Origin of the sequence: Actinoplanes sp. NPDC048988 (genome assembly GCF_043197815.1) — a bacterium.
Taxonomy (GTDB): domain Bacteria; phylum Actinomycetota; class Actinomycetes; order Mycobacteriales; family Micromonosporaceae; genus Actinoplanes.
The window spans coordinates 1-55219 of the sequence record NZ_JBICTW010000006.1 but is presented as its reverse complement, the minus strand read 5'-3'; the positions used below and the strand labels follow the sequence as shown (position 1 = coordinate 55219).

At 70.1% G+C, this 55219-nt stretch carries 56 protein-coding genes and 1 pseudogene (1 of these 57 cut by a window edge); 22 read left to right on the top strand and 35 right to left on the bottom strand.

Annotated elements, in window-relative coordinates; translation table 11 throughout:
• Both ACGFJ7_RS20955 and ACGFJ7_RS20950 read right to left on the bottom strand, forming a co-directional pair.
• On the bottom strand, nucleotides 1-2005 hold the 5' portion of the coding sequence (locus tag ACGFJ7_RS20955; RefSeq protein ID WP_392643247.1) for an AAA family ATPase. 647 nt of this gene lie to the left of the window's left edge; 2005 of the gene's 2652 nt are visible here — the first part of the coding sequence; the start codon lies at nucleotides 2003-2005; its stop codon lies off the left edge, out of view.
• An 82-nt stretch (nucleotides 2006-2087) separates the two neighbouring features.
• Nucleotides 2088-4841, bottom strand: coding sequence for a BTAD domain-containing putative transcriptional regulator (locus tag ACGFJ7_RS20950; protein WP_392643245.1), 2754 nt, complete (start codon nucleotides 4839-4841; stop codon nucleotides 2088-2090).
• Nucleotides 4842-5089: 248 nt separating this feature from the next.
• Here ACGFJ7_RS20950 and ACGFJ7_RS20945 point away from each other — a divergent pair, with 248 nt between their 5' ends.
• Both ACGFJ7_RS20945 and ACGFJ7_RS20940 read left to right on the top strand, forming a co-directional pair.
• On the top strand, nucleotides 5090-5797 hold the full coding sequence (locus tag ACGFJ7_RS20945; RefSeq protein ID WP_360260761.1) for an alpha/beta hydrolase: 708 nt from the start codon (nucleotides 5090-5092) through the stop codon (nucleotides 5795-5797).
• Nucleotides 5798-5814: 17 nt separating this feature from the next.
• Entirely contained in the window at nucleotides 5815-6102 is a 288-nt protein-coding gene (locus ACGFJ7_RS20940; protein WP_392643243.1) for an alpha/beta hydrolase fold domain-containing protein, read from the top strand.
• A 331-nt stretch (nucleotides 6103-6433) separates the two neighbouring features.
• Here the strand turns inward: ACGFJ7_RS20940 and ACGFJ7_RS20935 are convergent, their stop codons facing one another.
• Both ACGFJ7_RS20935 and ACGFJ7_RS20930 read right to left on the bottom strand, forming a co-directional pair.
• The gene (locus tag ACGFJ7_RS20935; RefSeq protein ID WP_360260767.1) at nucleotides 6434-7069 is read right to left on the bottom strand and encodes a response regulator transcription factor; all 636 of its coding nucleotides are present in this window, start codon (nucleotides 7067-7069) and stop codon (nucleotides 6434-6436) included.
• Nucleotides 7042-8307, bottom strand: coding sequence for a sensor domain-containing protein (locus tag ACGFJ7_RS20930; protein ID WP_360260770.1), 1266 nt, complete (start codon nucleotides 8305-8307; stop codon nucleotides 7042-7044). Before ACGFJ7_RS20930 ends, ACGFJ7_RS20935 begins: the two co-directional genes overlap by 28 nt.
• A gap of 96 nt (nucleotides 8308-8403) precedes the next feature.
• Here ACGFJ7_RS20930 and ACGFJ7_RS20925 point away from each other — a divergent pair, with 96 nt between their 5' ends.
• A complete protein-coding gene (locus ACGFJ7_RS20925) occupies nucleotides 8404-9426 on the top strand; it encodes a fatty acid desaturase family protein (protein WP_392643240.1) in 1023 nt (340 codons plus the stop codon).
• 5 nt (nucleotides 9427-9431) lie between these two features.
• Here the strand turns inward: ACGFJ7_RS20925 and ACGFJ7_RS20920 are convergent, their stop codons facing one another.
• The 4 genes from ACGFJ7_RS20920 to ACGFJ7_RS20905 form a co-directional block, all read right to left on the bottom strand.
• The gene (locus ACGFJ7_RS20920) at nucleotides 9432-10253 is read right to left on the bottom strand and encodes an ATP-binding protein (RefSeq protein ID WP_392643239.1); all 822 of its coding nucleotides are present in this window, start codon (nucleotides 10251-10253) and stop codon (nucleotides 9432-9434) included.
• 250 nt (nucleotides 10254-10503) lie between these two features.
• Nucleotides 10504-11322 (bottom strand): ATP-binding protein, encoded by an 819-nt coding sequence (locus ACGFJ7_RS20915; protein ID WP_392643237.1) that lies wholly within the window; start codon nucleotides 11320-11322, stop codon nucleotides 10504-10506.
• 147 nt (nucleotides 11323-11469) lie between these two features.
• Nucleotides 11470-11985: a hypothetical protein gene (locus tag ACGFJ7_RS20910; protein ID WP_392643235.1), complete on the bottom strand. Its 516-nt coding sequence runs from the start codon at nucleotides 11983-11985 to the stop codon at nucleotides 11470-11472.
• Nucleotides 11982-12755 (bottom strand): GAF domain-containing protein, encoded by a 774-nt coding sequence (locus ACGFJ7_RS20905; protein WP_392643233.1) that lies wholly within the window; start codon nucleotides 12753-12755, stop codon nucleotides 11982-11984. The genes ACGFJ7_RS20910 and ACGFJ7_RS20905 overlap by 4 nt, the downstream gene beginning before the upstream one ends.
• 210 nt (nucleotides 12756-12965) lie before the next feature.
• On the opposite strand from ACGFJ7_RS20905, the gene ACGFJ7_RS20900 reads away from it, so the two are divergent.
• On the top strand, nucleotides 12966-13190 hold the full coding sequence (locus ACGFJ7_RS20900; RefSeq protein WP_392643232.1) for a hypothetical protein: 225 nt from the start codon (nucleotides 12966-12968) through the stop codon (nucleotides 13188-13190).
• A gap of 24 nt (nucleotides 13191-13214) precedes the next feature.
• Here the strand turns inward: ACGFJ7_RS20900 and ACGFJ7_RS20895 are convergent, their stop codons facing one another.
• The 5 genes from ACGFJ7_RS20895 to ACGFJ7_RS20875 form a co-directional block, all read right to left on the bottom strand.
• The gene (locus ACGFJ7_RS20895) at nucleotides 13215-13454 is read right to left on the bottom strand and encodes a hypothetical protein (protein ID WP_360260893.1); all 240 of its coding nucleotides are present in this window, start codon (nucleotides 13452-13454) and stop codon (nucleotides 13215-13217) included.
• Between the two features lie 75 nt (nucleotides 13455-13529).
• Nucleotides 13530-13967, bottom strand: a complete 438-nt coding sequence (locus ACGFJ7_RS20890; RefSeq protein ID WP_392643230.1) for a DUF5994 family protein — start codon at nucleotides 13965-13967, stop codon at nucleotides 13530-13532.
• A gap of 307 nt (nucleotides 13968-14274) precedes the next feature.
• Nucleotides 14275-15492 carry a PP2C family protein-serine/threonine phosphatase gene (locus tag ACGFJ7_RS20885; protein WP_392643228.1) on the bottom strand — a complete coding sequence of 406 codons (1218 nt, stop codon included), beginning with the start codon at nucleotides 15490-15492 and terminating at the stop codon, nucleotides 14275-14277.
• A 92-nt stretch (nucleotides 15493-15584) separates the two neighbouring features.
• On the bottom strand, nucleotides 15585-17234 hold the full coding sequence (locus tag ACGFJ7_RS20880; protein WP_360260797.1) for a Na+/H+ antiporter: 1650 nt from the start codon (nucleotides 17232-17234) through the stop codon (nucleotides 15585-15587).
• A 56-nt stretch (nucleotides 17235-17290) separates the two neighbouring features.
• Entirely contained in the window at nucleotides 17291-17998 is a 708-nt protein-coding gene (locus tag ACGFJ7_RS20875) for a hypothetical protein (protein ID WP_360260800.1), read from the bottom strand.
• Between the two features lie 333 nt (nucleotides 17999-18331).
• On the opposite strand from ACGFJ7_RS20875, the gene ACGFJ7_RS20870 reads away from it, so the two are divergent.
• Both ACGFJ7_RS20870 and ACGFJ7_RS20865 read left to right on the top strand, forming a co-directional pair.
• Nucleotides 18332-19060, top strand: coding sequence for a GAF and ANTAR domain-containing protein (locus ACGFJ7_RS20870; RefSeq protein WP_392643226.1), 729 nt, complete (start codon nucleotides 18332-18334; stop codon nucleotides 19058-19060).
• 41 nt (nucleotides 19061-19101) lie between these two features.
• Entirely contained in the window at nucleotides 19102-19827 is a 726-nt protein-coding gene (locus ACGFJ7_RS20865) for a GAF and ANTAR domain-containing protein (RefSeq protein WP_392643224.1), read from the top strand.
• Nucleotides 19828-19956: 129 nt separating this feature from the next.
• Here the strand turns inward: ACGFJ7_RS20865 and ACGFJ7_RS20860 are convergent, their stop codons facing one another.
• The 3 genes from ACGFJ7_RS20860 to ACGFJ7_RS20850 all read right to left on the bottom strand — a co-directional run bounded on the left by ACGFJ7_RS20860 (nucleotide 19957) and on the right by ACGFJ7_RS20850 (nucleotide 22306).
• Nucleotides 19957-20979: a fatty acid desaturase family protein gene (locus ACGFJ7_RS20860; protein ID WP_392643222.1), complete on the bottom strand. Its 1023-nt coding sequence runs from the start codon at nucleotides 20977-20979 to the stop codon at nucleotides 19957-19959.
• A 329-nt stretch (nucleotides 20980-21308) separates the two neighbouring features.
• Nucleotides 21309-21887 (bottom strand): AI-2E family transporter, encoded by a 579-nt coding sequence (locus ACGFJ7_RS20855; protein ID WP_392643629.1) that lies wholly within the window; start codon nucleotides 21885-21887, stop codon nucleotides 21309-21311.
• Nucleotides 21773-22306 (bottom strand): hypothetical protein, encoded by a 534-nt coding sequence (locus tag ACGFJ7_RS20850; protein WP_392643220.1) that lies wholly within the window; start codon nucleotides 22304-22306, stop codon nucleotides 21773-21775. The genes ACGFJ7_RS20855 and ACGFJ7_RS20850 overlap by 115 nt, the downstream gene beginning before the upstream one ends.
• Nucleotides 22307-22762: 456 nt before the next feature.
• Here ACGFJ7_RS20850 and ACGFJ7_RS20845 point away from each other — a divergent pair, with 456 nt between their 5' ends.
• From ACGFJ7_RS20845 to ACGFJ7_RS20835, 3 genes are all read left to right on the top strand, one after another.
• Nucleotides 22763-22936, top strand: a complete 174-nt coding sequence (locus ACGFJ7_RS20845) for a CsbD family protein (RefSeq protein WP_360260813.1) — start codon at nucleotides 22763-22765, stop codon at nucleotides 22934-22936.
• Between the two features lie 313 nt (nucleotides 22937-23249).
• On the top strand, nucleotides 23250-23984 hold the full coding sequence (locus ACGFJ7_RS20840; protein ID WP_360260816.1) for a GAF and ANTAR domain-containing protein: 735 nt from the start codon (nucleotides 23250-23252) through the stop codon (nucleotides 23982-23984).
• Between the two features lie 100 nt (nucleotides 23985-24084).
• On the top strand, nucleotides 24085-24927 hold the full coding sequence (locus ACGFJ7_RS20835; RefSeq protein WP_392643218.1) for a YihY/virulence factor BrkB family protein: 843 nt from the start codon (nucleotides 24085-24087) through the stop codon (nucleotides 24925-24927).
• Nucleotides 24928-25008: 81 nt separating this feature from the next.
• Here the strand turns inward: ACGFJ7_RS20835 and ACGFJ7_RS20830 are convergent, their stop codons facing one another.
• Nucleotides 25009-25434, bottom strand: a complete 426-nt coding sequence (locus ACGFJ7_RS20830) for a hypothetical protein (RefSeq protein ID WP_392643217.1) — start codon at nucleotides 25432-25434, stop codon at nucleotides 25009-25011.
• A gap of 373 nt (nucleotides 25435-25807) precedes the next feature.
• Between ACGFJ7_RS20830 and ACGFJ7_RS20825 the strand changes: the two genes are divergently transcribed.
• From ACGFJ7_RS20825 to ACGFJ7_RS20815, 3 genes are all read left to right on the top strand, one after another.
• Entirely contained in the window at nucleotides 25808-25987 is a 180-nt protein-coding gene (locus ACGFJ7_RS20825; protein ID WP_360260825.1) for a hypothetical protein, read from the top strand.
• A 155-nt stretch (nucleotides 25988-26142) separates the two neighbouring features.
• Nucleotides 26143-26580 (top strand): STAS domain-containing protein, encoded by a 438-nt coding sequence (locus ACGFJ7_RS20820; protein WP_392643215.1) that lies wholly within the window; start codon nucleotides 26143-26145, stop codon nucleotides 26578-26580.
• A 102-nt stretch (nucleotides 26581-26682) separates the two neighbouring features.
• Nucleotides 26683-27339, top strand: coding sequence for a GAF and ANTAR domain-containing protein (locus tag ACGFJ7_RS20815; RefSeq protein WP_392643213.1), 657 nt, complete (start codon nucleotides 26683-26685; stop codon nucleotides 27337-27339).
• A gap of 30 nt (nucleotides 27340-27369) precedes the next feature.
• Here ACGFJ7_RS20815 and ACGFJ7_RS20810 read toward each other — a convergent pair whose 3' ends face one another.
• Nucleotides 27370-28101, bottom strand: coding sequence for a GAF and ANTAR domain-containing protein (locus ACGFJ7_RS20810; RefSeq protein WP_360260833.1), 732 nt, complete (start codon nucleotides 28099-28101; stop codon nucleotides 27370-27372).
• Nucleotides 28102-28296: 195 nt separating this feature from the next.
• Between ACGFJ7_RS20810 and ACGFJ7_RS20805 the strand changes: the two genes are divergently transcribed.
• Both ACGFJ7_RS20805 and ACGFJ7_RS20800 read left to right on the top strand, forming a co-directional pair.
• Nucleotides 28297-29235, top strand: coding sequence for a GAF and ANTAR domain-containing protein (locus ACGFJ7_RS20805; RefSeq protein ID WP_392643211.1), 939 nt, complete (start codon nucleotides 28297-28299; stop codon nucleotides 29233-29235).
• Nucleotides 29236-29436: 201 nt separating this feature from the next.
• Nucleotides 29437-30477 (top strand): AraC family transcriptional regulator, encoded by a 1041-nt coding sequence (locus tag ACGFJ7_RS20800; RefSeq protein ID WP_392643209.1) that lies wholly within the window; start codon nucleotides 29437-29439, stop codon nucleotides 30475-30477.
• 108 nt (nucleotides 30478-30585) lie between these two features.
• Here ACGFJ7_RS20800 and ACGFJ7_RS20795 read toward each other — a convergent pair whose 3' ends face one another.
• Entirely contained in the window at nucleotides 30586-31380 is a 795-nt protein-coding gene (locus ACGFJ7_RS20795) for a SigB/SigF/SigG family RNA polymerase sigma factor (protein ID WP_360260842.1), read from the bottom strand.
• Nucleotides 31381-31523: 143 nt separating this feature from the next.
• Between ACGFJ7_RS20795 and ACGFJ7_RS20790 the strand changes: the two genes are divergently transcribed.
• On the top strand, nucleotides 31524-31982 hold the full coding sequence (locus ACGFJ7_RS20790) for an ATP-binding protein (protein WP_360260844.1): 459 nt from the start codon (nucleotides 31524-31526) through the stop codon (nucleotides 31980-31982).
• 46 nt (nucleotides 31983-32028) lie between these two features.
• Here the strand turns inward: ACGFJ7_RS20790 and ACGFJ7_RS20785 are convergent, their stop codons facing one another.
• The 7 genes from ACGFJ7_RS20785 to ACGFJ7_RS20755 all read right to left on the bottom strand — a co-directional run bounded on the left by ACGFJ7_RS20785 (nucleotide 32029) and on the right by ACGFJ7_RS20755 (nucleotide 38536).
• Nucleotides 32029-33591 (bottom strand): FAD-dependent oxidoreductase, encoded by a 1563-nt coding sequence (locus ACGFJ7_RS20785; protein WP_392643207.1) that lies wholly within the window; start codon nucleotides 33589-33591, stop codon nucleotides 32029-32031.
• Nucleotides 33588-34094 carry a hypothetical protein gene (locus ACGFJ7_RS20780; RefSeq protein WP_392643205.1) on the bottom strand — a complete coding sequence of 169 codons (507 nt, stop codon included), beginning with the start codon at nucleotides 34092-34094 and terminating at the stop codon, nucleotides 33588-33590. The genes ACGFJ7_RS20785 and ACGFJ7_RS20780 overlap by 4 nt, the downstream gene beginning before the upstream one ends.
• 261 nt (nucleotides 34095-34355) lie before the next feature.
• Nucleotides 34356-35315: a pectate lyase gene (locus ACGFJ7_RS20775; protein ID WP_360260851.1), complete on the bottom strand. Its 960-nt coding sequence runs from the start codon at nucleotides 35313-35315 to the stop codon at nucleotides 34356-34358.
• Nucleotides 35316-35320: 5 nt separating this feature from the next.
• Nucleotides 35321-35737, bottom strand: a complete 417-nt coding sequence (locus ACGFJ7_RS20770; RefSeq protein WP_392643203.1) for a hypothetical protein — start codon at nucleotides 35735-35737, stop codon at nucleotides 35321-35323.
• Nucleotides 35734-37272 carry a polysaccharide lyase family 1 protein gene (locus tag ACGFJ7_RS20765; protein ID WP_392643201.1) on the bottom strand — a complete coding sequence of 513 codons (1539 nt, stop codon included), beginning with the start codon at nucleotides 37270-37272 and terminating at the stop codon, nucleotides 35734-35736. The genes ACGFJ7_RS20770 and ACGFJ7_RS20765 overlap by 4 nt, the downstream gene beginning before the upstream one ends.
• Before the next feature lie 419 nt (nucleotides 37273-37691).
• On the bottom strand, nucleotides 37692-37979 hold the full coding sequence (locus ACGFJ7_RS20760) for a hypothetical protein (protein WP_360260857.1): 288 nt from the start codon (nucleotides 37977-37979) through the stop codon (nucleotides 37692-37694).
• 218 nt (nucleotides 37980-38197) lie between these two features.
• Nucleotides 38198-38536: a lipopolysaccharide assembly protein LapA domain-containing protein gene (locus tag ACGFJ7_RS20755; protein WP_360260859.1), complete on the bottom strand. Its 339-nt coding sequence runs from the start codon at nucleotides 38534-38536 to the stop codon at nucleotides 38198-38200.
• 297 nt (nucleotides 38537-38833) lie between these two features.
• Between ACGFJ7_RS20755 and ACGFJ7_RS20750 the strand changes: the two genes are divergently transcribed.
• The 3 genes from ACGFJ7_RS20750 to ACGFJ7_RS20740 all read left to right on the top strand — a co-directional run bounded on the left by ACGFJ7_RS20750 (nucleotide 38834) and on the right by ACGFJ7_RS20740 (nucleotide 40531).
• On the top strand, nucleotides 38834-39283 hold the full coding sequence (locus ACGFJ7_RS20750; RefSeq protein WP_360260862.1) for a DUF5994 family protein: 450 nt from the start codon (nucleotides 38834-38836) through the stop codon (nucleotides 39281-39283).
• Between the two features lie 44 nt (nucleotides 39284-39327).
• Nucleotides 39328-40251, top strand: a complete 924-nt coding sequence (locus tag ACGFJ7_RS20745; RefSeq protein WP_360260864.1) for a nitroreductase — start codon at nucleotides 39328-39330, stop codon at nucleotides 40249-40251.
• Between the two features lie 145 nt (nucleotides 40252-40396).
• A complete protein-coding gene (locus ACGFJ7_RS20740) occupies nucleotides 40397-40531 on the top strand; it encodes a hypothetical protein (protein ID WP_360260866.1) in 135 nt (44 codons plus the stop codon).
• Between the two features lie 93 nt (nucleotides 40532-40624).
• Here the strand turns inward: ACGFJ7_RS20740 and ACGFJ7_RS20735 are convergent, their stop codons facing one another.
• The 5 genes from ACGFJ7_RS20735 to ACGFJ7_RS20715 all read right to left on the bottom strand — a co-directional run bounded on the left by ACGFJ7_RS20735 (nucleotide 40625) and on the right by ACGFJ7_RS20715 (nucleotide 48867).
• Nucleotides 40625-42745, bottom strand: a complete 2121-nt coding sequence (locus ACGFJ7_RS20735; RefSeq protein WP_392643198.1) for a GAF domain-containing protein — start codon at nucleotides 42743-42745, stop codon at nucleotides 40625-40627.
• Between the two features lie 213 nt (nucleotides 42746-42958).
• Complete coding sequence (locus tag ACGFJ7_RS20730; protein ID WP_360260870.1) at nucleotides 42959-45697, bottom strand: AAA family ATPase; 2739 nt, start codon at nucleotides 45695-45697, stop codon at nucleotides 42959-42961.
• A 342-nt stretch (nucleotides 45698-46039) separates the two neighbouring features.
• Nucleotides 46040-47044, bottom strand: a complete 1005-nt coding sequence (locus ACGFJ7_RS20725; protein ID WP_392643196.1) for a hypothetical protein — start codon at nucleotides 47042-47044, stop codon at nucleotides 46040-46042.
• A gap of 30 nt (nucleotides 47045-47074) precedes the next feature.
• Nucleotides 47075-48052 (bottom strand): alpha/beta fold hydrolase, encoded by a 978-nt coding sequence (locus ACGFJ7_RS20720; RefSeq protein WP_392643194.1) that lies wholly within the window; start codon nucleotides 48050-48052, stop codon nucleotides 47075-47077.
• Nucleotides 48053-48147: 95 nt separating this feature from the next.
• Nucleotides 48148-48867 (bottom strand): alpha/beta hydrolase, encoded by a 720-nt coding sequence (locus ACGFJ7_RS20715; protein ID WP_360260876.1) that lies wholly within the window; start codon nucleotides 48865-48867, stop codon nucleotides 48148-48150.
• A gap of 216 nt (nucleotides 48868-49083) precedes the next feature.
• Here ACGFJ7_RS20715 and ACGFJ7_RS20710 point away from each other — a divergent pair, with 216 nt between their 5' ends.
• The 3 genes from ACGFJ7_RS20710 (at nucleotide 49084) to ACGFJ7_RS20700 (ending at nucleotide 51293) form a co-directional block, all read left to right on the top strand.
• On the top strand, nucleotides 49084-49917 hold the full coding sequence (locus ACGFJ7_RS20710; protein WP_360260878.1) for an alpha/beta hydrolase: 834 nt from the start codon (nucleotides 49084-49086) through the stop codon (nucleotides 49915-49917).
• Between the two features lie 84 nt (nucleotides 49918-50001).
• Nucleotides 50002-50910, top strand: coding sequence for an alpha/beta hydrolase (locus ACGFJ7_RS20705; protein WP_360260880.1), 909 nt, complete (start codon nucleotides 50002-50004; stop codon nucleotides 50908-50910).
• Nucleotides 50910-51293 carry a cupin domain-containing protein gene (locus tag ACGFJ7_RS20700; protein WP_392643192.1) on the top strand — a complete coding sequence of 128 codons (384 nt, stop codon included), beginning with the start codon at nucleotides 50910-50912 and terminating at the stop codon, nucleotides 51291-51293. The genes ACGFJ7_RS20705 and ACGFJ7_RS20700 overlap by 1 nt, the downstream gene beginning before the upstream one ends.
• Nucleotides 51294-51867: 574 nt before the next feature.
• On the opposite strand, the gene ACGFJ7_RS20695 is transcribed toward ACGFJ7_RS20700, so the two are convergent.
• Together ACGFJ7_RS20695 and ACGFJ7_RS20690 are read right to left on the bottom strand one after the other, a co-directional pair.
• On the bottom strand, nucleotides 51868-52617 hold the full coding sequence (locus ACGFJ7_RS20695) for an SDR family oxidoreductase (protein WP_360260886.1): 750 nt from the start codon (nucleotides 52615-52617) through the stop codon (nucleotides 51868-51870).
• Nucleotides 52618-53171: 554 nt separating this feature from the next.
• Nucleotides 53172-53642: a hypothetical protein gene (locus tag ACGFJ7_RS20690; RefSeq protein ID WP_392643190.1), complete on the bottom strand. Its 471-nt coding sequence runs from the start codon at nucleotides 53640-53642 to the stop codon at nucleotides 53172-53174.
• A gap of 107 nt (nucleotides 53643-53749) precedes the next feature.
• On the opposite strand from ACGFJ7_RS20690, the pseudogene ACGFJ7_RS20685 reads away from it, so the two are divergent.
• A pseudogene (locus ACGFJ7_RS20685) lies at nucleotides 53750-53928 on the top strand (site-specific integrase); the annotation flags it as partial.
• Nucleotides 53929-54464: 536 nt separating this feature from the next.
• On the opposite strand, the gene ACGFJ7_RS20680 reads toward ACGFJ7_RS20685, so the two are convergent.
• A complete protein-coding gene (locus ACGFJ7_RS20680; RefSeq protein WP_392643627.1) occupies nucleotides 54465-55115 on the bottom strand; it encodes an RNaseH domain-containing protein in 651 nt (216 codons plus the stop codon).
• Complete coding sequence (locus ACGFJ7_RS20675; protein ID WP_392643625.1) at nucleotides 55081-55185, bottom strand: hypothetical protein; 105 nt, start codon at nucleotides 55183-55185, stop codon at nucleotides 55081-55083. Before ACGFJ7_RS20675 ends, ACGFJ7_RS20680 begins: the two co-directional genes overlap by 35 nt.
• Nucleotides 55186-55219: the final 34 nt, after the last annotated feature.

The window sequence follows — 55219 nt, the reverse complement described above, 5'->3', positions numbered from 1 at the left end:
CGAACATGCTGCGGAAGTGCAGGTAGGCGGTTTCGTGGTCGCTCACGGCCAGGGCGGCCAGGCCGGCCGCTCGCTGCTGGATGCTGTCGGTCATACCCGTGCCGCACACAGGCGCCCGGCCGTCGGCGTGCGGTGCTGGACCGTCCTGGCGTAAAGCTCTCAGGATGGCTCGGAACGCGGGCACGACGCTTTGCAGAAGCGGAATGCGCGACACCAGGCCGGCGCGCTCGACGTGGCTCAGCAGACGGTCCGCCGTCGACCACTGCCCGCTGTCGATCATCGCCAGAATGGTGGAGGGAAAAGGGGCCAGACCCGATCCCGGCGCACCGAGGCGTGAGCTCATGTCCCAGGCGGCACCGAGTTCGGTAGCCGCCCGGGCCGAGTCGTCGGCCAGGAAGGCGACGGTGCCCGCAATGATCATCTGAATGAGCTCGCCCGGCCCGGCCCCGGGCGGCTGGTGAATGACCGCCGGATCGGTGGCGGCCGGGTCGCTGACGGCCAGGACCGAGGCGCGGGCGACGTCCGTCTGAGAATCGGAAATCATGCTCTCGCCGATGGGCCCTCGGCCGCCGTGGTCGACCGTCGCCAGGAGCTCGGGCAGGCGCTCACGGTGACCGGCGGCGCCCGTGAGCAGCGCCGCGGCGGCGGCGATGACGACAGCCGTCAACCCGATCTGGCCGTCGGCCGGCCGGCGCTGGGCGGCCCGCGCGGTCACCTCGAAAGCGCGCACCGGCTGCGCCAGGTGGATCAGAGCGAAACCGGCGCCGCAGGCCGCCACGCCGCCGATGTCGGGATCGCAGGTCATGGCCGTGGCCTTCTCGTGCAGTTCGAGCGTCCACTCCGGGTAACCGCTGCGGTGTGCGGTGAAGACGGCCCGGGCGTAACGGCGTGCCGCGGTCTCGTCGCTGCCGCTGCGTTCGGCGGCGGCCTGCAGCATCCGGGTGGCGGCGAGGTAGTCGGTGCGCGCCACGGCGGTGCCGGCGACCTCCTCCAGGTGGGCGGCCACCCGTTCGTCGCGTCCGGGCGTGCATTGCACGAGGTGCTCGACCCGGCGGTACGGATCGGTGGCGGCGTCCGCCAGGTTGCGGTGCGCCCGGTCGACGTCGCCGGTCGCGCAGGCCGCGCGCAGCAAAGGATGGCGGAAGCGCACCAGGCTGTTGCGTACGGTGATCAGCCCGATCCGTTCGGCCGGGGCCCAGGCGGTCAGATCGTCACTTCCGGTGGCCGCTCGGGTCATGGTGGTGATCGGCTCGGCGTCATCAGCGACGGCTGCGTGCAGCAGCAACCATCGCGTCGCCTCCGGCAGCTCCTGCACTTGCTGCGTGAACTCCACGGGCAGACGTGCGCGGTGATCGCCGAGCACGGCTATCGCGAGGGGGTTGCCGGCGGCTCGCCGCAGAACGTCGTGGCGCCGGCGGGTGTCCCGCGGCGCCCGCATGCCCGCCAGCAGCCGCGCCGCGGCGTCATCGGACAGCCGCCCGATGTCGTAGCGGGCGACGCCCAGACCGAGCCGGGCGGCCAGCGTGACATCGCGCGCACCGGCCAGCAGAACGACTCGCGCCGCCGCGGCGCTGCGCACCGAAGCGGTGAGAACCCGAAGCGACTCGGCGTCCGCCCGGTCCGCGTCGTCGACCACCACCAGAAGGGGACCGTCGCGGGTCAGCGACTCCAGCGCGAACACCAGCGCCGTCACGATCAGAGACTCGTCGGCCGCTCCGGCGCTCGACAAGGCCCGGCCCAGCGGCGGCGGCAGCGAGGTGAGCTCGATGCCGCCCTGCTCCAGCAAGCCGTCCACCAGCGCGAAGGGACCGCTGCGGGCCGGGCCGGCTCGAAGGATCCGGTAACCACGGTCACGGGCATGGCCGGCGGCGGTCTCGAGCAGCGCCGTCTTACCGATGCCCGCCTCGCCACACAGCACCGACACCGTCGGCCGGTGTGCCGCGGCGTCGACAAGCGCACGGACATCAGCCGATTCCCGCTCGCGCCCGATGATCGGGTGGCCCATTCGATTCCCTCCCCCAATGGTTGAGGGTTGAACGAAACCACGAGCCAGTGCGCGATCAGTGCATGCGACGTGTACGCGACGGTCAGCGGCCCTCGAGCTCGGCCAGCACCGCGTCCGCCTTCTCCTGGTAGCGGTCGAACTCCGCCTGCCCGACGTACTCGACGTACGCGTCGGCCGACGTTCCGACGAGCTGCTGATACGCGGCGACGGCACTCCGGGCGCCGACGGGATCACCGCATCGCAGACGAGCCTCGGCGAGTAGGGCGAGCAGGGGCAGATGTATGAGCGTGTCCTGCGGGAGCGTGTGCTGCAGGGCGACCTCGGCCATCTCGACAGCGGCGCCGTAGTCGCCGAGCTGCGAGGTCAGGTCGGCCAGCCGCGCGGCGAGCATGCCCTGATCCTCGCGGGTGCCCACGGTCAGGCTGAGCTGGAAGGCTTCCCGGGACGGGGCCTCGGCCGCCACGATGTCGCCCGCCTCGTCGAGGCGCTGTGCCAGGGCTACCAGCGCGAACATCAGCACGATGGGCTCCCCGCAGCTTCGGCCCAGTTCGACCGCGCGGTACGCGTGACGCAGTCGCGACCCGTCGTCGTGCAGCGACGGGATCTCGCTGAGGCTGCGGTGCAGCTGGGCCTGCCCCGCCAGATCGCCGGCACGCTCGGCGATGGACAGGGCTTCTTCGAGGAAGCGGTATGCCCGCCCCGGATCCGTCCCCCGGACGGCGATGGACGCCTCCCGGAGCAGCGTGGCGTGCAGGCCCGGCTCGGCCCCGGCGCCGGCGGCGTCCAGCACCCGCAGTGTCTGGTCGCGCGAGGCCGACAGCGGCTCGAGGATCTGCCCTCGGATCGGCCGCAGGTCGACGATCATCAGGGCCGCTTCGCGCCACCAGCCTCGTGCGTGGGCGAGGTCGATGGCGCCGGCCAGCGCGGCCCGTTCCCGCACGTACCATTCGGCGGCCTCGGCGAAGGAGGTGAACGTCGCCGGAACGACCCCGGCCGGCGGTGGGCCGAGCGTGGCGGCCGGTGGCCGGCGGGTGGTCAGGTAGGCGTTGTGCGCGCTGTGCGTGTAGTGGTCGACCAGGCGCCGCTCGGCCCGCATGCGCTCGTCGCCGGTGAGCAGCTCGCCGGCGTACGCGTGCAGCAGATCATGGACGGTGTACCGGCCTGCGCCCAGCTCGGTCAGCATGTTGGTGACCGTGAGCTCGGCGAGCGTACGGCGGGTGCCGGCCTCGTCCAGCCCGGCGACGCTGGCGGCCGAGTCAGCGGCGAAGTCGGCGCCGCTGTGCACGGCGAGATGCCGGAACATGCGGGCCGCCGGAGCTGTCAGCGTGGCGTAGGACCAGGACAGCGCGGACCGCAGATCGTCGGCCGGCTCGCCGGTGGCCAGCGCGTCGAGGCGGCGGCGGTCCAGCTCCGCTGCCACATCGGCCAGCTTCGCCGCGGCGTTGACGGCCAGGCGGGCCGCCGCTACCGACAGCGCGAGCGGCAGACCGGCACACAGGCGGATGATCTCGTCCGTGGCCGCGGGCTCGTCCGCGAGACGGGACGGGCCCAGCCGCCGGTTGAGCAGCTGACGCGATGCCGCGGCGCCGAGCCGGCCGACCGGAACCGGCCGGGCCGCCTCGCGCGCCACCAGGCCGGTCAACTGGTTGCGACTGGTCACGATGACCCGGCAGCCGGCCGAGCCGGGCAGCAGGGGGCGGACCTGCTCGGAGTCACGCGCGTTGTCGAGCAGCACGATCATTTTCCGGTCGGCCACGGCCGAACGGAACCGCGCCGAACGGGCGTCGAGGCTGTCGCCGACCGAGGCCGGGTCGACACCGACCGATTCCAGCAGCGTGGTCAGCGCTTCCAGTGGCGGTGTCGGCCGTCCGGCCGGGTCGAAACCGCGCAGGTTGAGGTAGAGCTGCCCATCCGGGTAGTCCGGCGCCAGCCGGTGTGCCCAGTCGATGGCCAGGGAGGTCTTGCCCGTGCCGCCCATGCCGATCAGCGCCACGATCGGGCTGTCCCCGTCGTCGAGAGCCCGGCTCAGGTCCTCGCGTGCGGTGAAACCGGGCAGGCGTGGCGGGAGCTGGGCCGGACGGTGCGGGTCGGCGCTCGCCGGATCGGCCAGCGCCGCCAAGTGCGCGGCCCGCAGCTCCGGGCCCGGGTCGACGCCCAGCTCCTCGGCGAGCCGCCGGCGCACCTGCTCGAACAGCACGAGAGCCTCGGCCCGGCGGCCGACCACCGTGAGCAGGCGGATCAAACGCGCCTGCAGCGGCTCGTGCAGCGGGTTCCCCGCGGCGTACTGCTCCAACAGGGGGAGATAATCCCGGGCCCGCGGGTTGCCGATCGCCAGGTCGGCCGCATCCACCGCCATCTGGGCCCGGGCCGCGCGCACCGCCACGAAGGCAGGACGCTCGAGCAGGTCCTCCGGCAGGCCCGCGAACGGCGGGTCGACCGCGAGCCGCAACAGCCGCTCGAACCGGCGCTGGTCATCGCCGCCGGAGGCGGTCAGCTCGAAAAAGGTCATCAGGTCGCAGGCACGGCTGTCCATGATCAGGCGGTAGCCGTCGCCCACCGGCAGAACCCACCGGCCCGCCGCCCGGATGGGCAGCTCCGGCTCGAAGAGGCGCCGGATCTGCCCGATCAGCCGGTGCAGCTGGTTCGGCGCGCTGGGCGACGGCTCCTCGCCCCAGACCGTGTCGATCAGCTCGGCCAGCCCGACCGCCGAGCCGCGGGCGGCCAGCAATGTCGCCAGCACCATGCGCCGACGCACCGAACCGAGGTCGACCTCGTCGCCGTCGCGCCAGACCCGCAGGCCGCCGAAGACCACGACGCGCACGGCCGGATCAGCCACGACGATCCCCGAGTGATCTCATCGCCGCACCGTCATGGCCCAACCTTGCCTCGCCGGAACCGCCAGGCAGCACGTACGACTGGCGGACATGCATCACACCATGGCGCGAGATGCCGGTTCGTCACCTTTCGCCGAGAGGTACGCGATCGGCGTCACAGCCCACCCGGCGGTTCGTAAGTAAGTCGACCGACGGCAGCGTCTCACGCCCCACTGACGATGGACACGTCAACTCCTCGAAAGGAAACACCATGTCTTCCATCGTTCTGGTCCACGGCGCTTTCGCTGACTCGGCCTCGTGGGCGCCGGTCACCCGCGAACTGCTCGACCGCGGGCATCAGGTGTTCGTCCCGCCGGTCTACAACCGCAGCCTGGCCGAGGACGCCGCCTCGGTGAAGGCGTTCGTCGAGGCAATCGACGGCCCGGTCGTGTTGGCCGGCCACTCCTACGGTGGTGCGGTCATCACCGTTGCCGGTGTCGCCGCCAACGTCGCCGCGCTGGTCTACGTCTCCGGTTACGCCCTCGAGGAGGGCGAGAGCCTCGGCCAGCTGCAGGGCGGGTTCCCCGACTCCGAGCTCACCGCGAACCTCGTCTACACCCCGTACCCGGTCGCCGGCGGACAGCCCGGCACCGACGTCTCGGTGAAGATCGACGCGTTCCCGCGGGTGTTCGCCGCCGGCGTCGACCCGAAGGTCGCCGAGGTCCTCGCGGTCTCCCAGCGCCCGCTGTCCGCGGCGGCGTTCTCCGAGCCGGCCTCGGTCGCCGCCTGGAAGACCAAGCCGGCGTGGGGCATCGTCTCGTCCGCCGACCACACCATCAACCCCGACGTCGAGCGCTTCGGCTACAAGCGGGCCGGCCTGCGCGAGGTCGTCGAGATCGACGCCCCGCACCTGGTCATGCACCACAACCCGGCGCAGGTCGCCGACCTCATCGAGACCGCCGCCCGCGCCACCGCCTGACCTTCCAGGAGCTCGTCATGACCGCGAATCCGAAGAACTACGCGCTCGAACCCGGCCGCTCTGGCCTTCGCCCAGGCGACCGACACCCCGCCCTTCCTGGCCGAGCTCGGCCCCGAACAGGGCCGCAAGGTCGTCGACTCGGTGCAGCGGGCCACCAGCGACGACCTCACCAGCCTGCCCCGGCCCTGATCATCACCGGCGAATGCGACGTCCTGCGCGACGAGGGCGAGGCATACGCGGCCAAGCTACGCGCCGCCGGGGTAACCGTCACCGCCGTCCGCTACGGCCCGGTGCTCGCGGCATAGGCTGCATGGGAAGGGCCTGAGCCGCGGAGAGGCGGGTCAGGCCCTTCGCGCTGGCCACCTTGCCGACACCATGACGGTCCCGAGTGCGTCGTCGAGCTGCTGTCACACGTGCCGGACGTCCCGCTCGGCACGGTCGCATGCGCGACGGGCGCGATCGAGCGCGGCGGTCGCCGCGGGCAGCTCGGCCTGAGCAGCCCGACGGCGACCATCCGGATCACCGGGGGCTGAGGGACGCCTCCGCGAACTCCGTGTTGTGGATGTCGGCTGGGATCGGGCCACAGGGCTCCTCGGGTCACGGTGCGGTGGGGCGACCGCCGAAGTGCGGCGCGGATCAGGCATCGAGATATCTGAGCACCGCCAAGACCCGCCGGTTGTCGTCATCGGACGGTGGCATGCCCAGCTTGCTGAAGATGTTGTTGATGTACTTGCTGACCACCTTCTCGGTGATGAACAGCTGGGCCGCGATGGCCGCGTTGGACCGGCCCTCGGCGATGTGCTTCAGGACCTCGCGCTCGCGCCGGGTCAGGCCGGCCAGCGGTTCCCGGCGCGCCAGGAGCTGGGTGACGACCTCCGGGTCGAGGGCGGTTCCCCCGGCGGCGACCTGCTCGACGGCCCGGATGAACTCCTCGACGTCGGAGACGCGCTCCTTGAGCAGGTAACCGATCCCCCGGCCGCTGTCGGAGAGCAGCTCACGGGCGTACAGCGGCTCGACGTGCTGGGAGAGCACCAGCACCGGGAGCCCGGGAACGGCGGCGCGGGCGGCGATGGCCGCTTTCAGCCCTTCGTCGGTGTGCGTGGGTGGAAGCCGTACGTCGATGACGGCCACGTCCGGTCGATGGCGCAGCAGGGCGGGAAGCAGATCCGGTCCGTTGTCGACCGCCTCCACCACCTCGAACTCGAAGGCCTTGAACAGGCGGATGAGCCCGTCCCGGAGCAGCGTCAGATCTTCGGCGATGACAACGCGCACGGCACCTCCAAGGTCATGACGGTCGGGCCGGCCGGCGGCGACGAGATCATCATCGTGCCGTCGAACGCTTCCAGCCGGCGTTCGATGCCGTCCAGGCCGGTGCCGCGGGTGGCGTCGGCTCCGCCGATCCCGTCGTCGCCGACCTCGACGACCAGCCGGTCCTCGGCGTGCCGAAGGCACACCCAGGCCGAGCCGGCCCGGCTGTGCCGGCTGAGATTGGCCAGCGCCTCGGCCACCGCGAAGTAGACCGCCGACTCGATCGGCGTCTCCAGCCGGCCCGGCAGGTGCGAGGTCACCTCGACCGGTATCGGCAGATGCAGCGCGAGGGCCTGCACGGCCCCCTCCAGCCCGCGCTCGGCGAGCACCGGCGGGTGGATGCCCCGGACGAGATGACGCAGATCGACCAGCGCGGCCGTACTGGACGCGCGCGCCTCGGCCAGGAGCTCGAGCGCCGCGGCCGGGTCTCGCCGGACCAGGCGTTCGGCGAGCCCGATCGTCATGCCCACCGAGACCATCCGCGCCTGGGCGCCGTCGTGCAGATCCCGCTCGATGCGGCGCAGCTCGGCGGCCTGCGCATCGATGGCGCCGGCCCTGGTCGTGGTCAGGTGCGTGACCCGCAGGCGCAACTCGGCGGCCGAGGTCGGCCCGAGCAAGAGCCGGGCGAACAGGAGGTCGGTCCGGCGCAGCAGCGGGGCCACAGCCAGCCCGGCGGCGGCGAGGACCAGGCCCTGCGGGAGCGCGAGCCAAGCTTCACCAAGGTTCGCGGTCGGCCAGAACAGGCCGTAGCCGAACCACACCCCGCTCAGGAACAGCCACAAGGGCAGCAGGACAACCCCGGCCAGGCCGTACGCCGGTACCAGCACCGTGATGACGCCGAGCGTCACCCCGACCACCGCCCCCGGGAGCAACCAGGCCATGTCACGCCAGGTGGCCGGGTCGGTGATGATCCACCGCAGCCATCGGCGGGTACCGAGCTCGGCCCGGTCCGGTGGCGGCCGGTACGGGCGGGTGATCGGCACACCCGCGAGCGCGCCGAGGCGCCGTTCCAGGCCGGCCCGCCACCGCACGACCACGGTGGTCACGTGGAGCAGGTCGGTTCCGAGCACCGGCACCGGGCTGAGCACCAGGCCGCACACCCACAGGGCGAACACGGGCACGTTGAGCAACCCGAGACCGATCGCGAAGACGCCGTGCCCGGTCGCGCGAAGGCCACTCAGCAGACGGTCCGCGAAGTCCATGACACCATCATCGCGCGCCGCAGGGGTGCCAGCACCCCCACGGCGCTGGGGTCTGCCACTCCTGATCTTCCGAGCCGCCGCCACCACACTGGGACAATGACGGCAACCACGCTCCGGCGCCCCTCGACGACCGGCAGCGACTTCGCGGAGCTCAACCGCCGGGTCAACGCGCTCGGCCTGATGCGGCGCCGGCCCGCCTACTACGCCTTGCGGCTCACGCTCGTCGGCATGCTGGCCGCCGGCGGATGGACCGCCTTCTTCCTCGTCGGCTCCTCCTGGTGGACCCTCGCCGTCGCGGCGGTGCTGGCCGTGGCCTTCGCCCAGCTGGCGCTGGTCGCCCACGATCTGGCCCACCGGCAGGTGTTCCGCACCAAGGGCCCCAGCGCGATCGCCGGCCGCATCGCCGGCAACCTCGGCGTCGGCATGAGCTACGGCTGGTGGATGGACAAACACACCCGTCACCACAACAACCCGAACCACGACGACCTCGACCCGGACGTGGCGCCCGAGGTCCTCATCTGGGCCACGAAATCAGCCGTGGGCCGCCGCGGACTGGCCGCCTTCGTCACCCGCCATCAGGCCGGCCTGTTCTTCCCGCTGCTGACACTGCTCGGCCTCGACCTGAAGATCTCCAGCATCAAGGCTCTACGGGCCGGCGCGGTCAAGCGGCCGGGCTTGGAGGTCGGGCTGCTCCTGGTCCACGCCGCCGCCTACTTCACGGCGTTGGTCCTCGTCCTGTCGCCGCTGCAGGCGCTGGCGTTCCTGCTGGTGCACCAGGCTTTGTTCGGTGTCTATCTGGGCATGACCTTCGCGCCCAACCACAAGGGGATGCCGCATCCCATCGGCGACGAGGACTACTTGCGCAAGCAGGTGCTGACGTCCCGAAACGTGCGCGGCGGCTGGTTCGTCGACGTCGCCCTGGGCGGCCTCAACTACCAGATCGAACACCACCTGTTCCCGGCCATGCCCAGCGCCAACCTGCGCAAAGTGCAGCCGATCGTCCAGCGGTACTGCGCCGAGATCGGGGTGCCCTACGAGCAGACCGGCCTGATCGAGTCGTATCGGCAGGCCCTGCGCCACCTGCACGAGGTCGGAGCACCACTGCGAGCCGCCCGCTGACACAGTCACGTCACGGCGGCCCACACCACCTTGCCGTCCGGTGCCGGCACCGCGCCCCAGGCGGCAGCCGTCGCGTGCACCAATTGCAGGCCCCGTCCCCGTTCGGCGAGCGGGGCCGACCGGCCGGCGACCGTCAGGTCGTTCGCAACCGGGAACTCGCTGACGCAGTCGTGGACCACCACATAAAGTCGCGCGTCGTGGCACCACGTGGTGACGACGAAGTCGGTGCGGGCGTGTTCCACCGCGTTGGCGGCCAGCTCGGAGGCGATCAGCGACATGTCCGGCAGCAACTTGGACCGGTTCCAGTCGTGGCAGGCCCGCGTGACCAGCGAGCGTGCGTCCTTGACCGAGGAGGGCCGGGGCGCCAGCCAGATCTGCCGGCTGTCGGCCCGGGCCCTCCGCGCGGCGGCGGCGCGGGCCTCGGGCACGGTGGCGTGGACGCGGGGTTGCGGTCCTTGCCGGAACCGCAGACGCCGGCCCAGCGCGGTGGCTTCGGCGATGCTGAACAGCACCGGCACCGGCACGGGCTCGAACCGGGCCGCCCGCCACCAGGACAGCCAGAACGACAGGCTCGCACCGTCGGGATCGGTCAGATCGTGCAGTCCGACGATGATGGTGGTCACCGGACCCGCCAGGCACATGCGCAGCGCGGCGGCGACCTGGTCGGCCAGATCGGGCGTCCATCGGCCGTACACCGCCATCTCGACCATCGTCATGCCGGCGTCACAGGCCACGGCCACGCCTGGGCGGCGGCCTTCGGCGGCCGGGGTGAGCAGATAGGGCGGCTCGATCGGCGGCTTCTGTTCTCCGCCCTGCGTGACTGTCACCGTGCGGCAGCGACTCGGACGGCGGGGCCACCCGGCCGTTTCGGGAACGACGTTCTCGGAGAAGGGTCGAGGATCACCACAGCTACTCCCTGGCTTCACAGTCGCACTTGGTGCGCCACCGGGGACTGGGGCAGCCGGCCGGGAAAGACCTCCCGGCACACCAACGCTAGCGCAGATGTCCGGCGTCCGACCCTCCCCGAAAGTGTAGAGGCCGCCTGTGTTTCCGACAGATCCGCGCCGGCGACCGCGCTCACTCCAGCGTGGCCCACACGACCTTGCCACCCCGGGTCGGCATGGCTCCCCAGGCGGCGGCGATCCGGTCCACCATCACCAAGCCACGGCCGCCCGGCGACGCTGCCGGCCCGGGCGGATCCGGCCGGCGCAGACGCGGGAACTGCGGGGCGCCGTCCTGAACCGCCACGTGTAACCGGCGGGCCTGGCGGGACACCGTGACGACGAAGTCCGTGCGAGCGTGCTCGACCGCGTTGGTGGCCAACTCGGACATTGTCAGCGCGGTGTCCTGCACCAGATGGTGCAGGTTCCACGCGTTGCAGGCCTGCCGCGCCAGGTCCCGGGCGGCGCGTATGCAATGCGGTCGCGACGCCAGCCGGGCCTGGAGCCGGTCGGCTTGCGACACCTGCGCGGCGACGGCCGGACGGGCCTGCGCCGGGCCGGCGAACAGTTGCGGTCCCTCGGCGGCACGCAGCCGCCGGCCCAGCGCGCTCGCGCCGGGCACGCAGAGCACGAGGTCGACCGGCGAGGTGTCGAATCGGGCCCGGCGCCACGCCGCCATCCAGAACGGCATGCTCAATCCCAGCGGATCCTCGAGATCATGCAGGTCGATGATGGCGGTGACTGATGGGCCGGCCAGACAGAGCCGCAGGCAGGTGGCGATCTGGTCGCCGAAGCGCGTAGACCATTCGCCGTGCACGGCCATCTCGACCACCGCGGTGGTGGCATCGCCGGTGACGGCCACCGCTACCCCACGACGATCGGTCAGGGTGGTGAGCAGATAGGGCTTCGTCAACGGAGCGGCGCGGGCGCCGTCTCCCGTGATGACCGAAGCCAACCGGCCACGATCGACTTTCACGGAATCCGGCGGAACCGGATGGTTGTCTTCAGGCACGGCTGCTCCCGACACGCTGTCAGCATGGGTGCACTGCCGAGGACTGGAGCAGCCGGCGAGAAGGAATGCCTCGCTTCGTCCCAACCTACCTCAACCGGCCGGTGATGGACGATCGCCACCAGGTCGGCTTTCGGCACGAAGCGCGGCTGCGCCGCCCGGCGGCCTACGGCCGGTCCCACGAACGGTGGCAGTGCCGTCGGCCATCGCCCGGGCCATCTGTCTGCCGCGCGGCGACAGCGGCCCGTGGTCGCGGCGGAACAGGTTGAGCACCCCGATCACCTGGGCGCCGTGACGCATCGGGACGGCGTGCGCCCCTGGTAGCCGGCGGTCCGCGCGGACCGGTCGAAATGAGGCCGGGGCGGCACGGCGGCGTCCGGGACGGGATGTCACGTCGGTGGAGGCGATCAGTTCGAGGTCGCCGTCGGCGCCGGCGCCGATGACCCCGGCTCCGTCGGCGTCGGTCAGCTCCAGGCAGTGGCCGGCCAGCCGGCCGCTGACGCCGGTCACCTCGAAGTCCTCGGCGAGCGTGTCCGCCAGCACGACGAAGACCTCCCCGACCCGTTGCGCGGGCATCGACCGTTCGCCGAGCCCGGCCGGGCCGGTCATTCGCTCGAGGTGGATTCGAAGCGCAGCCGGCCGTCCAGGACGTCGTCGGCGACGCTGAGCAGCGGCCGGTCCTGGGCGAACGCGTGCGCCCGCAACCGGTGCAGCGCGGCGGCCGCGCCGGCCCCGGTCTGACCCATCACCATGCCGGTGGCCCGCTGGACGCGGGCCGAGGCGGCCGGCACCGCCGCCCCGGCGTGGTCCCGGCCACCGGCGTCCGGTCCGGCGTCCTCGACGAGCAGCACCGCCACCGCGGCGGCGTAGGTGGTGGCGCGGTCCTGGTCGTCACGGGCCAGAGGGCCGGCACTGGCCCGGCACATGTCCAGCACCGCCACCGGCGTCCCGCCCACGAACACCGGGAAGGCGAACATCGCCGCGACGCCACCCTGCCGCGCCTGCGCCGAGAAGGCCGGCCACCGTACGGTCGCCTCGGCGCCGGCCAGGTCCTCGACCAGCACCGGCGTGCGGGAACGCACCGAATCGAGACAGGGTCCCTGGTCGAGGCTGATCTGGAGGTCCTCGACCAGGTCGATCAGCGGCCCGTCGGCGCTCAGCACGAACCGTCGTGCCGAGCCGGTGAACAAGGTCAGGCCCACCCCGGAGATCGCTTCGAGCGAGGCGCGGCAATGCGCGCAGACCGTGGCAACGCCACCGGCCGCCCGCAGAACCGACGCCAGCTCCCCCGGGCTCTCCGGCGGCAGACCATGGGCGAAACGGCCGGTCACGACAGCCACCGCCACGGGGATTTCGGTCTCGGCCGGGGGCAAACGCATGGCAGGCTCATCAGAGCCTCCGATCAAGCGGGAGTGCACGGCACCCGTCCCGGCTCGGAGGCAATAGTCGGCGTGCTGGTCGAGAACGACCAAGTCACCCGAACGAGTCCATCGGCCGTAAGGCTACACCGGCGAAACGGTGCGTGCGGATGCCACGATGCCCGACCGGCGAACCCGCCGCCGCCGGTCGGACCCGGGTAGCGTCACCACATGGCAACCACAGTGCTGCGCGTACGGCTCGTCGGCGGCGATCGCATGGACCTCACCTACGACGATCCCGCGATCTCCGATCAGGACGCGCTGCTGGATCACATCATCGCGACCCTGGCCCAGGACGCCGGGGCATTGCGGACGAGACACGGCGAGCGGCTCGTCGTGCTCTATGGACGAGGCGTCGCCGCGATCGAGGTCGCGCCGCGCGGCGCCGTCGTCTGAGCAGAGCTCGCCGGCCCCTCGTATTCAGCGGGAACGCGCGACGCCGGAGGCCGGCGTGAGCTCCTGCCAGCCGGGCTCCGACCCACGCCACGCACCGGCGACGATCATGGCCGAGCTGCCGCTCGGGCACTCCTGCACGCGGTGACGTCCCGCCAGCCCGCCGATCTGCACCATCACGTCCCACTGGCGCCCGTCGCTGCGAATGTAGACATCACGACGAAAGCGCGCCGTCTTGCTGCCGTTCCACCAGTGCCGTTGGACCATCACCACGTCACCGTACGCGCCGGCCCGCGACCATTGCCGTCCACAGCGGACACCATCGATCCGTCGGCCCGGCCGTCAGCCAAGTTCGATGCCGGTCAGCAATTCGGGCGAGCGCCGCGTGTCGGCGCCGTCCGCGGCGGCGGCCAAGGCCACGTCGGCCGATGCCCGCGTGGCGTCCGGCGGCACCACGAGAAGGTCGAAGCGGTCGTCGCCGAAGTCGGTCATGACGGTGATCAGCCCGGCCGGCTGGGAGGTGAACCAACCGAGCCGCACCGCCCGGCCGCCCGCGTCGGCTCGCCGCGGGTGGGGCCTGTCCCACTCGGCGCTGTTGATCAGCACGTGCGTGATCTCGCCACGCAATCCGGTCAGGGCTTCCATCAGACGGGGAAGTTCGGACACCACATCCGTCGAGCGAGGCCACCAGGCCCCGTCGAGGACGGTGGTCCGGGAAGGATGTGGGTCCAACTGCAGGCGTACGGCGTCATTGGGCGCGGAAAGAGTGGTCGGTGCCATGATGGCTACCTCTCGATTGCCGGCCTCCGCACCACCGCAAGTAGGCGCCGAATGCGCTCGTCGGTGATCGTGGAGAGGCCGTTGGTCACCACTCTACGCGCCGTGCCGGCGAACACGCGTACAGTGGGGGTGGCGGTGCCGGCACGACATCTCCGGCGTCCTCGCCGTCTTCTTTGAGTCAATCTCCCTCAGTGCCGTCGACCACCGGGCCGAGGCGATGCGAGTGCTCCGCCACCCGTTCGCGGTCCGCGCCGAACCGGCCACCGGCCCCGTCCGCTGAGCGGTCACCCGGCAGCGACGCGACGGATCATTCGCGGGACACGCTGAATGCCATCACAGCGACGTCGTCGTCGACCTCATCGAAGCCGGCGAGCAGGCCGGTGAGGGCGCGAACGGCGGCGGCGGCCTCGGTGGGACCTCGGCTCTCGATGAAATCCCGCAGCGCGTCATCGCCCAAGCGCTCGCCGTGCGGCGCTGTGCGCGCCTCGGTCAGCCCGTCGCTGTAGAGGATGAGGGTGTCACCCGGGTCCAGCCGGATCGTGCGGGCCGCGACCCGCGGCTCGGCCAGAATGCCGATCAGTGTGCCGCCGTCGGTGCTCTGATAGTCGGTGGCGCCGTTCGCCCGGATCAGGAGGGCGGGTGGATGCCCGCCGGCGGCGATCGAAGCGGTGTACCCCGTCCCCTCCCTCTCCAGCACGCCGAAGATGACGGTGCAGTGCCGGTGTCCCCGGTTGCGATAGTCCTGATAGAGCACGGCATTGAGATTCGCCAGCACCGCGGCCGGTTCCGGGTCGTAGACGGCGGCGGCTCGCAGCGTGTAGCGGGCGGCGGCGGTGACCGCCGCGGCGCCGATGCCCTTGCCGCGCACGTCGCCGAGGAAGAAACCCCACCGGTGACCGCCCAGCGGGAACAGGTCGTAGAAGTCGCCGCCGACCTCGTCGGGCGACGCCATGTGGTAGAGGGCAGCGGTCGCCATGCCCGGCGGAACGGCCAGCGTGGCCGGCAGCAGGCTGCGCTGCAGTCCGGTCACCAGCAGGCGCAGCCGTTCCCGGTCCTGATCGGCGCTCTGCCGTGCCCTTAGCAGTTCGGTCTCGTAGGCGCGCCGTTCACGGGCGTCGAAGACGGTCGTCCGGATCAGCACGGGCTCACCGTCACCGCCGGTCTTGACGGCGGAAGTGACCAGAACCGGCAACGACGCCCCCTCGACGGTGCGCAGTTCCAGCGCGACCCCACCGATCTGGCCCTGCATCCGCAGCAACGGCGCGAAGTGCGTCTCGTGGTAGAGGCGGCTGCCGGTCGCCAGCAGATCGACGAAACGACAGTGGCCGACCAGCTCTTCGCGGGATCGACCGAGCCAGTCGAGCAGGGTGACGTTGACCTTGGCGATCGTCCCGTCCAGCAGAGTGGAGAGGAACCCGCACGGCGCGTTGTCGTAAAGGTCGTCGATGTCGTCCTCCAGCAGCGCCGGGAACATGACCTCCTCCACCGGCCGGTTGTCAGGGCGCCGCCGGGCGGGCTCGCTCATGATCCTCCGACGCGAGCAATGGGCGGTTGGTGTCGCGTCATTGTGTGATCGTCGCACTGACCGGGCCGCAGGTCGACCGGCGGCACCGTGGTTCACCGGCGGGTCGGCCGGTCCGGAAGCAACCGCTCCTCATGATCCAGCTCGCGTTCCAGGACGCGCAGGCTCTCGTCGGGCAACCACCCGGCATCACGCCAGCGCAGGAACTCGTCCCGCTGGGCGTCGAGGGCCACCCGCCGGACGTGCAACGCCGCCTCGTACCGCGGCGAGACCGGCGGAGCAGTCGAATCGTCATTCTCGCGGAGCAGCACGATCCGGTCACGATAACGGCTCAGCCGTGCTCGGAGCTGCTGGCGCATCGTCTCGATCACCGGGGCGCTGATGTCGTCGTGCTCCTGCTCCTCCAGGTCGTCGAGCGCGGCGAGGGCGGCCTCGGCCGACGCCGACCGGGCCTCGTTGCGCAGGCGGGCCTGATCGTTGGCGTCGGCGCGCATCCCGAGCCGGCGGACGATCGGCGCGAACGTGAGGCCCTGACCGACCAGGGTGACGAGCACGACGACGAATGCGCAGAAGACCAGCAGGTTCCGAGCCGGGAACGGGGACCCGGTCTCCGTGACCAGCGGCAGCGTGAAGATCGCAGCGAGGCTGATCACGCCGCGCGTTCCGGCCCAGGAGAGGACGACGACATCCCGCCCGGTCCACCGTGCCGGCCGCCCCTCGGCCATGCCGGCCCCGCTCCGGCGGGCGCGCAGCGCGCCGGGCCATACCAGGGTCAGCGCCAGCCACAGCGGCCTCAGCAGCAGGACGACGCCTACCGTGATCGACACCGCGACGACGACGGTGCCGGTGTCGTACGCCGAGAGCCCATGCAGGATCTCCGGCAGCTGTTGACCGATCAGCAGGAACACCAGGCCCTCGAGCAGGAAGTCGATCAGCCGCCAGACCGCGCTCGTCTGCAGCCGGCCCGCGCCCGAGGCGGATCGTGGCGTGTGGTGCCCGACGATCAGCCCGGCGACGACCACCGCCAGCACGCCGGAGACATGGATCCGCTCGCCGAGAAGGTACGCGCCGAACGGTGTGGCCAGCGAGACCGCGTTCGCCAGCATCGGATCCCCGCTGAGGGGACGCGACAGCAGGCGCACGGCGAAGGCGACCACCACCCCCACGGCGGCTCCGCCCGCGGCGACGAGCAGGAACTGCGCGAACGCGGCCGGCGCGGAGAACCCGTCACCGGTCGCCGCGGCCACCGCGACGCTGAGGATGGTGAGAGCGGTGGCATCGTTGAGCAGGCCCTCACCCTGGATCAGCGTGATGATCCGGGGCGGCAACCCGACCCGGCGCCCGACCGCCAGCGCTGCCACCGGATCCGGCGGCGCGACCGCCGCGCCCACGGCGATCCCGGCGGCCAGCGTCGCTCCGGTGACGAACCAGGCGAAGCCCAGGCCGATCAGCAGGGCGGTGAGAAGGACCAGAACCACCGACAGGCTCACCACCGTCCGCAGGTTGCGGCGGATCGCCAGCATCGACGAGTCCAGGGCGGCGCTGTACAGCAGCGGCGGCAGGACGAAGGTCAGAATGAGGTGTGGATCGAGGGCGACGTTGGGGCCGGGCAACAGGGCGTACCCGATGCCGATGATCGGCAGCAACGCGGCGGCCGGCAGCCCCGTACGGCTCGCCACCCATCGCACCACGGCGACCACGACGACAGCGGCAAGAGCAAAGACCAGAACCGACTCGGCATCCACCGGCTCATCCTTGCCGACTGCCCTCGACCCTCAAGCGGCTACGCCGGACCCGGCAGTCAACGGGTACCGCGGCTCAGCGCGGCCCAGACCACCTTGCCCGTGGGCAGCGCCGTCGAGCCCCAGGCGGCCGAGACCGCGTCCACCAGGTGCAGGCCGCGTCCGCTGTCACCGGGAGGCCGGGCCACCGCCGGCCGGCCGGACCCGTCGAAGACAGCAATGCGTACATGGCAGGGACGCAGCCGGACCTGCATCGTCATCATCGTGTGGGCATGCATCGCCGCGTTGGTCACGAGCTCACTGGCCACCAGGGCCGCCGGCCCGACCAGGTCGGGCTCGTCCCACCGTAGGCACGCCTCGGTGACCACGCCGCGGGCCTGGCGGGCGGCCCTGGTGACCGGAAGCAGATCCTCGGTCATCGCCGGCGCGTCGGCCAGCAGAGCCGCCCGTCCCGCTGCCACGCTGTCGAACACCAGCCTCGGGTCCAGGCCGTTGGCGCACAGAAGCCGCATCACCTCGACGGCAGGAGCGCACACCACCACCAGCACCTCCGGATGAGACAGGGCCCGTGCCACCAGCCCCGCGAATACCAGGACCGCATCATCGTCGGCCACCGCCAAGCCGGACAGATCGACCAGCAGCCCACCCGCATTCCGGTGGGGCATTCCGATGGTGCCCCCCTGCAGCATCTCGCTCGACGCCGTGGTCAGCGTCCCCTCCACCACCAGGGTCGCCAGCCCGCCCCGGACGGTGTGAGACCAGGTCAATGGGACTTCGCCGAGATTCGCCACCGTACGCCTCCTCCGCAGGATCACCTGTGCGGAGTCACAAGCTGACGCCAAGCCGACGCCCCAGCTCGATCTCAGGCGCCTCCGAGACCTCCGGGTGCCCAAGACGATCCATCACAAACGTCCCCGGCCGGCTCCATCGAGCCGGTGAGGTGACCCGCGCGACGACACGGCAGGAGTTCCCGGCGTAAAGTGACGCCTACGGTTGGACTATCGGACATGCCTGCCCTGGCCCTCGGCGGTTCCCCGAGTCAGGGAGAGGTGCAGCCATGACAAGCCACCCACGTCGTAGCGAACCGTATCGTGGCTCCCGTGGATGAGCGCGCCCTCCGGGTGGCTCGCCTGATCGCGGACGAGCCGTCGAGGCCCGGCGACCACCACGGCGTCGCGGGAAACCTACGCCGGTTGTGCAGCGCCGCCGGGCGCGCTCTGTCCGCCTCCGGCGCCGGGCTCAGCGTGGTGGTCGGAGACCGGATGCGGGGCGTCGCCGCGGTGTCCGAGCCGGCCTATGAGCCGGTCGAGGAGTTGCAGTTCACGTTGGGTGAAGGCCCGTGCCTGGACGCGTTCGCCAGCCGCCGGCCCGTGCTCGTCCCCGATCTCTCGGCCGCGGCGATGTGGCGATGGCCGGGCTACGCGACCGCGCTGCACGGCAAAGGCATCCGGGCGGTGTTCGCGTTCCCGTTGCAGATCGGCGCGGCCCGGCTGGGCGCGTTCGACGTCTTCCGCGACGAGCCCGGGCCTCTGACCGCCGACGAGTTCCGGGACGCGCTGACCTTCGCCGACGTGGCGGTGACCACGCTGCTCGACGGTCAGGCCAGGGCCGCGCCCGGTGCGGCCGCCGACGGGCTGGACGACGAGGTGGTGGGGCAGCGGGCGGAGCTGTTCCAGGCTCAGGGAATGGTGGCGGTCCAGCTGGGTATCTCTCTGGCGGATGCGCTGGCCCGGCTGCGGGCTTACGCGTATGCCGAGGACCGGGCCCTGGGCGACGTGGCCCGCGACGTGGTGGCGCGTAGGGTTTCCTTCGACAGCGGCCCGTCGTGACTGCCGTCAGTACCAGATCCGGAGAAGGGCGGTAGATCGCGGTGAGCACCGTTTCCGCTGAGCGGCTGGCGACAGTCTTCGTCGACGTCGCCGATACGCTCGTCGACGATTTCGACGTGGTCGAGTTCCTGCAGATGCTCACTCAGCACGTTGCCGCCCTGTTCGACACCGGTGAGGTCGGGCTGATGCTGGCCGACCATCGCGGCCGGCTCACCTTCATGGCGGCCTCCGACGAGAGCGCCCGCCTCATGGAGTTGTTCCAGCTGCAGCACGGCGACGGCCCATGCCTCGACGCTTTCCACACGGCCCGCCCGGTGACCAATGTGAACCTCGCCGGGGCGGCGGCGAAGTGGCCCCGGTTCGCGCCGCGTGCCGTCCAGGCCGGCTTCGAGTCGGTGCACGCCTTCCCGCTGCGCCTGCGCAAGGAGGTCATCGGCGCGATGGGCGTGTTCGGCAGCGCCACCGAGCTGGACGGGGCGGACGAGAACATAGTGCAGGCTCTGGCCGACGTCGCCGTGATCGGGATCCTGCAGGAACGCGCCATCCGCCGTGGCGAGGTGCTCACCGGCCAGTTGCAGGGCGCTCTGAACAGTCGCGTCGTCATCGAACAGGCCAAAGGCATCGTCGCCCAGGCCCGCTCCGTGAGCCCGGACGACGCGTTCGCCCTGATCCGTGACTTCGCCCGCCGGCACAACCGCCGCCTCAGCGAGGTGGCCGGGACCATCGTCGCCGGTCTGCCCGGCCTGCCCGACCTGGACGGCCGGTGAGCGCTCACCGGACGAACGGTTCGGGCGGGTCCTGCGGGCCGGCCGGTGCCCCCTCCGGCGGCGGCCCACAGGACCCGGCCCACTTCTGAGCAAGGCCTTCGGCACTGCCCTGTACGCCGGGAACGGACGTCAGCGCGCCTCCCGTAGTGGCGCTCCGACGGCGTGCAGATGGCGCAGGGCCTGGCGGTACGACATGATCAGGCCGGTCTCTTCGTAGGAGACGCCGGCCTGCTCGCAGTACGCCCGGACGATGGGTTGCGCTCTGGGAAGATTCGGCGTGGGCATCGCCGGGAACAGGTGATGCTCGATCTGATAGTTGAGCCCGCCGAGGGCGATGTCGACCAGCCGTCCGCCCTTGACGTTGCGGGAGGTCAGCACCTGCTTACGCAGGTAGTCCTCGTCACCGGTGGGATGCGGCATGCCCTTGTGGTTGGGCGCGAAGGTCATCCCCAGATACACCCCGAACACCGCGTGGTGCACGAGAAAGAACACCAGCGCCTGCAGCGGGGAGAGCACCAGCAGCAACGCCGCCCCGTAGCCGGCCAGATGCAGGGCCATGAGGCTCGCCTCCAGGCCACGGCGCCTCATGCCGGGCCGCCGCAGAGCCTTGATGCTCGAGATGCGCAGGTCGATGCTGAGCAGTGTCAGGAGCGGGAAGAACAGCCCGGCCTGGTGCCGGTTGACGAAGCCCTTGATCCCCCGCCGCCCCCAGGCCGCCTCGGTGGCCCAGATCAGCAGTTCGGGCTGCACGTCCGGATCGAGGTCGTCATGGTTCGGGTTGTTGTGGTGGCGGGTGTGCTTGTCCACCCACCAGCCGTAGCTCATTCCGACGGCGACGTTGGCCACGATCCGGCCCGCGGTGTCGCTGGGCTTCCTCGTGCGGAAGACCTGCCGATGGGCCACGTCGTGAGCCAGCAGGGCGGCTTGCGCGAACACCACGCCGAGGACCGCCGCCACGGCCACGGTCCACCAGGACGGCCCGGTCAGGAAGAAGACGGCCCACGCGCCGGCCATCGAGACGGTCACGGCGCTCGCCCGTACGGCGTAATAGGCGGGCCGTCGGTCAAGCAGGCCGGCGTTGACGATCAGGCGGTTCAGCGCGGCGAAATCACTGCCGGCAACCCGGCTGCGTGCGGTGACAGATGCGCTCATGGCGCGACTCCTAGAAACTTGCCTGCCTCGTACGGGATCACGCGGGGACAGGCGTGGCTGAATGAAGGCCGCGGAGTCTGGACGGCCGCCGTTTCACCGCCGAAGCGGATTTACGGTGCTCAGTTTATACCCCGGAGGCGGGCAGCGAACCGCTCATCGATGCGGCACCGGGTCGCGCCACCCGGAGGATGAACGTGCCTCCGCCGGCCCAGGGCACAGTCAGCATCGGCCGGGGCTGCTCGGCCAGATAACCCACGCTGACCGTACGGCCGGCCAGCGGCACGCCATGGTCTTCCTGTCGTCGCGGGACCACTGCGGGAGCACCGGCCTCAGCCGGCACCGGCGCTGCCCCCGGGCACCGGTTGACGGCCGGCTTCCGCCGGGGCGGCGTCGCCGGCCGGCGTGGCCTCGCTGCCGGCCGGCGGCCGGTCGCCGTTGTGGCCGGTCAGGATCTCCGGCCCCTCGGCCGGTTCGGTGCCCGGTGGTTCCCGGCCCGCGGTGGGCTCCCCGTCCGGATGCCCGGCCAGATAGCGAACCGCGGTGTTGAGCACCGCGAGAAGCGGGACGGCGACCAGACCACCGACGACGCCGGCGACGAGGACGCCGGTGGCGATGGAGAGGATGACGGCCAGCGGATGCAGCGCCACGGCCCGTCCCATGATCACCGGCTGGAGAACGTGACCCTCCAGCTGCTGGACGGCGATCACGACGCCGAGAACGATGAGCGCCTTGACCGGTCCGACGGTGACCAGCGCGACGAGGATGGCCACGACACCGGTCAGCGTGGCGCCGATCACCGGGATGAAGCCACCGAGGAACACCAGGGCGGCGAGGGGCAGCGCGAGCGGGACGCCCAGCACGGCCAGGCCGATGCCGATGCCGACGGCGTCGACCAAGGCGACCAGCACGGTGGCGCGCACGTAGGCGACCAGGGTGTGCCAGGAGCACTCAGATCGTCGAGTTGGGCGATGAAGGTCCGCACGATCAGGGCGAGACCGCCGAACACCACGAGCAGCGAGGCGAGCAGAACGAGCCCCGCCGCGAGCGACCGGTTCATCCCCCGCTTGCGCAACCCGGCGGCGGCCGGCTGGAACATCGCCGCCAGCAGCAACGCGACCACTACCGGAATCACGACCACCCGCAGAAGACCGACGACCCGGATCACCAGATGACCGCCCCGACCAGCAGGATGATCCGCCACGCCCAGGCCCCCGGCCGTACGGACGCCGCGCGGAAGACCGTCGTCGACGGTTGCGGTGTGTTCGACGACCATCACCCGGGACCCGGCCCCGCCGAGTTCCGGAGCGGCGGTGAACGGGGGGATCACGGGCCCGCCCCGGGCAGCCGCCAGTCGTGCGCGTGCGCGTTGACGAGTGGTGTCGGCCCACATCAAGGGCATTGTCGGCTCCTTCATGACAAGCGCATCGGATCGTCGCCGAAACAGCGGGCGGATCCGGGGCGTCCGGACGGGAATGCGCCTGAAGGCGCGGGCAGCGGGTGTCGCTGGCGAGAAGGGGCCGCAGGGGTCCGGACGGCCGCCGCGGGCGACCGGCGAGGGGCGGCCGCGGCATCAAGCACTGTGCCTGGTCGATAGCCGGGCCGGTCCTGGGCAAACGGCTTCCCGCGGCGACACGGTGATCGTGGCCGGAGCGCCGCCCCAGGGAATGCTCGCCGGCCAGGTGTTTCGGATCGACGGCCGGGGGCATCAACAGGACGCAACCGCTGCCGCAGCCAGGCCGTGTCAACCGGCGAGGCCGGTGTGCGAGCGCGGGAGAGGATCGTCATGGGACTCGACGACAAGATCGATAACAAGGCTCAGGAAGCCGAAGGCAAGGCCAAGCAGGGCATCGGCGAAGCCACCGACGATCAGGGTCTGAAGGCCGAGGGCAAGGCCGACGAAAAGTCCTCGAAGGTCAAGCAGGCCGGCGAAAAGATCAAGGACGCCTTCAAGAAGTAGGCGCGCATCGGCCGGACGGGGCCGGCATCCGCGAAGGCGGATGCCGGCCCCTCCGCATGGGGCCGCCCTCGGCTGAGGCGTGCCACGGCGCCAGGGAGCCGACCGATGATCGTGCCGGTCAGGCGGCGGAATCATATCGGTCCCGGCACAGGTATAGTCACCGTGAACGCCCGAGACGTTGCGCCTCGGTCGTTCAGTCGCCCCAGGCCCCGGCGTCACGTGTCCTTCGCACGTCACCCGGGAGCGTCATGTCGCCAGCCACCGACCCGATTCGAACCGGCCTCACCGGTCGCGGTGCCGGACGGCGGCCGTAATGACCGCTCTGTCCAGCGGGCAACTGTCGAGGATCTTCGTCGAAGCGGCCGACACCCTCACCGACGATTTCGACCTGCGCGACTTCCTGCACATGGTCACGGTCCACGCGGCCGGCCTGATCGGCGCCACCGCGGCCGGGATGCTGCTCGCCGACGACCACCACGAGCTGCAGTTCATGGCCGCCTCGCAAGACAACGCCAAGTGGCTCGAGCTGTTCCAGCTGCAGAGCCGCGAAGGACCGTGCCTGGAGGCGTTCCGCAGCGGCCGCCCGGTGGCCGAGACCCACCTGTCCGCGGCGAGCGGCCGCTGGCCGCTGTTCGCCCCACGGGCCGTGGCGGCGGGATTCCGGACGGTGCACGCCTTTCCGCTGCGGGTGCGCCACGAGGTGATCGGAGCGCTGAACGTCTTCGGCACGGCGGCGGGCGCCGGCTTCGACGCCGCCGGCGTGCCGGTCGTGCAGGCACTGGCCGACGTCGCCGCGATCGGCCTGCTGCACCAGCGCGCCCTGCTGCGGGAGCAGACCCTGACCGAGCAGCTCCAGCACGCCCTCGACAGCAGGGTCATCATCGAACAGGCCAAAGGCGTGATCATGCACGCTTTCGACGTCGATGCCGTCGAGGCGTTCCGCTTGATCCGCGGTTACTCCCGGCGCCGGAACACCCGCATCGCCGACCTGGCCGCCTCCATCGTCACCGACCCGGCCCACATTCCGGACCTGACCTCGTCGCCCTGATGATCCGCCCTTGCTCTCGTCTCCACCCTCCAGCACCGGACCGGGCGGGCCGATGACCAGGGGTCGCGTTCTCGGGGCCTGGCGACGACTCCGTCGCCGGGTGGGGTGGCTGGACCATCTCGTCCGGGCCGGGATCCGGTACGACCAGGCCGACGGCGGCCGCCTGGCGGCGGCCGTCACCTATTACGCGTTCTTCGCCACGTTCGCGCTCGGGCTGCTCGGTGTCGCCGTCTTCGGCTTCGTCCTGGACGACCCGGCGGTGCTGCGTTCGGTGGAGCGGGCCGTGGCCGAGGACCTGCCCCAGCTCGACGTGCAGGCGCTGCGCCACGCCCGGGCCACCATCGGCGTCATCGCCTTCATCGGCCTGCCCGTCACCGGGTGGTTCTGGGTCGACGCGCTGCGGTCGTCGATCCGGCGGATCTGGGAGCTGCCCGAATATCCGGGCACCATCGTCGTCCGGATTCTCGTCGACCTTCTCGTGCTCGCCGGCCTCGGGTTGCTGCTGGCCCTGTCCCTGGCGGTGGCCTACCTGACCACGGTGACCGCGAACCGGTTCGTCGACGCCACGAACACCGGCGCCACCCTGTCCCACTGGCTGCTGAGCGCGGTCGGCCTCGGGGTGGCCGTCGGGGTGGACACCGTCCTGGCCGCCGGCGCGCTGACCGGGCTGCCCCGCGTTCGGATACCGTGGCGCCGTCTGCTGGGTCCCGCGCTGCTGACGGCGCTCGGCCTGGAGCTGCTCAAGACGCTCGGCCGGCTCTACGTGCAGCACACCGAGGCCAACCCGGCCTATCGGCTCGTCGCGGGGTCGGTCGGGCTTCTCGTTTTCCTCAACGCGATCAATCAGATGGTGTTGTTCGCTGCGGCGCTCACCGCGACCAGCGCCACCGGCTCCTCGTCCGATCCGGCCGGGAGCGACGGCGACGCTCGTCGCCGGCCCTGAGGTGCCGACGGCACCGCTCACGGCATCGGCGATGTCCCGGCCGTTCCGTACGGCCGGGGCCTTACGGCACACCGGCCGGGCTCAGCGCCCGCCGGGGGGCCGTCCGTCGAGAAGCGTGGACAGCTCACGGGCGAGCGCACCCAGCTGTTCGCCCCGATAGACGCCGGCCAACTCGTCCAGCAGCCGGGCCGCGACCGTGGCCTGAGCGACCGTCAACGTCCGTCCCGACGGCCGGTCGTCGGCTCGGAGGGTCTCCCGCAGACGCTCGGTGTACTCGTCCCGGTTGAGCGGGTTGCCACGAGAATCACGGACGGCAGCCGTCGGCCGGGGCGCGGCCTGCTCGGCCGAGGCCACACTGGACGCGGCGTGTCCGGGGCAGTAATCGGTCTGGCGGACCGGGTCGGACGTCCAGCCGGGCGCGTGCTCCCGGGCCCAGGTCCGGGCGTCCGCGTCGTTACGCCACGCCTCGATGGCCGGCGGTTCCGACTGGACGGGGCAGCCCGCCACATCGCAACTGAGCACGACCCGCCGCAAAGAGCCTGCCCTGGACAAGTGAACGCTCACTGTCGCCCGCTCTCGTGGTCGTCGCACCCTGCGGTTCGAGGCGTCGTAGCCCGACGGATCGATCACCGCACGAGCGAAATGCTACGCCACCGCGACCGTACGCCGCCCGGACGCGATGTGCTGACCGGCGGCCGGGCCCCGATCGCCGCGCCGGACGACGACGTTGATTCGCAACCGGCTGACCCGCTGGGGAACGGCTGTCCGGGGTACGTTGGGGTAGCAGCCCGGCTGATGCGTCCCCCCATCCGGAGGATGCGGACGGCCCGGGCAAGAGGGAGCCACCATCACCACGAAGACGTGCGTCGAGAAGACCGGAGTGGTGGCGACGCTCCGATCTCGCGGGCTTCACTCCCGGGCCGACTGGGCCGAGAAGGACCTGCCGACGTTGATCGACACAAAGAAGCACGCCTCGTTGCTGGGAACCCTCGGCATCGACGCGGACGCTCTGCGCGAGTTGGAGAAGGACCTCACCCCGGTGTCACGCATCGGCACCTGAGAGACGACCCGGTCCTGATCCCTGCCTTGTTCACGTCAGCGAGAGTCCACCCGAAGTAGAGCCGTCCCGGTGGCGGCGGCCCGCCACCGGGACTATCGTCGAGTTCGGGTCAAGCCACGTGCCCGTCATGGTCAAGTTGACGGGAGAGGTGTGCTATGACCGTGAGGCATCCCAGCCACTTGGACAGTCGCCTGACGCGGTGGGTCAGCCAGGTGCTCCTCGACGAGGCACCAGCGACTCTGTCGGACGCCGATGGCTACACCCGGGTAGCCGTCTCCCGGCGTGTTGACGATGTGCCGCACAGCGGCGAGGCCACCGATGTGCTCAGCGTCATCACCGTGGACGGCGACCTCGACATCGACACCGCCCCCCTGTTGCTCGCCGTCCTGGTCCAAGAGCTGCGTACCGGCGACGTGTGCTGCGATCTCACCCACGTTCCCTTCCTGGCCGCGGCGGGAACTCACGCTCTTCTCGCCGCGCACAATTACGCCATTGGACAAGGCCGCTCTTTCTGGTACCGGGGCGCTCACGGAATCACCGCCCAGGTCATGGCGATCGCCGACCCCGACGAGGTCGTACCACGGCGGCCATGACCTCGCACAATGCCAGTCTCGAGGAACATCAGAGGAACAATGGCACAGCCCCACGACGCGAATCACGGGCCGGCCGGCTCCCTCCGCGATCGGTTGGTCTCGTTGGCCGGCACACCCGACGACAGCACGCAGATCGGTACGGATCTGACTGTCATCGCTCAACTGGCCGCAGTCCGGATCACTGCCGTCGAATACGCGTCAGTCACAAGCCGGCACGAAGGCGCCTATGCCACCGTGGCGGCCAGCGGCGACCTCGCCGTAACCATCGATCAGGCGCAGTACGCCGACGACGCCGGGCCGTGTCTGGACGCCCTCGACGGCGGGGTGCCGGCGGCGGTGCCGGACATCGCCGCCACCGTCACCTGGCCGGGTTTTCGCGACACCGCGGGCCGGCTGGGCCTGACCACGTCGCTGTCCGTTCCGCTGTTCGCCGCATCGGGCACCACCATCGCGGCCCTCAATCTCTACGGCCGCGACCCGGCGCCGATGAAGGCGCTGACCACCGCCGTCTGGGCCGCCTACGACCCGCAGGCGCCGATCCCGGCGCTGGCCGCCCTCGACTCCGGGGCCCGCGAGCTGGCCACGGGGCTGATCGGCGCCTTGACCGCCCGCGACCTGATCCAGCAGGCCATCGGCATCATGCTGGAGACGACCGCCGCCGGCCCCGACGACGCCTATCGGGATCTGTGCGCAAAGGCCGCCAAGCAGCGAAAGTCTCTGACCGATACGGCGGCCGAACTGATAGCGCGTCATCAGTGAACCGCGTTCCGCTGTTGGCAATGCCCGGTACTACTTTTCCGGATGCGGGCCGGGAACCAGCCCGGACGCTTGGTCGACCAGGATCTGCGCGAGGTCACGCACCTTGTGGTTGGTGTCCTGGGACAGCTTGACCAGGACCTTGAACGCGTCGTCGGCGGTGCATCGCCGTTCGGCCATGATGACGCCTTTGGCCTGCTCGATGACGGCGCGGCTGGCCATCGCGGCCCGCATTTGCTGGGCCAGTGTGGCCGTCGAGTCGTACAGGTGGGCGTTGGCCAGCGCCACCGCGGCGTATCCGGAGAACGTCTCGGCCAACGTGATCGCCTCGCGGTCGAAGGCGTGCGGCGTGGTGGCGTAGACGTTCAGCGCGCCGGTGACGACGTCTTGAACCGGCAGTCCGATCGACAGCGAACTGCCCGCGCCGTGCCGCAACGCGAGCGCCACCCAGCGCGGCCAGCGTTTCTCGGCCGCGAGGTCGGGCAACGAGAGGGTCGTCGCGCCGGCGGAAGCATCCAGGCACGGACCGTGGCCGGACCTGTACTGTGACTCGTCGAGTCTCAGGGCCAGCTCACCGGTGAACGCGGCGGTGAAGGCCCTCTGATCGCGAACCAGTGTCACCGAGCACTCGGCGACGCCCGGGACGGTGCGTTTCGCGAGGGCGGCGATCGTGTCAAGGACCCCGTCGAGGTCGGTGTCGATCAATTTGATCCGGCCGAGCTGGGCGAACGCCTCAGCGGGCTGCAGCGGATCGGTGATGCTCATCGTCCCAGGCCCTCGCATCGGGCACATGTCGGCCCCGGACCGACCACGCGCGGATCGCTGCGAGACTCCGCCGTCGGAGGCTGGTGTCCGGGTCCGCGCCGCTGTTCGACGCCGGCTCGCTGACGCCATCCGAGACGCCGCCGCAGAGACTTCACCATACCGTCGCTCGCTCGCTCGCGCTGCACCGAGGCGGGCGTGGCCAGGCGCCTGGCCACCCTCAGCGGTCGGCACCCGCCCATCGGTTATTCTTCCCTTTCACGGTACGAGCGGTCACGCCCGCCTCGACCGTCGGCGTCAAGCAGCGGCGCCTGCCCGGCAGTGATATTCGACGGTTCGGGCATTCCCCTGTTCACGCCGCGGCGTCACGACGAGACCCCGGCTATGTCCGCTGCAGAGGACGGCCGCACGTTCATGACGCCCCACCACCAACACGCCCAGGCGGCGTTGGCCGTACTCGCGACGATCAAGCACAGCGACACCGACCTCGAACAGATCCTGCAGCAGGTCGCCACCCTCGCGCAGCAGACGATACCCGGGGCGGGCGAGGTCTCCATCACGCTGGTCCCCGAGCGAAGCCCCTACACCGCCGCGTTCACCGGCGACCTGGCCCTGCAGCTCGACGAATGGCAGTACCGGCTGCACGGCGGCCCTTGCCTGCAGGCCGCCGCTGACGCGGATGTCGTCGTCATACCCGACACCACCGCGGAGAAGCGGTGGCCCCAATGGGCTGCCCGCGCCGCGTCGGCCGGAGCCGGCAGCGTGCTGTCGGTCGGACTGACCATCGACGACTCCGTCAGCGGAGCGCTCAACACCTACGGCCGCCGACCGCACGCTTTCCCGGACGCCGCCGCCGACATCGCCCGCGACTTCGCCCGGTACGTGGCGGTGGCCTTGGCCAACGCGCACCTCTATTATCGCGCAACCGAGCTGGCCGAGGGTCTGAGCACGGCGATGACCACCCGAGCCGTCATCGAACAGGCCAAAGGCATCGTGATGGCCGAACGGCACTGCAGCCCGGACGAGGCATTCGCCTTGCTGACGAAGATCTCACAGGTCAGCAACCGCAAACTGCGCGACGTTGCCGCCGACATAGTCGCGCGGGTCCAGCGGCACACGCCACCCACCGGGAGGTGACCCGGCCCGCCGGCGGGCGGCCCGAAAACCACTCTGTTTGAGTTTTCGGACCTGACGCTCGCCGACGAGCTCACCGGTCCGCGCTTGGCGGTCATTCAACTCCGCTTCGCCACCGACGCCAACCCCACTCCACCCGAACTTCGTTTACCGGCTCAGCGCCGCGCCGGACGTAAAATCGCGGAAAGGTGAGTGAGGGATAACGTGCCGGATGAGCGATCGAGCGGGGACGCGGGTACCGGCGGCACGCCGATGACCGGGCCGATCCGGCGCGCTGCCTTCGCGGCATCGGCCCCGGACCGAGCCGAGACGCTCATCAAACATCTGTACGTGGACAACCGGGTCCGCATCGACGACCCCGGCGACGCGTTCAACTTCGGCCTGGTCAGCGCCGCCGCCGGACCCCTGGGATTCAATCGGGGCCACTGGGGCTTCACCGGTCACATCCGTATGGAGCCGCTGCCGATGTTCAGCGCCATGGTGGCGCTGGCCGGCTCGCTGACGGTCGGACGGCCCGGCCGGCACGACCACGCCTTCACCGCCGGCGGGGTCTGGATCGCCGAGCCCGGAGAACCGATGGAGTTCTCCTTCCGGCCCGGCGTTTACGCGGGACTCACCCTGCCGATGTCCGTGATCGACGAGGCCGCCGGCGCGCGGAGCCCCTCGGACGCGACCGCGGTGCGTTTCCTGGGCACCGTCCCCGTCGACGCGGCCGCCGGGCACTATTGGTCGCAGCTCATGCGCCTGGTCAATCACCAGACCAGCACGGTCGCCTCACCGTTGGACAGCGTCCTGGTCCGCGACCACCTGGTCGGCAGCCTGGCCCGCGCCGCGCTGATCACCTTCCCCAACACGGTGATGACCACGGCCTACGTCGCACCACCAGCAGGCATCGGGCCTGCTTCCTTGCACCGAGCCGTCGACTACATGCACGCCCATGCCGCCGAACCGATCACCGTCGCCCAGGTCGCCGACGTGGCCGGCATCAGCATCCGGGCACTCCAGCAGGCCTTCATCCGCCACCACGGCCGGACCCCCACGGCGTACCTGCGTCACCTGCGCCTGGAACGGGCCCACCTCGATCTGCGAGCCGCCGACCCCGCGTACGGCGACTCCGTCACCGCCATCGCCCGCCGCTGGGGCTTCGCCCACCTGAGCAAGTTCAGCGCCGCCTACCGCGACCGATACGGCGTCAGTCCCAGCATCACCCTTCGCACCACCCCGAACCGGCATCGCCGTCCATAGCGCGGCCGTGCCGGTCAGCCGGTGCACGTAGCGGACGGCGGTGTCGTCACCTGACCGGGGCCGGGTAGGCGGAACAGCCGATCCGGCCGTTGAGCGACAGGACGACTGTCAGGCGTCGACGGCGTCGAGATGCCGGCGCAGCTTGGTGAGCGCCTTGGTCAGCAGCCGGGAGACATGCATCTGGGAGATCCCGATCCGCTCGGCGATCTGCTGCTGGGTCAGGTTGCCGTGAAAGCGGAGGCTGACGATCTTCTGTTCCCGCTCGTCGAGGGTGGCCATCGCCGGGCCGAGCGCGATCCGCGCCTCCGCCTCGGCGAAGCCGGTGTCCTCGCCGCCGAGGGTTTCGCCGAGCTCGGTGCCGCTCTCGCTGATCGGCGTGGACAGGCTCGTCGAGTTGTACGCGCGGGCGCCCTCGAGGCCCTCGATGACCTCGTCCTCGCTGATCTGAAGGTACGCGGCGATGTCGGTCACGGTCGGGGCGCGTCCCAAGGTGTGGCTCAGTGTGTTGTTGGCGCCAGTGATCGCCAGACGCAGCTCCTGCAGGCGCCGCGGAACCCGTACCGACCAGGTCTTGTCCCGGAAATACCGCTTGAGCTCGCCGACGATGGTCGGGATCGCGAATCCCGCGAAGTCGACACCGCGGTCGGCCTCGAACCGGTCGGTGGCCTTGATCAGGCCGACGACGGCGACCTGGTAGAGGTCGTCGCGGGGCTCACCGCGGTTGGCGTAGCGGTTCGACAGGTGCCGGGCCAGGGGCAGCCAGGCTTCGATCGCCCGGTCCCGCAGGCCGGCCCGAGACGGGTGCCCGGCCGGGAGAGCAGCCATCGCCATGATCAACTCACTGGCCCGGTCGGTGCTCGTCGCGGCATCGGCAAGGACAGCGGCGTCAGCGATGACAGTCATACGGGAACTCCTCTGGTCGGCCAGTTGTCGCAGCACTATGTCCCCGCCCGTCCGTTGCCGAAAACCACCCGGTCGGGCGTACAAAACAAACTGAATAGGGGTTGTTTGCGCTTGAGCATCGCCAGAAAGGGCACATCTCGGAGGTGAATCAAGTAGACAGGTCACGGCCGCCGCCCAGCGAGGAGCTCCGGCGATGGCGTCTCACCGGTCCGGACGAGCTGCGCTCGCTGCGGGCATCACTGCATCAGGCCCTCAGCGGGACCCGACCCGCCGACCACCGCGGCCTGGACGAGGTCTCCGGACGCATCGCGCTGGTCGCCACCGAACTGGCCACGAACGCACTGCAACACGGCCTGCCACCCACCACAGTGCGGCTTCTGCGGCACGAAGACCGCTTCGTCCTCGACGTCGCCGATCACCATCCGGGCGGCGCCCCGTTTCTGACCGCGCTGTCCCTGGCCGGCCATCGAGGCCGCGGTCTGCCCATCGTCCGCGCCATGGCCCTGAACCTCGGCTGGTACGAGGACGGCGACGTCAAACATGTCTGGGCCTCCTTCCCCGGCGCGCGCGACTCGGCCGCCGCCATCGTTCCCGATCGCTGAGAAACCCAACCTTCAGCCGGCAGCGTCCACCATTGCCTCGCCGTGCCTAGGCCTCGATCGTGCCCTGGTCGGCGCCCGGCGCCGCCGGTGTCCTCCGGAGCCCGGACCGGGGAGCCAGCAATCCTCGAGGGGCCACCGACAGCAGTGGGGCGGCCCGAACACCGTGATGACCGAAGATGGCGTTCACGGCCAGGATCGCCGAGCCGGCGGCGCGTTCCATCAGCCCGGCCGGAAAGGGCACACGCACCCAGTCCCCGGCCAGATAGACCCCGGTCGCGTCGGTGAGCACTCCAGGCCGGGTGGCGTCGCTTCCCGGGGCGAACGCGGGGGCGTCGTCGCCCACGCGCTCGTCGACGTCGAGAATGGTCATGCCGGTCGTCTCCGGCCACAGCGACCCGAGCTCGGCCCACATTCTCTTGGTCAGTTCGGCGGCGTCGACACCGTCGGGTGCCGCGTACGCGTGAAGCTCGATCACGCTGCCACCGCCCCGGCGGCCCCATTGGCCCGCCGCCCGTTCGATGCGGTGATAGAGCGTGACCGAGTCGAGGGTGGGCTCCTCGGCCACACTGGTGAAGACGCTGCGCCCGGGTGCGCAGTCCTGGGCCGTCCAGATCCGGCTGACCGCGTAAGGCGCCGCCGTCCCCACCGTGGCCATCTGCTCGGCGAGCCGGGGCGCGAGTGCGGTCAGCCCCGGGGACGCGGCCACGATCTCCCGGGCCGAGCGCGGGTCGGCGGCCAGCACGACGTGGTCGGCGGTCAGCTCGGCGCCACCGCGCAGCACGACGGTCCAGCCCGGATCGATCCGGTCGACCGCGGCCCGGGTACGGATCTCGCCGCCGAGGGCCTGCAACTGCCCGGCGAGCGGCGCCCAGATGGCCGTCTCGTAGTCCTGGCTGGGCGCGTCGAAGTCGAGTCCCTCGGGATTGCGCAGGAAGTAGAAGTGGAACTGCATGATCATCTCGGCGGCCGACATCTCCTCCTGGTGGTTGAAGAAGGAGTGCGCGAACACGTCGAACAGGTGCGCCCGGGCCCGGGCCGGCATGCCCAGCGTGTCGAGGAAGTCCTTCGCCGAGACGTGGTCGAACTGGCGGTAGGTCTCGGCGCGCGAGTAGCTCAGCAAGGGGACGGCGGCTTTGCCGTCGACGCCGCGCAACTCCCGCAGTTTCAGGCTCGGTGACCGGGCGACGAGAGCCAGCAGATTGGCCGGTGGCCGGCGGGGCAGGCCGGAGAAACTCTCTTCGGGCCAATTCCGGGAAACCACGGGGTAGCGGCCGGCCGGCCGGAGGAACGACAGCTCGGGATCGATGCGGCGGAGCACGTTGTGCAGGTTGTAGTACTGACGGAAGAATCCGTGGAAACCGTGCTCGACCATCTGCCATGAGCCGTCCGCCACCGTCCGGGGCCACGCCGCGAGCCGTCCACCCAACTGGGCGTCGCGTTCCAGCAGCGTCACCCGGACGCCCCGCTCGGCGAGCAGAAGAGCGCTGGTCATCCCGGCGATCCCGCCACCGATCACCACGGCGCGAACCTCATGGTCGACGGTCCGCGGCAGATCGGTGCGAGGCCGGACCAGGCGGTGAGCGCGGGCGCTCGTCAGTCGTGGAGTCACGCCGCCACGCTACTCTCGATCAACGCAAGAATCGACGCAACCTGTCCTCGCGGTTCCGCGGAGTCGCCGATCGCCATCAGGCTCGGCCGGCTCCGGCTCCGGCACCGGCCTGGACCAGGGACGGGACGGACGCCGCCGGTTCCAAGGGGTGACCGGGCCGCCGGCCTCGCACGGACCCGAGCCGGTGAAGATGTTGGCCCGCTGCACCAGGCGGCCCGGGCCGCTGTCGGCGTAGCCGCTGGTGGAGGACGCCGGCGTTCATGGTGGACGTGACCCCGTGCAACTCGCTGCCGTCGAAGTAGTTGTTGTAGACGTGGACCGGCTCGCCGAAGCGGACCCGGAGGGTGGCGCTGCCGGGAGCCGTCGAACCAGTTGTGGTGGATGCTGACCTTCAAATGGCCGACGTCGGTGGACGCGGCGCCGTCGGAGTGGCCGGTCAGCATGCTCTTGTCGGTGCCGGCGGAGTGGTTCCACGACACCGTCACGTAGTCGGCGCCCCGCACGATGTCGACCGAGCCGTCGACCGGGCGGACGAACGTGTTGTGGTCGATCCAGATGTGGTGCGACTGCTGACCGTGAAGGTCAGGTTGCGCACTATGACGTTGGACGAGCGGCAGAAGTCGAACCCGCCGCCGGAGATCGTGGGCGCGGGGCCGATCCCGGTGATCGTCTTGTGGGGCCGGACGCGAAACCGTCGGCGGCGGAGACCGCGGCCAGGGCGGTGGACAGGCCGGCCACGAGGAGCAGTGCGAGCAGGCCGTGCATCACAGTCTCCCCACACCCGCGCCCGCGGTGACCAGCGACGGCACCGATGAGGCCGGGTCCAGCGTGTAGCTGTAGTAGGTGCCCGGCTCGGTCACCGTGCCGCCCGCCTCGCACGGGCCGGAGTTGACGAAGGCGTTGGCCCGCTGCACCAGCCGGCCCGGGTTGCTCTCGGCGTAGCCGCCGGTCGAATGGCACGGGTGGGCGACATTCTCGAAGTAGTTGCCCTCGGCCACCACGCCGGCGTTCTCGGTCGACGCGATCCCGTAGAGGCCGACGTTGCGATAGTAGTTGTTGTAGACGTGCACCGGCTCGCCGAAACGCACCCGCGGGTGCCGCTGGTTGGAGCCGTCGAAATAGTTGTGGTGATAGGACACCTTGAGATAGCCGATGTCGGCGGAGTAATTGTCGGAATGGCCGAGCAGCATCGTCTTGCCGGTGCCCCGGAAATGGTTCCAGGAAACGGTGACGAAAGTCGACTGGCGTTTGATGTCGAGCGAGCCGTCGTACGCCGGAAGGAACTCGTTGTGGTCGATCCAGACATGATGCGCGCCGTTGGTGACACTGATCGAGTCGTCCGAGGCCCCGCTGAACCGGAGATTCCGGATGATCACGTTGTTGCCGGGCCGCGTCGTGGTGCCGAGTTGGAGGCCGCCGCCGGTGATCTCCGCGGTCGAGCCCACGCCGATGATGCTCTTGTTGGCCACCACCGTGACCATGCCGCCCACGCTGACGCGGCCGGAGACCATGATGGTGTACGGGGTGTTGGCGCCGGCGTATCTCGCCAGGTCGGCGCCGGTGGTGACGGTGACCGTGGGTCCGGCCGCGCCGCCCGTCGTGCCGCCGGACACCGAGGCGAACCCGTCCGCCGTCGCGGCCGCCACGGCCCCGGCCGGCTGCCCGGCGCCGACCACGGCGACCAGCACGAGCGCCGCCACGCCCGCGGGACCAAGTCTGCGCATGCCGATCACACCTTTCCGACGCCGGCACCCGCCGGCACGATGGTGGGCACCGAGGCGGCACCGTCGGCCGCGTACGGGTAAAAGGTCCTCGGGTCCGTGACCGCGCCCCGGACCTCGATGGCGTGGTTGCAGTCGGCGAGGATGTTGTCGCGCCGCACCATGCGCCCGAGCGGCCCGCTGAAATCGACCCGTCCCGGGTTGTTGACGCTGACGAAGTAGTTGCACTCCACGAACAGGCCCGCGTCGTTGGTCGAGGCGATCCCGTAGCTGTTGTCGCGGAAGCAGTTGTCGTAGACGTGGACGACCGGCCCGCCCGCGCCTCCGGTGGTGGTGGCCGGCCCGTACCCGGCGACCGTGGCGAACCCGTCCGGTCCGGCCGCCGCCGCCGCGCCCCTTGCGGCCAGGAAAGTGCGGCGCCTCATCGGAGCACTCCGGCGCCGGCGGTGACGATCGCCTTCCCCGAGTTCGGGTCGTCCAAGGTGTACGAGTAGAACGCCGACGGCTCCTGCACAGTGCCGCTGCAGTCGGGCATGCCCGACTCGCCCACGAAAACATTGTTGCGGGCCACGCAGCGGCCGGCGGGTCCGGCGTACGTGTTGGTGACCGGCTCCTCGACGTCCTCGAAGTAGTTGCCCTCGACCAGGCAGCCGGCGTTGTTCTGGCAGGCCACCCCGGTGTCGGTGTTGTAGAAGTAGTAGTTGTTGAACACGTGGACCGGGTCGCCGAAGCGAACCCGCGGGTTGCGCTGCGGCGTCGCGTCGAACCAGTTGTGGTGGTAGGTCACCCGCAGCCGCCCGGTGTCCTGGGCGGCGTTCTTGTCGTCGTGGCCGAGCAGCATGTTCTTGGTGTGGTGGTGGGTGTGGTTCCACGACACCGTCACCAGCGACGAGCCGCGCTTGATGTCGATCAGCCCGTCGTAGCCCTGCGCCAGGTCGTTGTGGTCGATCCAGACGTGGTGGGAGAACATCTGCACGTTGATCGAGTCGTCCGAGGCGCCGCGGAACGTGAGGTTCTGGACGATGACATTGTGTACGGCGTTCGCGGGTGCCGTGGTGACGTCGGAGACCGGCAGGCCGATGTTGAAGCCGCCGCCGGTGATGCCCGCGGTCGAGCCGACGCCCACGATCGACTTGTCGCTGGTCACGTCGTACATGCCGGCCGGCAGGGTGATCGTGCCGCTGACGCAGACGGTGAGCGGCCCGGTCGTGGCGATCGCGCTCAGCAGTTCGGCGGCGGTGTCGACGGCCACCGTGGGTCCGCCCGCGCCGCCCGTCGTGCCCTGGGCGAAGCCGACCGGCGAGCCGGTGACCCGGCACGTGCCCGGGGTCGGCGGCGGCGTCGTCGGGCCTGGGCCGGGCGTGGGCGATGCCACCACCACGTCGTCGAAGGACGCGCTGGCGTACGAGGCCAGCAGCCCGATCCGCCCCGAGGACAGGGTGGAGTCGGTGGCCCGGACGACCGCGGCGCCGTCGACCGACCCGGTCAGCGTGGAGCCCTGCACGGTGAGCGCGAGAACGCGCCAGGCGCCGGTCGCCGCTCCCCCGGCCGCCGCCGTGCCGAGCACGGTCGCCGTGCCGCCGGAGACTCGCTGCAGCTGCGCCGCACCACCGCCGGTCAGGACGAACGCGTAGTACTCGCTGGAGGAACGCACCCGGGCCGCCACCCCGGCGGTGCGGCCGGTGGCGGCGAACGCGATCGGCTTCACCCGGGCCCGCACCGTGTAGTCGGCCCACGACGTGGTGCCGGCCAGCACGCGGGCGTTGGCGCCGGTGCTGGTCTGCCGGAACGCGGGCGAGCCGTCGGTGACCACCGACCACGACCCGCCGGAGCGGCTCCAGCCGTTGGCGTCACCGTCGTCGAAGTTGTCGCTGAAGAGCGTGTCGGCGTAGGCGGGCCCGGCCACCACAATGGCGGAAACGGCCAGCGCGGCCATGGTTATCCATCGAATTCTGGGCATGGGGAGATTCCCTCTTCTCCGGGAGCACCGCCGGCGGATATCCGAGACATCGGCGAAATCTAATACCGAAGATAGGGAAAGAAATCGGCGCAGGTCAATGGATTCCGTTTGCAGGTATGTTGCAGCCGAATCCACGCAGGGGAAACCGGCCCGACCGCTTCACCGGTCGGGTGCCCCGCTATGCCCGTTTCACGCCGAGCCTACGCCGCGGGTGTTTGCAGCAACAGTCCGAGCCGGAGCGGCGTCGAACGGATGCGTGTCCGCACTCCTCCTCGATCGCGGCCGGCCTGCTGCGGCGCGCCGGAGCCTGACTGTCCGACCCGGCCCACGTTCGGATGTCACCGCATCGTCTCGACGCTCACCGCGACCATCACCAGCCGCGGGGAAGACGCCGCCGATCCGCAACCGATTGACACGCTTCAGAAGGGCGGCGCGTCCTCACCCATCAACGCGAGCGTGACGCCACCTTTTCCGCTCTTGAGACGCTGCACCACAACCTTGCCGGTGCTGCCATCGGGCAACTGCAAGGTGAACGTTTTTCCGACGGCATTCTCGTCGATTTTGCGGGCGTCATTCGCCGGCCGGAAATCGCCTGCCCAGAGTGGAGTTGCGCCCTTACGCCCGGGTTCCGCGAAGAGCGCGGCCGTGCCCGGTGTCAGGGTGCCGTCCGAGGAGACAAGAATCGAGGCGGTGCGGTAGGTAGTCATATCCCGCAACGCTATCCCGGGGAGCACCCGATCGCGGCCGCGGGAATTGCCCCCTGACGCGAAAAGCTTTTTCGGGTACGCCGGCACGCCGCTCGACCACCGGGTACAACGCGACCGCGGTGCCGATGCCGGCCAGGGCCACGACCACCTCCAGCATGACGCCCCGGATCAGGCGGTGCCCGAGCCGGGAACCACGGGAAACCCGCCCGCGGCGAGGCTCAGTGCTGCCGCCGGCGGGCCTGGCGGCGCAGTTGCGTGATCCGGGCCGCCCCGACGATCATGGTCAGGAGGGCGGCGCCGACGGCGGCGATCAGCAGCGCCATGGCCAGCGGCAAGGTGCCGTGCATCCCGAGAAACGTGACCTCGACGCTGCCCGTGTTCTGCAGCATGAAGACGATCAGGACGACGAAGAGCAGCGCCGCGACGCAGATGCCGAACCAGGTCGAGCCCGTACGGGTACGCGGCGCACGGACCGGCCGGTCTTCGGCCGGAACCACTGATTCGGCCGGTAGCTCGGGAGCGGCCGCGGCGGAATTTCGGTGCCCATGGTCGGACATGACGTCCCCTTGAGGAGTGAGCCGGTGTGGCAGGCACCTCGAGGGCAAGGATGTCGTCGGTCCCGGGATGGCTTGACCATACTCTTGTCCGTCCCCGCCGGGCCGGGCTGAGCTCCGTCAATTGCGCGTACAGTGGGTAACGACCGACGGCCTTGTCGTCGGTGCCGGCTTCGGCCGGCGCGTGCGGCCCGGCGACCTGCCGCCCGCGCGTTGCTCACCGGCCTCGGTGGACCTCGTCTCGCCCCTGTCATCGGGCTGGGCCCGCGCCTGCGTTTGGTCCCGGACGACGGGAACCCCATGGCACCACAGATTTTTCGCCCGGAGGCGGCGGCTTCCCTCGAACCGCTCGGCCCGCGAGCGGCACCGGCACCATCGCGGCCGCCGTTGCACGACGGCGGCTGGTGGCCGCGCTCGGCCGACCTCAGAACGGAACTGCGCACCCTCGTGCCGATCCTCGATCACGTCCGGGGCCGGGTGACCCGACTGTTGCTGAGCGCCGGAGGCTGGGCCACCCGGCCCAGCCGGATCAGCACGGACGGCCGCACGGTCACCGTCGGCTATCAGGCCGACCGGTCCCCGTTCCTGATGACCGTCCTCTGCGCCGACGGCGGCACCTTCACCTTGCGGGTGGTGCCACCGGGCGCCGTTCCCGCGGCGCCGGAGCGGACGAAGGCCGGAACCGGCGAAGCCACCTGGGAGACCGAGGGAGGCGGACTCGGTCTGCTGGCCGGACAGACCGCCCGATGACGCCGGCGACGATCCGGCCGGTACGCCGGTCCGAACGGGGCCGCATGAGCGAAGCCATCTACCGGGCGGTCGTGGCGGCCGGCCGGGCGCCGTCGGCCCACAACGCGCAGCCGTGGCGATGGCGGACGCGCAACGACGTACTCGACCTCTTCGTGGACCACGACCGGATGTCCGGCTTCGCCGACCCGGAGGGGCGGCTCGCCACGATCAGCTGTGGCGCCGCCCTGCACCACGCCCGCCTCGCTCTGGCCGCGCGGGGCTGGCGCGTGACGGTCGTCCGCCGTTGCGACCCCGCCGACCCGGCCCACCTGGCTCGCCTGCGCATCGACGGTGCCGCCCCGGTGAGCCCGGCTACCGCGCGGCTGGCCCGCGCCGTCAAGCTGCGCCGCACCGACTCGCGCCCGGTCACCGGTGACCCCATCGACGCGGTCGATCGGCAAACGGTCGTCTCGGCCTTCAACACCCAGCATTCCCGCCTGACGGTGCTTCGCCCGGACCAGATCCTCGCCCTCACCGTCGCCACGGCCCACGCCGGAGGCGTCGAACCTGCCTTCGCGCAATGGCACGCCGAACTCGCCCGGTGGGCCGGCGGCGACCGCATCGCCGGCGCTCGCCTGGGCCCACGGCAGCCCATCGCCTCCGGCGAGCACGACCGGGCCGCGACCTTCGCGGTGCTGCACGGGCCCCGGGACGAGGACACGGACTGGCTCCGGGCCGGTGAGGCGCTGTCCGTGGGTTCCCTCGTCGCCACCGGCCTCGGCATCTCGGTACTGCCGTTCAGCGCGCCGATCGAGTACGCCGCCGCCCGCCAGGCGCTGCGCCGCGCCGTTCCCGAGCTTGGCCACCCGTACCTGATGGTTCGCCTGGGCCGTCACGCCACACGACCCGAGGCACCGCGTACGCCCCGGCGGGCGACCGCCGATTCCCTCCGCCTCGGAGACGCCGGGCCGGGCACGGGAACGCGCTGATATGTCGTCTCTGCGGCCCCGAGGTGGATACCGGCACGAGCACCCGGCGGGGACGCCGTTCGCGCGTAGGGTCGCAGGGACAGCGGGTCTTACGTGATGCTCTCCCACGCCCGTCCCGGCGCCGCGTTCTCACGGAGGTCAGATCATGTCCAAGGGTCGGTCGGCAAAGGCGAACGTCAAGAAGAAGGGCAAGACGATCAAGGAGAAGCAGGCGGCCAAGCACCTGAAGCGCGCACAGCAGAACGTCCACATCTCGGCCGTCCCGCCCACGGGACGCTGAGCCGTACTGTCGAGGTTTCCGTCGCCCCGGACCCCGGCGCCGTCCGTTCAGCAGCAGATTGCCGATCTCCGGGAGCAGAGGATTGATTAACGGCTAATGGCCGCCGGTCGGCAGGGTCGCCTCGATCATCGTTCCTCGTCCCGGCGGGCTGCTGATCCGTAACCGGCCTCCGTGGGCTTCGACGCGGTCGAACAGGCCGGTCAGACCGGAGCCCTGCCCGGCGTGAGCGCCGCCCACGCCGTCGTCGCCCACCGCGATGCGCAGAGCGCCCGCGCTGAGCCCGGCGTGCACCCAGGCACGGCTGGCCTGGGCGTATTTCACGACGTTGGTGAGCGCCTCGGCGATGACGAAGTAGGCGGTGGTCTCGACTTCCACGGCGAGCCGCGGCACCTCGATGGCCGCTTCGACCGGCAGCGGCAAGTCGGTCAGCAGCGATTCCACACCGCCGCGTAAGCCACTGCGGGTCAACGTCGCCGGGAGGATGCCGCTGACGATCTCACGGAGTTCGTCGGTGGCCCGCTGAGCGTGCCTGAGTGCTTCCTCAACATGATCGATGGTGGTCGGCACGTCGCTGTGCGCCAGTGACCGCCGTGCCAGCTTCAGGGTGATGACCGTGTGGATGAGACGTTGCTGGGCGCCGTCGTGGACATCGCGTTGAAGCCGCCGGCGGGTCTCGTCAGCGGTCGACAGGACCCGGGCGCGTGAAGCGATGAGCTGGGCGCGGCTGGCCGCGTTGCTCACCGCGGTCCCGGCCAGGTTGGCAAACCGCTGTAGGCGTTCTTCGATGCCGGGCAGCAGTGGTCCGTCAGCTGAGGTGGCCGCGAGCATCCCCCACACCTGGCCCTCCACCACGATCGGCGCCGCGACCCCGGCGGTGAGATCGTGGTCACGGGCGAAGGAGGCGTTCGGTTCGACGCTGAAGTCGTCCACACGTACGGCCTGCGCCGTTCGCCGGACACGGTCCGGCATCGTGCCGGGCGTGTAGCCGATGCGGATCCCCGGTGGCGTAGGCCCGTCGCTTTGACTGATCACTGTCATTGCCGCGTCCTGCTCGAAGCGGACAAGGGTCATGGGCTGACCGTCGAGGAGCTGTTGCGCCTCGGTCGCGACAGCCGTGAATACCAGGTCGGAGGATCCGCCACGGGCCGCCAGTTCGGCGACGCGCAGCAAGGCTGCTTGTTCGTCGGCGAGCGCCCGGACGTCCGCACGAGCCTGAGAGCTGGCGATCGCCGTGCCGGCCAGCTCCGCGAAACGCGCGAGCCGCTCTTCGAGATGTGGCGGCAGGGCAGTCCGTCCGGCTGCGACAAGGGCGCCCCACAACCGGTCTTCGGCCAGAATCGGTACGGCCGCGCTGGACTGGAATCCGCCGACCGCGGCCCGCCGTGTCCCCGATCCTGACATGCCTGGCCGCCGGTCCGCCCGGGCCGGCCGACCGGTCCGCCACACGCGCTGGGTGGCGCCGTCACCGCCGGCGGGGGCGCGCATGCCCACGGCAACGCCATCCGGCGGATCGTGGGCCGCGACCACCTCGGTTGCCCCGTCGGGCTCGAAACGCAGCAGGGTCGTGAACCCGACGCCGACCAGACTCGCGGCCTCCGTGACGACCGCTTCGAAGACGTCACGCGGTGCGGCGTCGTGTGCCACGAGCTTGGCCACCCGCTGCAGCGCGGCGGCGAGTTGCTCGAGTTCGTCGCGGGCCTGCGTGTTGGCGATCGCCCCGGCCAGCAGTTCAGTGAATTTCGCCAGCTGATCCTCGGTCCCAGGAGGAAGTGGGTCACCGTTCGTCGAGCCGACGGCGGTCAGACCCCATACCTCAGCGTTGACCATCACGGGAGCGCCGACAGACGTCCGCCAGCCCCACGCCCGGATCACGTCGGCCAGCGAGCCCGACACGTTCTGCTCATACGTCGTGATTCGGCTCGGGCGCTTGGAGTCCCAGACCATCCGGGCGAGGGTGCCGGAACCGAACGGGTGATGGACTCCGATGCTCTGGTATCCGACGGCCCCGTTCCAGCGGCCGACAACCGTCACCGTCTCGTCCCGGTGCAACTTCACTAGCGCGGCATCCGTCCCCGGAACCAGCCGCGCGACCTCGGTCACCAGCGCCTCGAAGATCTCCGCCCGGGGCGCTCCACATGCCACCAGCGTTGCTACCCGCCGCAGCGCTGCCTGTTCGGCGGCCGACCGTCGAAGATCCTCGAGATCGTTTGTCATGAAAGCCCTCGTGACCGACGGCGAGCACAGGCCCGGACGGTCTGGCTGGTGGCGCTCATGCGGTTTCTCCGGGACGTGAGGCGGCCAGGCACTCGTGCTACTCAACACCGCGGATGGCGGCGCGAATGCCTGCCCGGGCCGGTAGGGGCGTGGCCCTCACGCTGTCAAAACCGGTACGGGCTTCGCATACACAACGTTGTGTATTTCCGCCGCTCAGCCCCCGGACAGCGCCGGGCCCAGCTGTTTGCGACTGGCCACTCCGAGCTTGGCGTAAACCCGGTGCAGGTGGGTGCTGACGGTGCTTGATGCCAGGAAAAGTTGTTCCGCGATCTCCGGGGTGGTCAGACCGGAGGCGGCGAGGTGAGCGATCTGCAGCTCCTGTGGTGTCAATGTGGTGGTGGCGGACGGTGCCCTGCGTGGACGTTCACCCGAGGCTCGCAGCTCCTTGCGGGCGCGTTCGGCCCATGGCTCGGCACCCAGTGCCTGCAAGACCTGCTGCGCGGCGCGCAACTGCCCGCGGGAGTCGGCCACCCGATGATGCCGGCGCAGCCAAACGCCGTAGGCCAGCTGTAGTCGGGCCCGCTCGAAGGGATAGTCCGCTGATATCCGGGGCAGCGCGGCACGGAACGCGGCGTCGGCCTCGCCGTCGCGGGCCAGGTGTGCTGACGCATAGGCCATGCCCGCTTGCAGGACAGGCCAGCCGGCCTTCTCCGCGATCGGTTCGCACACGGCGGCGATCATCCGGAGCTGCTCGTAGCGTCCGGACAGGACCGCCGCCTCGGCGAGATGCGGTAGAGCCCACAGCCGTACGTACTCGTGATAGTGCAGGTCGGCCGGATCGAACAGGGTGCCGAGCTCGTCGAGCGCCGCTGCGGGACGGCCGCCGGCGAGGTGGGCCACCCCGCGGACCAGGGCGACCTGACACAACATCAGACGGGAACCTGTGGCCAGCAACTGCGGCTCGAGCTCATCCGCCGTGGCCAGCGCCGCGCCGTCGTCACCGGCGAGCGCCTTGGCGAAGGCGGCCAGCAGGTGTCCCTGGAACTGCCACGTGGCCTGGTTTGTCTCGAGCGCTGTGCGTTGCACTTCCTCGGCCGAGGTCAGGGCGAGCTGGACATCGCCGAGCAGGCCCGCGACGAGTGCCTGGGAACCCAGGACCTGCGGGAGGAGCGCTAAGAGACCCAGCCTCCTGATCGAGGCGAGCGCGGTCCTGAGGAAAGCGAGCGACGAGCGCAGATCACCGACTCCGCTCGCCGCGACGCCGAGGTACTGCGCCGCGACGACGTCCTGGTCGAAAGCCAGAAGGAGGCGACGCAGGCGGTCGATCGACACCCGGCCGTGCTCGATGGGAGAGACCAGAGCGATCACGCTGACATAGCGAGGGTCCGATTCGGGCAGACGCATTCCCTCGACGATCTGGACAATGTGCTTCCGTGCGGGCTCGCCGAGGTCGACCCACCAGCAGAGCGCGCTCATCGTGGCCAGCCCGTGAAGTGCGAGCTCGGTACGGCCTTCGGCCCGCAGCCGGGCTGCGAGGCCGGCCTGCAGGGCGAACGTCTGGTCGTAGGGCCATTGAAAGCCGTTCGAGCTGTGCCGCAGCCACTCCAGTTCGGTACGTTCCGGTGACGAGAGTTGATCTTCGCCAATGCCGTGGAGCAAGCTCCGCACCTTCGCGAACTGACTGAACCCGAGCCCGGCGTGCGCGGCCCGCAAGAGCCGGCGCGCACGCAGCGGACCGTCCGGTGTCAGCTGCGCCGAGCGCTCCCAGGCTCGCAGGGCGGAACTCGGCGAACCCGTCTGATCCGCTTGCTCGGCTACGCGAGCCAGGCGATCGGCCACCTCGGCATCGGTGTCGACGGTCGCGGCGGACAGGTGCCAGACCTGCCGGGCTTCCTGGCCGTCCAGGGCGGCAGCGATGGCGGCGTGCGTGGCCAGGCGGGTTGGTGCGGAGGCGGACCGGGTCACGGTCCAGCGGATCAGCGGGTGCCGGAACCGCACCGTCTCCTTGTCGGCCTCGAGGAGCCCGGCAGCGATGGCCGGCTCGAGGTCGTCCCGAGTCACGTCCGGGCCGTGGAGACGGTGCGCGACGGCGAGTAGCTCACCCAGGTCCACCGCGTCGTCGAGCGCGGCGATCACAACCAGGGAGTAAGTCAGTGCCGGTAGGCGCGAGATTGTCAGGGCGTACGAACGTTCCAGGCGTTCCGTGAGCGGAATGTCCTGGGACAACAGGTCGTCGTCACCCATCCTGGTAGCGGCGACGCCCAGCTCGAACAACCCCAGAGGATTTCCTGCGGCGTCACGCAGTACGCGTTGCGTCAGTGCCGGCCCTAACCCGGGAGCGGCTGTCTGCAACAGCGCGAGGGACGCGTCGGCCGACAACGGCTCAAGCCGGTGCTCCGGCAGCCCGGATCCGGACAGCAGCGATGTCGACTCCTCGCCGTCTCGCATCCCTACCAGCAGGCACACCTTGTCGTCGGCGACGCGGCGGCCGACGAAGGCGAGAATGTCCCAACTTTCCCGGTCGAGCCACTGCGCATCGTCAACGATCAGCACCCGTCCCTGACCGGCAGAGGTGGTGACGCAGTTGAGGGCCGCGCGGGCCAACTGGTATCGCTGGGCAGGGCTGCCCGCCCCGGCCGTACGCCCGACGGCCGTCTCCCATGAAGTGCGCGATTCGGGCGGCTGGCTGGCCAGCAGCGGTCCCAGGAGCTGATCGACGCCGGCGTAGGGCAGCTGCGCCTCGCTGGGGACTGCGGTGATGGCGAGCACGGACATGTCCTGTTGCCGGGCCTTGGCCTCGGCCAGGTGCAGCAGCGCCGATTTGCCGATCCCAGCGACCCCGCGCAGCACCAGGGTGGAGCCGCTCGACCGCTGACACCGTCCAAGAATGTCCAGTAGCAGGCTACGCTCGTGGTCCCGGCCGAAAAGCTCTGCCTCGCCGTCGTTCCGCACAGCCGCCCCCATTACCTCACTTCAGCCTGCGGAGCGTATCAACGCGGCCGCCCCGACCGGGTCTGAGAATTCTCGCCCTCGCCGATCTGGCGGTGGGACAGGCCGGTGGCCGCGAGCCGGGCGACCTGCAGTTCCTGTGCGGTCAGGCCTTCCTGGCCGCGCGCACGGGTACCCGCGATGCGGTCATCCGGCGCCGCCCGCGAGGCCAGGAACCGTAGGCGAGCTCGGGCCGGGCCCGGCGCCACGGCCACCGGATCAAGTCGCGGGACAACGCCGCGCCGGGGTGCACGCCAAACTCAGCACCGGAGCTCGTCCTTCGGGAGGAAGCCGGATCAGGCCTGCCTACGCTGAACGTGCGGTACCGCTGGGTGCGGTTGCCGGCGGCGCCGTCCCGGCGGCCGGGAGGTACGTTCCCGCGATCAGACGCCGGACGGTCGCGATGGCCAGTGCCGCGATGCCCAGGGTCAGCACGCCGGGCAGGGCTGCGGCCCAGACGCTGTGCCCGGGCACGTCGAGGGCTGCCAGCCAGTTGACGGCCAGGGTGAACGCCGCGGCGTACGAGAACGAGAATGCCCACCATCCGGGGCCGAACCGGACCCGCCGGTAGACCGGGATCAGGCGTAGCTGCACCAGGATCATGAGGATCGCGTAGCCGGCGAGTCCGGCCGCGACCGCGTCGATCCGTCCGCCGTTGATGACGAACCAGGCGTTGCCGGCGACCACCGGCGGCGCGACCTCGATCGCGATGGTCGGCAGCAGGGGCGGGGGCAGGGCAGGAGCGGTGAACAGACGCAGCAGGATGACCGCGCCCAGGATGAACCAGCAGATCACCCCACAGCCCAGCATGGCCATGGCCAGCGTGCGATGACCGAGCGCCGCGCTGCCACCCGCCCCGATCAGGCCACCGCCGACAGTCGGCAGGAAATAGCCGGGGTGCCACTGAGCGAGCTGGAGATCCGCGATGATCCACTCACCGGCCAGCCAGCCGCCGAGCGCCACGGTCAGCACCAGAGCGGTCCCGAAGACGAACTCCCCGGCCGGACGGGCATGGCCGGCCACCGTGACGCCGAGGAACATCGGCACGATCACGATCAGCGCGGTGAACGGCGCGAACACCGGGTCCTTGAGCTCGGTGCGCAACCGTCCACCGCGGACGACATCGCGGCCGTACCAGATCAGCGACGCCGCCCAGATGGCCGCCGAAACAATCCACAGCGTGTCCGCCGGCCAGCGGGGCAACCCAGCGACAGCGTGAGCGGTGGTCCAGCACTGGGCGAGCCCGCAGAAGCCGAATGGTAAGCCGAACACGTTCGCCGTCACCCGGTACGTGCGTTCACTGGTCGACATCACGGCGTCCCTCCCGATCTCGTCAGCGCGTCAGCCGATGAACTTGAGCAGTTCCGCCCGGAACTTGTCCGCTTCATCGACGTAGACGGCGTGCCCGGCCGTGGCGAAAGTGACCAGCCGGGCGTGACGGATTCCCGCGGCCACCGCCTGACCGTGCACCAGCGGCACGATCTTGTCGTTGATCGCGTGGAACACCCGGGTCGGTACCTTGATCCGGGCGAAGTCGGCCGTCAGGTCGGTGTCGCGCAACGCGAACAAGGCATCCCGGCTCGCCGGCAAGGAGGCCTGGTCCAAGCACTGCCGTTCGAAGAACTGCAGGAACGGATCCGTGGCGATATCGGTGTGCGTGGAAAAGAAATTCGTCGTCAGGCTCCGCACCGCTGCCGCCCGGTCGGTGGCATAGCCTGCGATCAGGCCGTCGAGCGCGGCGGCGAGGTCAGCGGACTGCGGGCCGTACACGAACCGCGGAGCCGGTGCTTCGGCCACCACCAGCTTGCCGACCCGGTTACCGAAGCGGGAAGTGTGCCGCAGCGCGACCGCACCGCCCATCGAGTGCCCGACCAGAGTGACGTCGCGCAGCGACAACGTCTCGAGAACCGTCTGGATGTCGCGGGCCCACAGGTCGTACGTGTACGGGCCGTACGGGGCGTCGGACAGCCCGAATCCACGCTGGTCCAGGGCGATGGCCCGGTAACCGTGATCGGCCAGGTGGAGCAGGGTGCCTTCCAGGGTCGTGGACGCCAGCGGCCAGCCGGGAATGAAGACGACCGTCCCGCGGCGACCGCCCTTGAGGTCGGCGATGTTGACCTCGACACCTGGGGCTACCGGGACGCGGGTGCCGCCACGGCTTCCCTCGGCGGCCGGGGCGGCGGAAGCCGGCGTCCCCCCGGCTCCCACGACGGTTGCCGCGCTCAGCGCGGCGCCGGTCCCGGCAGCCAGCACCGATCGGCGGGAGGCCCCGCGCTGCCCCGTGGGGCCGTCCTCGTCCGTCCTGTTCTGCTGATTCATGTCGTGTGCCGCCTTTCGTCACGTACGCGTGATGGGGTTTTGTTCGGCTGTCCGGCCGGGTTGATCTGGAGTGCTGACGCCGGTTCCGTCAGGCGTCAGGCTTCAGTGAGGGCGTGGCTGCCGGCGGCCTCGACGATCATCCGGGCGGTCGCGGCCGGGTGGGAGATGCCGACCACGTGTGAGGCGCCCGCGATCTCGATCGTGCTGCGCGGCTTCGCTCGGCTCGCCATGATCCGGTGGGAGCCGGCCGGGATGTTGTGGTCGAGCTCGCCGAACAGGAACCAGCTGGGCACCGAACGCCACAACGGTTGGTCGCCCGACGGCTCGGCCAAGGCCCGGTCGGTGACCGGCCGCTGCGTGATAGCCATCAGGCGGGCCTGCTCGGCGGGCAGGTCGGCCGCGAACTGGTGGTGGTACTTGTCCGACGCGATGTAGGTGTCCGCACCGCCGGCGGTCAGTGGCACCGGCACGAGGGTTTCGGCGAGAGTCGACCCGGGCGCCAGCGCGGCGGCGTCCGCGCAGCTCTCCCCCACGTCGAGGGCAAAGCCGGCGACATAGACGGCCCCGATCACCTGTCCGGGCGCGGCGATGACGTTGGTGATGATCGCGCCGCCGTAGGAGTGCCCGGCCAGGACCACCGGGCCGTCCACAGTCCGGAGCAGGTCGCTCAGCAGCGCCGCGTCCGATGCCACTCCCCGCAGTGGTGTGGCGAACGCGATCACCCGGTGCCCGGCCGCCGACAACGGTTCCAGCACTCCGTCCCAGCTGGACGATCCGGCGTACGCCCCGTGGACGAGGATCACCGTCGGCTTCATCTGCTGCCCCCTCGAGTAGCCGCCCGCCACCGCGACGGACAAGGTGAGGCTCGCAAACGGCGGGCGGCGACAACGATCAGGCGAGCCGGATTCCCCTACCGGGTTGGCCCGCCTTTTCCTCCGGTGAACACCCCCCAGTTCTCGGGGCAGCCGTCTTGGTCGGGACGCCGTGGCTTTGCCAGGTTGAGACCAGAGAAGGACAACCGAGGAGCGCAGATGTCCACCATCACCGTCGGCACGGAGAACACGACCTCGATCGACCTGTACTACGAGGACCATGGCAGCGGGCCGGCCGTGGTCCTGATCAGCGGCTGGCCGTTCGACAGCCGTTCCTGGGAGCCGCAGGTCCATACATTGCTGACCGCGGGCTACCGGGTGATCGTCTACGACCGGCGCGGGTTCGGCCGGTCCAGCCGCCCGGCCGGTGGCTACGACTTCGACACACTGGCCGCGGATCTCGACGAGCTGCTGACCTCGCTCGATCTGCGCGACGTCACGCTGGTCGGATTGTCCTTGGGCACCGGCGAGGTCGCCCGCTACATCGGCGTCCACGGCACGCAGCGACTCAGGTCGTGCGTGTTCATCGAGAGCCTCGCACCGTCGTTCGGTAAGTCGGCGGAGAACCCGAACGGCGTCGACCAGGCCGGCGTCGACGCGGTGCAGCAGGCCATCTTGCACGACCGGCCGGCCTGGCTGACCGCGATCATCGGCGACATGCTCAACCTCGACGAGCTGCTCGGCAAGCGGGTCAGCCAGGACGCCGTCCGCAACCTGTGGAACGCCGGTGCCGACGCCTCGCCGGAGGCGACCTGGGCCTGCCCGGTGACCTGGCTGGACGACTTCCACGACGACCTCAAGCGCATCGACATCCCGGTCCTGGTGCTGCACGGCACCGCCGACCGGATCCTGTCGATCGAGGGCCAGGGACGCCGCATGCACGCGGCCCTGCCCGACGCGCACTACGTCGAGATCGACGGCGGGCCGCACCTCATGGCCCTCAGCCACGCCGACGAAGTCAACCGCGAGCTGCTCGCGTTCCTCGCGGAATAGCCCCGGGCAATCCCGCGCCACCAACGTCAGAAGGAGCATCACTGTGCCCGGTCAACCCGCCGTCGTCCTCGAGCCCGCCGCGACATGATGTTCGACGGCTTCGCGCAGCACGCCCTGCAGACCGCACGAGGACGGATCTTCGCCCGGGTCGCCGGGCAAGGACCACCGTTGCTCCTGCTGCACGGATATCCGCAGACCCATGTCATGTGGCACGCCGTCGCCGACCAGCTGGCGGAACGCTTCACCGTGGTCGTTGCGGATCTGCCCGGGTACGGAGCGTCGTTCCGCCCGGTACCCGCAGCGGACCACGCACCACATTCCAAGCGGGCCCTCGCCGCCGATCTTGTCCAGGCCATGGGCCTGCTCGGCCACGAGCAGTTCGCCGTGGCCGGTCACGACCGGGGTGGCCGGGTGGCCTACCGGATGGCCTTGGATCACCCCGGCCGCGTCACTGCCGCCGCGGTCATCGACGTCGTGCCCACCGCAGAGGTGTGGGCTCGGGCGGACGCTCAGATGGCCCTCGGTTACTGGCATTGGGCGTTCCTCGCCCAGCCGGCGCCGCTGCCCGAGAGGCTCATCGCCGCCGATCCCGGCGCTTTCTTCGACTTCCACGTCCGGGCGCTCGGCCTCGGCCGGGCACCGAACCGGTACCCGGCCGATCTGATGGCCGGGTACCGGGCGCTGCTCGATGACGTGAGCACTGTCCAAGCGATCTGCGAGGACTACCGGGCCGGGGCCACCGTGGATCGTCTCCATGATGACGCCGACGTGGGCGTACGGAAGATAGCCTGCCCGCTGCTCGTGTTGTGGAGTGCGGACGGGGCGTTGCCACGCTTCTACGGCGACGTGCTCGACGTCTGGCGGCCCTGGGCCGACGACGTCACCGGACAACCGATGCCGGCCAGCCACTTCATCGTCGAAGACCAGCCGGAGATGACCGCGGCCGCTCTGTCCGCGCTTCTCCTGCGCCGACCGTCAGCTTTCCCCCTCTGATGATTTCCAGGAAGGGCAATGACATGGCATCCCATGCCGCAGATCGGGCCGATGACCTGGCCGCCACTCTCAAGCGCACCGAAACACTGCGCCGGGAATCCTCCATCCCCGGCCGGGACATCGTCCAGGTGCGCACCGAAATCCCCGCCGGCGTGCAGTCCGGATGGCACATCCACCCCGGCGAAGAAGTCGGCTACATCGTCGCCGGAACGGTGCGCATGGAGATCCGCGACCAACCGACACTCACTCTGCATCCCGGCGACGGCTTCTTGATCCCGGCCCGGACACCCCACAACGCCACCGATCTCGGCCCCGACACCGGCCTGATGCTCTCGACCTACCTCGTCGAAACCGGAGAGCCGCTGGCCACGTTCGTGCACTGACCCGAGCACGTGTTGAGGCGGCCGTTCGCCACACCGGACGGCCGCCTCATCACGGCCGACGCGTCGCTCGGTTGAGCCCGTCCCGTGAAGAGCACGGCGGACGTGGTGGATGCAGTCCTCGGGCTTCAGAGGGGGACCGGCTGGACGCGAGCAACGTCGACGCGCCGCTTGACCGGCCGGCACCGACGACCGGCGCCACCGCATCCGCGAGCAGGAACGCCGCGGCCCGGCGTCTGCCGCCACCGGACATCACAGTAAGCGTGTACGTGTTGAATCCGTCAGTAAGGTCGTGGGCAAGCACCGCGACCGCAACAGCCGTCGCCACGCTCACGGCGGCCCCGAAACTCACCCCGATGCTCAGCCCATCGAAGAAACTGTGGCCGACCAGCACCCCCGCGGCGAGCAGACCGGCCGGGCCGACGTCAGGGTGGTGCTTCGCGTAATGAGAAAGCACCACCCTGAGGCAGCTCCAAAGCCTTGTCGATGACGTGAATCGTCAAGAGTCCGGCGACGGTGGTCGTCACCGCCGAACCCAAGCCCAGAAGAATCGGCAGAGCCGGCAACGTCAAGTAACTCAAACTTGGTTGAGCCCGCCGTCGACGAACAACTCACTGCCCGTGATGAAGCTGCTTTGATCACTGGCCAGGAACAACACGGCCGAGGCGATCTCGTCGGGGCTACCCATCCGGCCGAGCGGCACCTGGCTGGCCAGCAAGCCTTTGAGCTGCGCGGCCTGGTCCGCGTCCGGGGCCAGACCGGTGATCCCGGGCGTGTCGGTGGGACCAGGCGTCAGGGTGTTCACCCTGATACGCCGCTCTTTGAGCTCGTTGGCCCAGGTCCGGCTGAAGGACCGCACCGCCGCCTTGGACGCGCCATACACACCGAAGGCCTCGTGGCCGACGCTGGCGTTGGTCGAGCCGGTCAAAATGATCGATGCTCGATCATTAAGCAGGGGCAATGCCTTCTGGACGGTGAACAGCAGCCCTTTGACGTTGGTCGCGAAGATCCCATCGAAGTGCCGCTCGTCAATATCCGCCAAGCGCCGGAAGGATCCGCCGCCGGCATTCGCGAACAACACGTCGATACGCCGCCCGCTCTGCTCGACCGTCGCAAACAGCTGGTCGAGGTCAGCGAGGTTCGCAACGTCGCCTTGAATGCCGACGACGTCGGCGCCGATCTCGGCGATCGCCTTGTCGAGGGCGTCCTTGCGGCGACCAGTGATGAACACATGCGCCCCTTCTGCAGCGAATCGGCGGGCGGAAGCCAGCCCGATTCCACTGGTCGCACCGGTGACCACAGCAGTCCTGTCCTGAAGCTGTCCCATCCTGCGTCTCCCAGTTCTGCCGTCCGCCGACATGTTTCGGCCCTACCCTTCGGACCGAGACGGCGACCAGCTCTCTTGTCGCGAAGCACCATCGCTGCACCAAACGCTATTCGCCGATCGCGCTGCCCCTTACCGGGCTGGCCCGATGTCTCAGATGGGGTCGCCAGAAAAGGAATAGGGCCGGCCGGAACAGCCAACCGCCAAACGGGTGGCCATCACCATGTCACTGATCTTGCGCGCGGCGAGGCGCCGGCGCCGATCAGGACAAGGTCGGCGGGCAGGGCGGCGCCGTCGGCCAGCTCCACTGCCCGCACCGGGCCCTCCCGTCACCGGCGAGAACTCCTCGCCAAAGAAACACGCATAGAGGGTCGAATTTCAGGAAGCGCTGACACCCCGAATGGTCCCCGACGATTTCGATTCCCCAGCTGGTGCAGCACCCTGGATACGGTGATGTTTGACCTTTCCGGCATCCGTCCACCCACGCACTGCCCCTACGTAAGGGCGGATTGGCTCCACCCTGTCGGCGATCCCGATCGTCCCCGGCCGGAGGCGCCCTACCGCAAGACTGCTTTCTCGTCGATGACGTGTGGTGCCTCGCCGAGGAACGTTTCAGATGGCATCGGCCCGAGCGCGATGCTGACCGTCGTCAAGGTGTAGCGCCAGTCCCCCATGCCAGTCGCCGACGACCAGCGGTTGTTCAGCTGCCACCGGACCCACTCGCCGGGCTGAAGCAGTACCACCGGGCGATGCGAACGGACGGGGACCCCAAACCCATTCGGCAGCCGCACCCGCAGCGCGGACCCCACGAGGCGTAACCCGAACTCATGCCGTGGTGGAGCCTCACACATCGCGCTCACCCGCGGCTCGAAGTCGTCTTCCTCCCCCATGGTGACGTCGTGGAACAGCGGCGTGTGCCCGCAGGGCAGCGCGAAGGCGGTCGGGGCAGCGTTGCGGGCGGTCGCGCGAGGGAAGCCTCGGGACCGCTTGCTCCAGGTGGTGCGTACGCGCTGCACTATGACGTCCATGGCCGCCATAGTCCCAACCCGTCGGCGCCAGCGGCAATCACGTTCGCATCGTGCCAACCAACTGTCGGCTGGCACCTGGCCCCTGGCCCCTGGCCCGGTCCCGGCTCGGCGTCAAGGTGCACGTACTCCGGAAGGTCGCCGGGCACGGTTCCCTGAGCACCACGCAGCGGTACTTGCACCCGATCAGCGCTCGATCGAGGAGGCCGGATCGGCGCTCAGCGTCCACCTGCGCGCTCCCAGAAATCTCCCCGTGTCCCCAAACGGTCCCCGACTCCGAACCGTCTAGTAGGAATATCCGGATCTAGCTGAATGACAGAAGGTCCGCTGACCAGGGTTTACACCCTAGCTAGCGGACCTTCAAGATTGTCGGGCTGACAAGATTTGAACCTGCGACCCCTTGACCCCCAGCATTTAGACGGCCCAGCGACGTGCTAACTAACGTTTTACCAGGTCGTTAAAAAGTATACTCGCCCGAGTAAAGGTGTGGCTGAAATCCCGCCTCCCAAGCCCCTCCGCCCCTCACTCTACCTGCACATTTACTACTTCAGTTCCTCCAGAAGAGTTGTCCTCCGCATCGTCACCAACGCCTGGCGCAACGTGCGGGGCATATGAGCGGCGTGCTCTGCGGCCTGCGAGGATGGATGCCTCTACTCAAGGAGCCGCCGCGGGCACCATTTGGCTTCAGGTTTCGTTAAGGCACTCGACAAATCGTCAAGCACGATTCACGGTTCGCTGAATAGTTGGAATTTGCCCCCACGCAGAGTGTATCGATCCGAGCCCTCCTTGCGGGGGTTCGCGGACGGTATAACGCCATCATGAGGACTAGTCCTGGTCGTCGATGTCGGCTTCCTCGTCGGCTGATTGCGCGCTTCGGCGATACTGAGGATGGTCGTTGTCCATCTGGATGGCCGCATGCAACGCGACGGGGTAACGGGCGCGATCTGACCAGTACATGGTTTGGTGACAGAGTTGCGCGGTGGCAAATGCGAGCGCTTCGTGGGAGACCCGGTCGTTGAGGGCTATGGGGAAGATCTCGGTGGCGGTCATCGAGTACCAGTTCTCGGGGATCTCGCTCTTGCGGCGTTCTTCTTTGATCTCGGACATGACGGCGCGCTGCGCATCCCATCGGGTGTATTTGGCGCCGAGCCGGCCGGAGTTGCCGCCGTCGTAGTTGCGGGGCACGTTGCACAGGAGCCAGACCGGGGTACTGAAGTCTGTCTCGATCTTGTACCGCGCCCTGGATGTCTCGCCTTGTTTCGTGGCGTCTCGGCCGCTGAGCTGATGGGTGTATCCGGTGGGCGGGGGCACGCGGTCGTCGGCGATGTTGATGCGGATGATTGCGTCGGGGCGTTCGTCGGTGGGCAGGCTGTAGCCGGGCAGCCAGTATTTGCTTTTGCCGGTGTCGGGCTGAGTTCCCCCCGTTTCGACGGAGCGGTGATTACCTGCTTCCGGTCGGGGCGGGGATGAGGTTATCTGGCTCGGTCTGGGCGTGCCAGGCGGTCTCGTATTCATCCGGGCTGAGGTAGCCGAGTTCCTTCTGGATGCGGCGGGTGTTGTACCAGCCGTCGATGTAGGTG

What these genes read in the sequence shown, in the direction of transcription:
- ACGFJ7_RS20945 (WP_360260761.1), top strand. Translation starts at nt 5,090, where the DNA reads ATGTCTTCCATCGTTCTGGTCCACGGCGCTTTCGCTGACTCGGCCTCG.
- ACGFJ7_RS20940 (WP_392643243.1), top strand. Translation starts at nt 5,815, where the DNA reads ATGACCGCGAATCCGAAGAACTACGCGCTCGAACCCGGCCGCTCTGGC.
- ACGFJ7_RS20930 (WP_360260770.1), bottom strand. Translation starts at nt 8,307, where the DNA reads ATGGACTTCGCGGACCGTCTGCTGAGTGGCCTTCGCGCGACCGGGCAC.
- ACGFJ7_RS20925 (WP_392643240.1), top strand. Translation starts at nt 8,404, where the DNA reads ATGACGGCAACCACGCTCCGGCGCCCCTCGACGACCGGCAGCGACTTC.
- ACGFJ7_RS20910 (WP_392643235.1), bottom strand. Translation starts at nt 11,985, where the DNA reads ATGACCGGCCCGGCCGGGCTCGGCGAACGGTCGATGCCCGCGCAACGG.
- ACGFJ7_RS20905 (WP_392643233.1), bottom strand. Translation starts at nt 12,755, where the DNA reads ATGCGTTTGCCCCCGGCCGAGACCGAAATCCCCGTGGCGGTGGCTGTC.
- ACGFJ7_RS20900 (WP_392643232.1), top strand. Translation starts at nt 12,966, where the DNA reads ATGGCAACCACAGTGCTGCGCGTACGGCTCGTCGGCGGCGATCGCATG.
- ACGFJ7_RS20895 (WP_360260893.1), bottom strand. Translation starts at nt 13,454, where the DNA reads ATGGTCCAACGGCACTGGTGGAACGGCAGCAAGACGGCGCGCTTTCGT.
- ACGFJ7_RS20890 (WP_392643230.1), bottom strand. Translation starts at nt 13,967, where the DNA reads ATGGCACCGACCACTCTTTCCGCGCCCAATGACGCCGTACGCCTGCAG.
- ACGFJ7_RS20885 (WP_392643228.1), bottom strand. Translation starts at nt 15,492, where the DNA reads ATGAGCGAGCCCGCCCGGCGGCGCCCTGACAACCGGCCGGTGGAGGAG.
- ACGFJ7_RS20860 (WP_392643222.1), bottom strand. Translation starts at nt 20,979, where the DNA reads ATGAGCGCATCTGTCACCGCACGCAGCCGGGTTGCCGGCAGTGATTTC.
- ACGFJ7_RS20845 (WP_360260813.1), top strand. Translation starts at nt 22,763, where the DNA reads ATGGGACTCGACGACAAGATCGATAACAAGGCTCAGGAAGCCGAAGGC.
- ACGFJ7_RS20840 (WP_360260816.1), top strand. Translation starts at nt 23,250, where the DNA reads ATGACCGCTCTGTCCAGCGGGCAACTGTCGAGGATCTTCGTCGAAGCG.
- ACGFJ7_RS20820 (WP_392643215.1), top strand. Translation starts at nt 26,143, where the DNA reads ATGACCGTGAGGCATCCCAGCCACTTGGACAGTCGCCTGACGCGGTGG.
- ACGFJ7_RS20810 (WP_360260833.1), bottom strand. Translation starts at nt 28,101, where the DNA reads ATGAGCATCACCGATCCGCTGCAGCCCGCTGAGGCGTTCGCCCAGCTC.
- ACGFJ7_RS20795 (WP_360260842.1), bottom strand. Translation starts at nt 31,380, where the DNA reads ATGACTGTCATCGCTGACGCCGCTGTCCTTGCCGATGCCGCGACGAGC.
- ACGFJ7_RS20775 (WP_360260851.1), bottom strand. Translation starts at nt 35,315, where the DNA reads ATGCGCAGACTTGGTCCCGCGGGCGTGGCGGCGCTCGTGCTGGTCGCC.
- ACGFJ7_RS20770 (WP_392643203.1), bottom strand. Translation starts at nt 35,737, where the DNA reads ATGAGGCGCCGCACTTTCCTGGCCGCAAGGGGCGCGGCGGCGGCGGCC.
- ACGFJ7_RS20765 (WP_392643201.1), bottom strand. Translation starts at nt 37,272, where the DNA reads ATGCCCAGAATTCGATGGATAACCATGGCCGCGCTGGCCGTTTCCGCC.
- ACGFJ7_RS20760 (WP_360260857.1), bottom strand. Translation starts at nt 37,979, where the DNA reads ATGACTACCTACCGCACCGCCTCGATTCTTGTCTCCTCGGACGGCACC.
- ACGFJ7_RS20755 (WP_360260859.1), bottom strand. Translation starts at nt 38,536, where the DNA reads ATGTCCGACCATGGGCACCGAAATTCCGCCGCGGCCGCTCCCGAGCTA.
- ACGFJ7_RS20750 (WP_360260862.1), top strand. Translation starts at nt 38,834, where the DNA reads ATGGCACCACAGATTTTTCGCCCGGAGGCGGCGGCTTCCCTCGAACCG.
- ACGFJ7_RS20745 (WP_360260864.1), top strand. Translation starts at nt 39,328, where the DNA reads ATGAGCGAAGCCATCTACCGGGCGGTCGTGGCGGCCGGCCGGGCGCCG.
- ACGFJ7_RS20740 (WP_360260866.1), top strand. Translation starts at nt 40,397, where the DNA reads ATGTCCAAGGGTCGGTCGGCAAAGGCGAACGTCAAGAAGAAGGGCAAG.
- ACGFJ7_RS20735 (WP_392643198.1), bottom strand. Translation starts at nt 42,745, where the DNA reads ATGACAAACGATCTCGAGGATCTTCGACGGTCGGCCGCCGAACAGGCA.
- ACGFJ7_RS20725 (WP_392643196.1), bottom strand. Translation starts at nt 47,044, where the DNA reads ATGTCGACCAGTGAACGCACGTACCGGGTGACGGCGAACGTGTTCGGC.
- ACGFJ7_RS20720 (WP_392643194.1), bottom strand. Translation starts at nt 48,052, where the DNA reads ATGAATCAGCAGAACAGGACGGACGAGGACGGCCCCACGGGGCAGCGC.
- ACGFJ7_RS20715 (WP_360260876.1), bottom strand. Translation starts at nt 48,867, where the DNA reads ATGAAGCCGACGGTGATCCTCGTCCACGGGGCGTACGCCGGATCGTCC.
- ACGFJ7_RS20710 (WP_360260878.1), top strand. Translation starts at nt 49,084, where the DNA reads ATGTCCACCATCACCGTCGGCACGGAGAACACGACCTCGATCGACCTG.
- ACGFJ7_RS20705 (WP_360260880.1), top strand. Translation starts at nt 50,002, where the DNA reads ATGATGTTCGACGGCTTCGCGCAGCACGCCCTGCAGACCGCACGAGGA.
- ACGFJ7_RS20700 (WP_392643192.1), top strand. Translation starts at nt 50,910, where the DNA reads ATGATTTCCAGGAAGGGCAATGACATGGCATCCCATGCCGCAGATCGG.
- ACGFJ7_RS20695 (WP_360260886.1), bottom strand. Translation starts at nt 52,617, where the DNA reads ATGGGACAGCTTCAGGACAGGACTGCTGTGGTCACCGGTGCGACCAGT.
- ACGFJ7_RS20690 (WP_392643190.1), bottom strand. Translation starts at nt 53,642, where the DNA reads ATGGACGTCATAGTGCAGCGCGTACGCACCACCTGGAGCAAGCGGTCC.